Source organism: Clostridium frigidicarnis (assembly GCF_900111985.1).
GTDB lineage: Bacteria > Bacillota > Clostridia > Clostridiales > Clostridiaceae > Clostridium_Z > Clostridium_Z frigidicarnis.
Genome location: NZ_FOKI01000019.1, coordinates 1 through 57,671, shown reverse-complemented (window position 1 = coordinate 57,671; position 57,671 = coordinate 1). Strand labels below are relative to the sequence as shown.

45 protein-coding genes, 1 pseudogene and 1 other annotated feature (1 of these 47 running past the window's edge) are annotated in these 57,671 nt (G+C 28.3%); of the genes and pseudogenes, 17 read left to right on the top strand and 29 right to left on the bottom strand.

Annotated features, from left to right (window positions below):
- From nifJ to BM119_RS12000, 18 genes are all read right to left on the bottom strand, one after another.
- Nucleotides 1-3,242, bottom strand: partial view of a pyruvate:ferredoxin (flavodoxin) oxidoreductase gene (gene nifJ / locus BM119_RS12080; RefSeq protein ID WP_090041800.1) — the 5' portion only. It extends 265 nt beyond the left edge of the window; the window shows 3,242 of its 3,507 coding nt (coding positions 1-3,242); it begins with the start codon at nucleotides 3,240-3,242; the stop codon falls past the left edge of the window.
- Nucleotides 3,243-3,766: 524 nt separating this feature from the next.
- Nucleotides 3,767-5,146 (bottom strand): MBL fold metallo-hydrolase RNA specificity domain-containing protein, encoded by a 1,380-nt coding sequence (locus BM119_RS12075; RefSeq protein ID WP_090041799.1) that lies wholly within the window; start codon nucleotides 5,144-5,146, stop codon nucleotides 3,767-3,769.
- A 143-nt stretch (nucleotides 5,147-5,289) separates the two neighbouring features.
- On the bottom strand, nucleotides 5,290-6,363 hold the full coding sequence (locus BM119_RS12070; protein ID WP_177199410.1) for an undecaprenyldiphospho-muramoylpentapeptide beta-N-acetylglucosaminyltransferase: 1,074 nt from the start codon (nucleotides 6,361-6,363) through the stop codon (nucleotides 5,290-5,292).
- A gap of 378 nt (nucleotides 6,364-6,741) precedes the next feature.
- Complete coding sequence (locus BM119_RS12065) at nucleotides 6,742-8,790, bottom strand: PAS domain-containing sensor histidine kinase (protein WP_090041798.1); 2,049 nt, start codon at nucleotides 8,788-8,790, stop codon at nucleotides 6,742-6,744.
- 285 nt (nucleotides 8,791-9,075) lie between these two features.
- A complete protein-coding gene (gene recJ / locus BM119_RS12060; protein WP_090041796.1) occupies nucleotides 9,076-10,830 on the bottom strand; it encodes a single-stranded-DNA-specific exonuclease RecJ in 1,755 nt (584 codons plus the stop codon).
- A 13-nt stretch (nucleotides 10,831-10,843) separates the two neighbouring features.
- Entirely contained in the window at nucleotides 10,844-12,046 is a 1,203-nt protein-coding gene (locus tag BM119_RS12055; RefSeq protein WP_090041794.1) for a M16 family metallopeptidase, read from the bottom strand.
- 251 nt (nucleotides 12,047-12,297) lie between these two features.
- On the bottom strand, nucleotides 12,298-12,840 hold the full coding sequence (locus BM119_RS12050; RefSeq protein WP_090041792.1) for a DJ-1 family glyoxalase III: 543 nt from the start codon (nucleotides 12,838-12,840) through the stop codon (nucleotides 12,298-12,300).
- A 12-nt stretch (nucleotides 12,841-12,852) separates the two neighbouring features.
- Nucleotides 12,853-13,413, bottom strand: coding sequence for a glycerol-3-phosphate responsive antiterminator (locus BM119_RS12045; RefSeq protein ID WP_090041790.1), 561 nt, complete (start codon nucleotides 13,411-13,413; stop codon nucleotides 12,853-12,855).
- 20 nt (nucleotides 13,414-13,433) lie between these two features.
- Nucleotides 13,434-16,334, bottom strand: coding sequence for a DNA topoisomerase IV subunit A (locus tag BM119_RS12040; protein ID WP_090041789.1), 2,901 nt, complete (start codon nucleotides 16,332-16,334; stop codon nucleotides 13,434-13,436).
- 54 nt (nucleotides 16,335-16,388) lie between these two features.
- On the bottom strand, nucleotides 16,389-18,326 hold the full coding sequence (locus BM119_RS12035; RefSeq protein ID WP_090041787.1) for a DNA gyrase/topoisomerase IV subunit B: 1,938 nt from the start codon (nucleotides 18,324-18,326) through the stop codon (nucleotides 16,389-16,391).
- Between the two features lies 1 nt (nucleotide 18,327).
- A complete protein-coding gene (gene mnmH / locus BM119_RS12030; protein WP_090041785.1) occupies nucleotides 18,328-19,377 on the bottom strand; it encodes a tRNA 2-selenouridine(34) synthase MnmH in 1,050 nt (349 codons plus the stop codon).
- A 326-nt stretch (nucleotides 19,378-19,703) separates the two neighbouring features.
- Nucleotides 19,704-21,095, bottom strand: a complete 1,392-nt coding sequence (locus BM119_RS12025; RefSeq protein ID WP_090041783.1) for a glycosyltransferase family 2 protein — start codon at nucleotides 21,093-21,095, stop codon at nucleotides 19,704-19,706.
- A gap of 603 nt (nucleotides 21,096-21,698) precedes the next feature.
- Nucleotides 21,699-24,203 (bottom strand): sigma factor-like helix-turn-helix DNA-binding protein, encoded by a 2,505-nt coding sequence (locus BM119_RS12020; RefSeq protein ID WP_090041782.1) that lies wholly within the window; start codon nucleotides 24,201-24,203, stop codon nucleotides 21,699-21,701.
- A 147-nt stretch (nucleotides 24,204-24,350) separates the two neighbouring features.
- Complete coding sequence (locus tag BM119_RS12015) at nucleotides 24,351-25,730, bottom strand: MATE family efflux transporter (protein WP_090041780.1); 1,380 nt, start codon at nucleotides 25,728-25,730, stop codon at nucleotides 24,351-24,353.
- Nucleotides 25,731-26,153: 423 nt separating this feature from the next.
- Nucleotides 26,154-28,220, bottom strand: a complete 2,067-nt coding sequence (locus BM119_RS12010; RefSeq protein ID WP_090041778.1) for a helix-turn-helix domain-containing protein — start codon at nucleotides 28,218-28,220, stop codon at nucleotides 26,154-26,156.
- A gap of 261 nt (nucleotides 28,221-28,481) precedes the next feature.
- Nucleotides 28,482-28,604, bottom strand: a complete 123-nt coding sequence (locus BM119_RS20435; protein ID WP_278336797.1) for a hypothetical protein — start codon at nucleotides 28,602-28,604, stop codon at nucleotides 28,482-28,484.
- A gap of 320 nt (nucleotides 28,605-28,924) precedes the next feature.
- The gene (locus BM119_RS12005; RefSeq protein ID WP_090041777.1) at nucleotides 28,925-29,224 is read right to left on the bottom strand and encodes a hypothetical protein; all 300 of its coding nucleotides are present in this window, start codon (nucleotides 29,222-29,224) and stop codon (nucleotides 28,925-28,927) included.
- A gap of 57 nt (nucleotides 29,225-29,281) precedes the next feature.
- A complete protein-coding gene (locus BM119_RS12000) occupies nucleotides 29,282-29,869 on the bottom strand; it encodes a hypothetical protein (protein ID WP_090041775.1) in 588 nt (195 codons plus the stop codon).
- A 426-nt stretch (nucleotides 29,870-30,295) separates the two neighbouring features.
- On the opposite strand from BM119_RS12000, the gene BM119_RS11995 reads away from it, so the two are divergent.
- Nucleotides 30,296-31,294: a CehA/McbA family metallohydrolase gene (locus BM119_RS11995; RefSeq protein ID WP_090041774.1), complete on the top strand. Its 999-nt coding sequence runs from the start codon at nucleotides 30,296-30,298 to the stop codon at nucleotides 31,292-31,294.
- 4 nt (nucleotides 31,295-31,298) lie between these two features.
- On the opposite strand, the gene BM119_RS11990 is transcribed toward BM119_RS11995, so the two are convergent.
- Nucleotides 31,299-31,661 carry a hypothetical protein gene (locus tag BM119_RS11990; protein WP_090041772.1) on the bottom strand — a complete coding sequence of 121 codons (363 nt, stop codon included), beginning with the start codon at nucleotides 31,659-31,661 and terminating at the stop codon, nucleotides 31,299-31,301.
- 272 nt (nucleotides 31,662-31,933) lie between these two features.
- Between BM119_RS11990 and BM119_RS11985 the strand changes: the two genes are divergently transcribed.
- The 7 genes from BM119_RS11985 to BM119_RS11955 all read left to right on the top strand — a co-directional run bounded on the left by BM119_RS11985 (nucleotide 31,934) and on the right by BM119_RS11955 (nucleotide 36,716).
- Entirely contained in the window at nucleotides 31,934-32,401 is a 468-nt protein-coding gene (locus tag BM119_RS11985; protein WP_090041770.1) for an Lrp/AsnC ligand binding domain-containing protein, read from the top strand.
- 258 nt (nucleotides 32,402-32,659) lie between these two features.
- A complete protein-coding gene (locus BM119_RS11980; RefSeq protein WP_242948424.1) occupies nucleotides 32,660-33,508 on the top strand; it encodes a Rossmann-like and DUF2520 domain-containing protein in 849 nt (282 codons plus the stop codon).
- A 2-nt stretch (nucleotides 33,509-33,510) separates the two neighbouring features.
- Nucleotides 33,511-34,338 carry a 3-methyl-2-oxobutanoate hydroxymethyltransferase gene (gene panB / locus BM119_RS11975; RefSeq protein WP_090041769.1) on the top strand — a complete coding sequence of 276 codons (828 nt, stop codon included), beginning with the start codon at nucleotides 33,511-33,513 and terminating at the stop codon, nucleotides 34,336-34,338.
- Nucleotides 34,339-34,356: 18 nt separating this feature from the next.
- Nucleotides 34,357-35,214: a pantoate--beta-alanine ligase gene (gene panC, locus BM119_RS11970; protein ID WP_090041767.1), complete on the top strand. Its 858-nt coding sequence runs from the start codon at nucleotides 34,357-34,359 to the stop codon at nucleotides 35,212-35,214.
- Between the two features lie 5 nt (nucleotides 35,215-35,219).
- On the top strand, nucleotides 35,220-35,603 hold the full coding sequence (gene panD, locus BM119_RS11965; protein WP_090041765.1) for an aspartate 1-decarboxylase: 384 nt from the start codon (nucleotides 35,220-35,222) through the stop codon (nucleotides 35,601-35,603).
- A gap of 69 nt (nucleotides 35,604-35,672) precedes the next feature.
- Nucleotides 35,673-35,879 carry a DUF378 domain-containing protein gene (locus BM119_RS11960; RefSeq protein WP_090041764.1) on the top strand — a complete coding sequence of 69 codons (207 nt, stop codon included), beginning with the start codon at nucleotides 35,673-35,675 and terminating at the stop codon, nucleotides 35,877-35,879.
- A gap of 90 nt (nucleotides 35,880-35,969) precedes the next feature.
- On the top strand, nucleotides 35,970-36,716 hold the full coding sequence (locus BM119_RS11955) for a putative ABC transporter permease (RefSeq protein WP_177199409.1): 747 nt from the start codon (nucleotides 35,970-35,972) through the stop codon (nucleotides 36,714-36,716).
- Nucleotides 36,717-36,913: 197 nt separating this feature from the next.
- Here BM119_RS11955 and BM119_RS11950 read toward each other — a convergent pair whose 3' ends face one another.
- Nucleotides 36,914-37,627: a lysophospholipid acyltransferase family protein gene (locus BM119_RS11950; protein ID WP_090041761.1), complete on the bottom strand. Its 714-nt coding sequence runs from the start codon at nucleotides 37,625-37,627 to the stop codon at nucleotides 36,914-36,916.
- Nucleotides 37,628-37,888: 261 nt separating this feature from the next.
- Here BM119_RS11950 and BM119_RS11945 point away from each other — a divergent pair, with 261 nt between their 5' ends.
- Nucleotides 37,889-38,749, top strand: coding sequence for a ComEC/Rec2 family competence protein (locus tag BM119_RS11945; RefSeq protein ID WP_090041820.1), 861 nt, complete (start codon nucleotides 37,889-37,891; stop codon nucleotides 38,747-38,749).
- Between the two features lie 245 nt (nucleotides 38,750-38,994).
- Here the strand turns inward: BM119_RS11945 and BM119_RS11940 are convergent.
- Nucleotides 38,995-39,627 (bottom strand): annotated as a pseudogene (locus BM119_RS11940) (ribonuclease H-like domain-containing protein); the annotation flags it as partial.
- Between the two features lie 183 nt (nucleotides 39,628-39,810).
- Between BM119_RS11940 and BM119_RS11935 the strand changes: the two are divergent.
- The 3 genes from BM119_RS11935 to BM119_RS11925 are packed head-to-tail and all read left to right on the top strand — an operon-like array spanning nucleotide 39,811 to nucleotide 42,026.
- On the top strand, nucleotides 39,811-40,038 hold the full coding sequence (locus BM119_RS11935; protein ID WP_090041757.1) for a FeoA family protein: 228 nt from the start codon (nucleotides 39,811-39,813) through the stop codon (nucleotides 40,036-40,038).
- Nucleotides 40,039-40,068: 30 nt separating this feature from the next.
- Entirely contained in the window at nucleotides 40,069-41,847 is a 1,779-nt protein-coding gene (gene feoB / locus BM119_RS11930; RefSeq protein WP_090041756.1) for a ferrous iron transport protein B, read from the top strand.
- Between the two features lie 14 nt (nucleotides 41,848-41,861).
- On the top strand, nucleotides 41,862-42,026 hold the full coding sequence (locus tag BM119_RS11925) for a FeoB-associated Cys-rich membrane protein (protein ID WP_090041754.1): 165 nt from the start codon (nucleotides 41,862-41,864) through the stop codon (nucleotides 42,024-42,026).
- Between the two features lie 81 nt (nucleotides 42,027-42,107).
- Here BM119_RS11925 and BM119_RS11920 read toward each other — a convergent pair whose 3' ends face one another.
- From BM119_RS11920 to BM119_RS11910, 3 genes are all read right to left on the bottom strand, one after another.
- Nucleotides 42,108-42,899, bottom strand: a complete 792-nt coding sequence (locus BM119_RS11920; protein ID WP_090041752.1) for a ribonuclease H-like domain-containing protein — start codon at nucleotides 42,897-42,899, stop codon at nucleotides 42,108-42,110.
- 90 nt (nucleotides 42,900-42,989) lie between these two features.
- Nucleotides 42,990-44,681 (bottom strand): arginine--tRNA ligase, encoded by a 1,692-nt coding sequence (gene argS, locus BM119_RS11915; RefSeq protein ID WP_090041751.1) that lies wholly within the window; start codon nucleotides 44,679-44,681, stop codon nucleotides 42,990-42,992.
- Nucleotides 44,682-45,157: 476 nt separating this feature from the next.
- Nucleotides 45,158-45,381 (bottom strand) — a binding site (T-box leader).
- A gap of 55 nt (nucleotides 45,382-45,436) precedes the next feature.
- A complete protein-coding gene (locus BM119_RS11910; protein WP_090041749.1) occupies nucleotides 45,437-46,324 on the bottom strand; it encodes a DegV family protein in 888 nt (295 codons plus the stop codon).
- A 425-nt stretch (nucleotides 46,325-46,749) separates the two neighbouring features.
- On the opposite strand from BM119_RS11910, the gene BM119_RS11905 reads away from it, so the two are divergent.
- Nucleotides 46,750-48,255, top strand: a complete 1,506-nt coding sequence (locus tag BM119_RS11905; RefSeq protein WP_090041747.1) for a Ppx/GppA phosphatase family protein — start codon at nucleotides 46,750-46,752, stop codon at nucleotides 48,253-48,255.
- A gap of 54 nt (nucleotides 48,256-48,309) precedes the next feature.
- Here the strand turns inward: BM119_RS11905 and BM119_RS11900 are convergent, their stop codons facing one another.
- From BM119_RS11900 to BM119_RS11880, 5 genes are all read right to left on the bottom strand, one after another.
- Nucleotides 48,310-48,966: a site-2 protease family protein gene (locus BM119_RS11900; RefSeq protein ID WP_242948423.1), complete on the bottom strand. Its 657-nt coding sequence runs from the start codon at nucleotides 48,964-48,966 to the stop codon at nucleotides 48,310-48,312.
- A gap of 44 nt (nucleotides 48,967-49,010) precedes the next feature.
- Complete coding sequence (locus tag BM119_RS11895; protein ID WP_090041746.1) at nucleotides 49,011-50,021, bottom strand: hypothetical protein; 1,011 nt, start codon at nucleotides 50,019-50,021, stop codon at nucleotides 49,011-49,013.
- A 19-nt stretch (nucleotides 50,022-50,040) separates the two neighbouring features.
- Entirely contained in the window at nucleotides 50,041-51,069 is a 1,029-nt protein-coding gene (locus tag BM119_RS11890) for a phosphodiester glycosidase family protein (RefSeq protein ID WP_090041744.1), read from the bottom strand.
- Between the two features lie 291 nt (nucleotides 51,070-51,360).
- Nucleotides 51,361-52,737 (bottom strand): PhoH family protein, encoded by a 1,377-nt coding sequence (locus BM119_RS11885; protein ID WP_090041742.1) that lies wholly within the window; start codon nucleotides 52,735-52,737, stop codon nucleotides 51,361-51,363.
- Between the two features lie 505 nt (nucleotides 52,738-53,242).
- Nucleotides 53,243-53,437: a DUF1858 domain-containing protein gene (locus BM119_RS11880; protein ID WP_090041740.1), complete on the bottom strand. Its 195-nt coding sequence runs from the start codon at nucleotides 53,435-53,437 to the stop codon at nucleotides 53,243-53,245.
- A 187-nt stretch (nucleotides 53,438-53,624) separates the two neighbouring features.
- Between BM119_RS11880 and BM119_RS11875 the strand changes: the two genes are divergently transcribed.
- From BM119_RS11875 to BM119_RS11860, 4 genes are all read left to right on the top strand, one after another.
- Nucleotides 53,625-54,266 (top strand): hypothetical protein, encoded by a 642-nt coding sequence (locus BM119_RS11875; protein ID WP_090041739.1) that lies wholly within the window; start codon nucleotides 53,625-53,627, stop codon nucleotides 54,264-54,266.
- Nucleotides 54,267-54,369: 103 nt separating this feature from the next.
- A complete protein-coding gene (locus BM119_RS11870; RefSeq protein WP_090041737.1) occupies nucleotides 54,370-55,356 on the top strand; it encodes a biotin--[acetyl-CoA-carboxylase] ligase in 987 nt (328 codons plus the stop codon).
- Between the two features lie 239 nt (nucleotides 55,357-55,595).
- Nucleotides 55,596-56,516 carry an arginase gene (rocF, locus tag BM119_RS11865; protein ID WP_090041735.1) on the top strand — a complete coding sequence of 307 codons (921 nt, stop codon included), beginning with the start codon at nucleotides 55,596-55,598 and terminating at the stop codon, nucleotides 56,514-56,516.
- A gap of 247 nt (nucleotides 56,517-56,763) precedes the next feature.
- Nucleotides 56,764-57,381 carry a 3'-5' exonuclease gene (locus BM119_RS11860; protein ID WP_090041733.1) on the top strand — a complete coding sequence of 206 codons (618 nt, stop codon included), beginning with the start codon at nucleotides 56,764-56,766 and terminating at the stop codon, nucleotides 57,379-57,381.
- Nucleotides 57,382-57,671: the final 290 nt, after the last annotated feature.

Sequence of the window (57,671 nt, the reverse complement as noted above, 5' to 3'; positions counted from 1 at the left end):
TTACCCATTCCAACTTTTAATCCATGGTTTATACATGGAGCATAAGCTATTATTAATGATGGTCCTGGGTAAGCTTCTGCTTCTGCTATAGCTTTAAGAGTTTGGTTCTTATCTGCTCCCATTGATATCTGAGCAACATATACATAACCATAGCTCATAGCCATCATTCCTAAGTCTTTCTTCTTAGTTCTCTTACCTGATGCTGCAAATTTAGCTATTGCAGATGTTGGTGTAGATTTAGAAGATTGACCACCTGTGTTTGAGTAAACTTCTGTATCAAATACAAATATATTTACGTCTTCTCCAGATGCTAGTACGTGGTCAACTCCACCATATCCGATGTCGTATGCCCATCCGTCTCCACCGAAGATCCATTGAGATCTCTTAACAAAGTATTCTTTATCTTCTAAGATAGATTTAGCTATATCGCTACCTGATTTTTCTAAAGCTTCTACTAATTTAGCAGCTCTTTCTCTAGTGCTAGCACTTTCATCAACATTGTCTAACCAATCTTGTAATTCTGCACTTGCAGAATCTCCAGCTTTTATAGCTTCTTCAGCTTTATGAGCTATTCTTTGTCTCATAGATTTAACACCTAAGAACATACCTAATCCATATTCAGCATTATCTTCAAATAATGAGTTAGCCCAAGCTGGACCGTGTCCTTGTTTGTTAGTTGTATATGGAGTTGAAGGTGCTGATCCACCCCAGATTGATGAACATCCTGTTGCATTAGCGATCATCATTCTATCTCCGAATAATTGAGTTATAAGTCTAGCATATGGAGTTTCTCCACAACCTGCACAAGCTCCTGAGAACTCAAGTAATGGTTGCTCAAATTGGCTACCCTTAACTGTGTTCTTGTTCATTGGATTAGCTTTTGCTGAAACTTCTTCTATTGCATAATCCCAGTTTGCAATCTCACAATGTTGAGTTTCTTGAGGTTTCATTATTAATGCTTTTTCTGGTGCTGGACAGACCTGAGCACAGTTTCCGCAGCCTGTACAATCTAAAGGAGCTATTCCCATTGTGAAGAATACTGGTTCTTCTGATTTTATTCCTTTAGCTGCCACTATCTTCATTCCTTCTGGAGCATTGTTTTTCTCTGCTTCATTCAATAGGAATGGTCTTATAGTTGCATGAGGACAAACGTATGAACATTGGTTACATTGAATACATTTATCTGGTTGCCATTCTGGAACATTTACAGCTATTCCTCTCTTTTCGAAAGCTGCAGTACCTGCTTCAAATGTACCATCTTCCATTCCTACAAATGTTGAAACTGGAAGAGCATCTCCTTCTTGTCTGTTCATTGGGATAACTATATTCTTAACAAAATCTGATTTTTTCTTAGTATCAGCTACTTTAGCATCTTCTGCTGTCTTCCAAGCTTCTGGGATCTTAATTTCAACAATAGATTCAACGCCCTTATCTATAGCTGCGTTGTTCATGTTAACAACTTTTTCACCCTTCTTACCATAAGAAGTTACAACTGCTTGTTTTAAGTAGTTAATAGCATCTTCAACTGGGATAATTTTAGCTAACTTGAAGAAAGCTGATTGCATTATCATGTTGATTCTTCCACCAAGACCGATTTCTTGAGCTATAGCTACAGCATTTAAAGTATAGAACTTAATATTATTGTTAGCTAAAAATCTCTTATAGTCAGCTGGTAATTTTTCTTCTAACTCTTCTGGAGTCCAGATAGTATTTAATAAGAAAGTAGCACCTGGTTTTAATCCATCAAGTACATTATACTTATGAACGTAAGATTGGTTAGAGCAAGAAACGAAATCTGCTTTGTTTATTAAGTATGGTGACTTAATTGCTTTCTTACCAAATCTTAAGTGAGATACTGTTATACCACCTGATTTCTTTGAATCATAGAAGAAGTATCCTTGAGCATACATGTTTGTATGGTCTCCTATAATCTTGATTGCGCTCTTGTTTGCTCCAACAGTACCATCTGATCCTAATCCCCAGAACTTACAAGCTGTAGTTCCTTCTGGAGTAGCATCTATATCTTCAGTAACTTCTAATGAAGTATTTGTAACGTCATCATTAATTCCTAATGTAAATCCGTTCTTTGGTGCATCTTGTGCTAAGTTTGCATAAACCGCAGCAATATGTCCTGGATTTGGATCTTTTGATCCTAAACCAAATCTACCACCAATAACAAGTGGTGCATTTTCTTTTCCGAAGAAAGCATTTCTTACATCTAAGTATAATGGTTCTCCAGCAGAACCTGGTTCTTTAGTTCTATCTAAAACAGCAATTTTCTTAGCTGTCTTTGGAATAGCAGCTAATAATCTTTCATTTGAGAATGGTCTGAATAATCTTACTTTAACAACACCAACTTTTTGTCCGTTAGCATTTAAGTAATCTATAGTTTCTTCACATACGTCAGTAGCTGAACCCATAGCTATGATTACTCTATCTGCATCTGGTGCACCATAGTAATCGAAACAGTGATATTCTCTACCAGTTAACTTAGTGATTTCAGCCATGTAGCTTTCAACTGTTTCTGGAAGCTCATCATAGAACCTATTAACTGATTCTCTTTCTTGGAAATATATATCTGCATTTTGAGCAGTTCCTCTTGTTACAGGATGATCTGGATTTAAAGCTCTTTGTCTGAAAGCTTTAATTGAATCCCAATCAGTTAATTTTGCTAATTCATCATACTCTAAAACTTCAATTTTTTGAATTTCATGAGAAGTTCTGAATCCATCAAAGAAATTACAGAATGGAATTCTTGATTTAATAGCAGTTAAATGAGCTACTGCTGATAAATCCATAACTTCTTGAACTGATCCTTCTGCAAGCATTGCAAAACCAGTTTGTCTTGCTGCCATAACGTCTTGGTGATCTCCAAATATATTTAGAGAAGATGTAGCTAATGCTCTAGCTGATACATGGAATACGCATGGTAACATTTCACCAGCAATTTTATACATATTTGGTATCATTAATAATAAACCTTGTGAAGCTGTATAAGTAGTTGTTAAAGCTCCAGCTTGTAATGAACCATGAACTGCACCAGCTGCTCCTGCCTCTGATTGCATTTCCATAACTCTTACAGGCTGTCCGAATATGTTCTTTCTTCCTTGTGCTACCCATTCATCTACATGTTCTGCCATTGGTGATGATGGTGTAATTGGATATATTGCAGTAACTTCTGTAAATGCATAAGATACGTGAGCTGCTGCAGTATTACCATCCATAGTTTTCATTTTTCTCATTACTACTGACCTCTCTTTCGATTCTTAAAATTTATTAAGATTAAATACTTTGACCGCAAGGCATTTTATGTATTTTATACCCATTGCTAAAACTTTAACCACTTAAAATATAGGTTATCAAAGCTTTAGTATGTCATAAGTAATTTATTAACCCTCACACATATAATAACATATGAATTTTTGAATTTTAATTACTAAATATTATTTCATTTTTCTAACTTTAGAAAAATTTAATAATATACCTTTGTATTTTGATAAAAATTCAGTATTATATTTATTAACTATATAATATGTTATTTATAAGTGAAAATTTTTATAACATTATTAAAACTAATGTTATCACAAGCAAATATTAATTACTTAGTTACATTATATTATATTATGCAGTAATTTTTATCTACTTTATGATTTAATTCCAATTATATACTACTATCTAACTTTTTTCAATTTGCATATAGCAGTATATTTTATAAATATGTATTGTCCTCCTTATTTATCTCTTTTATGCACCTTTTCGCTCTTTTTCATAATGTAATTTTATCACCTGGGAACGGTTTAATAACATTATAACCCTTATTTTCCAGTGTTTGAGCTAATTTCTCTCTTACTTTGTCTTCTCCGTGGACTAAAATAATTTTTTTAGGATTTCCCTCAAATCCATCAATCCATGACAAAATTCCTTTTTTATCTGCATGACCTGAGAGTCCATTGATATTATATACTTTTGCATTAACACTCTTGATCTTCCCAAGAATTTTTACCTCTTTATCTTTATTAAGTATCTTTCTTCCTAATGTACCATTACATTGATATCCTACAAAGATTATAGAATTTTTTTCATCTTCTATATTATTTAAAATATGATATTTTATACGTCCTGCATCACACATACCACTAGAAGATATTATTATGCATGAATCCTTATGTGAATTAATACATTTTGAATCCTCCACATTTTTTGTAAAACTTAAGTTTTTGAAGTCAAGTGGGTCATCTCCTAGATTTAAAAGTTTCTTTGCTTCTTCATCAAATACAAATTCATTATTTTTAAAAACCTCTGTAGCTTCTTTTGCTAAAGGACTATCAACAAAGACCTTACACTTTATTTCGCCTTTTTCAACATAACCATTTAATATATATAATATTTCCTGAGTCCTTCCTATTGAAAAGCATGGTATTATAACATTTCCTTTTTTATTAATAGTTTCTTTTATTATTTCTATTAATTCTACAAAGTAATTGCCTTCTTTATGGTTCTCATCCCCATATGTGCTTTCCATTATTACATAATCCCCATTGTATACTGTTGATGGATCCTTTATTATAGGTCTTGATTTATTCCCTAAATCTCCACTATATACAATCTTCTTTTCTTCTCCATTATCATTTATAAATAGTTCTGTTATTGCGGATCCCAGCAAATGACCTGCATCTCTAAATTTTATTTTTATACTTTTATTTAATTGTATTTCTTTATTGTAATCATATCCATAAAATAACTTCATTGAATTTTCTGCATCTTTCAATGTGTATAAGGGTTCTAATTCTTCTTCTCCTTTTTCCCTTCTATACTTGTTTTTGTGTTCACATTCCATTTCCTGTATATTCCCTGAATCCTTAAGCATTACTTCACACAACTCTTTAGTTGCATTTGTTGCAACAACTTTTCCTTCAAATCCCATTTTGTACAAATACGGAATTCTCCCACTATGGTCTATATGTCCATGTGATAATATGACATAGTCTATTTTTCTAGGTTCAAATGGAAAATTAAAATTTTCTCCTTTATGTCCATCCTTACCTTGAAACATTCCACAATCTAATAATATATTAGTATTATTTACCTTTAAAATATGACAGGAGCCGGTTACACAACCAGCTCCTCCATAAAATTCTAATAGCATATCTTCATCCTCCTACAGAGCTGATAATTTGTTTTTATCCCATGACTACCATCTGTTAACTCATCTAACATTCAGATGATAGAAAGAACACCAACTGAATTATAGTATGTGCTAAAATCTATATATCAACTCACATTGTGGATTTATTTTTTTGTACTATTAGATATAACTTCTATTATTCTATCAAGTCCATTTTTTATTGGACTTTTTTCCATAGCATCTATATATTTTTTTCTATTTTCATATAATTCATTTACTTTACTTTTAAATATATCTTTGTTTAAATCTTCTTCTTCTATTACCATGCTATACCCACTTTTTTCAAATGATCTAGCATTTAAAATTTGATCTCCTCTACTTGACTTTCTTGATAGAGGTATTAAAAGATTTGGTTTTTTTAGTGCTAAAAATTCATATATAGAATTTGCCCCTGCTCTAGATACAACAATATCCGCTGCATTCATAACATGTGTTAGATCATTAGTTATATATTCAAATTGAACATATCCTTTTTTATTTTTTAATTGCTCATCAATATGACCCTTACCACATATGTGGACAACATAGAAACTCTCTAAAATGTTATCTAGGCTCTCTCTTACAGTGTCGTTTATAAATTTAGAACCAAGACTACCTCCCATTATAAATATAACTGGTTTATCTTTATTAAGCTTACATATCTGAAGCCCCTTATCTCTATTTCCAAAAAACAATTCTTCTCTTATAGGTGTTCCAGTCAAAACCCCTTTATTTTCTTTTATGACACTTAATGACTCTGGAAAAGTAACACAAAGCTTTGTAGCAAATGGTGTACTTAACTTATTTGCAAGACCTGGTGTTATATCTGACTCATGGCATACTACAGGAATTTTATTTAAATATGCAGCAAAAACTACTGGCACTGTAACAAATCCACCTTTAGAAAATACTATATTTGGCTTTTCTTTTTTTAAAATCTTATAAGCATCTCCAAGTCCTTTTATTACTTTAAATGGATCAGTAAAGTTTTTCACATCAAAATATCTTCTAAGTTTACCACTGGATATTCCATAATAAGGTATTTCTTCTTTTTCTACTATTTCTTTTTCTATTCCATCCTTACTTCCTATGTATTTAACCTCATATCCTGATGATTTTAATCTAGGTATTAATGCTAGGTTTGGAGTAACATGACCTGCTGATCCGCCCCCAGTCATCATAATCTTATACTGGTTCAAAATACCATCTCCTTTGTTAAACAATACTTTAAAGTGACAAGTTTATAGTGACAAATGACAAGTCATGGTTGAAAACCTAAGGTTTTCTAAAATTTTTTCCACTTTAGAAATTTTCCCACGAAGATTTCATCCTTAACTTATCACTTGTAACTTGTAACTTGTAACTCTTGCCACTTGTCACTTGTAACTTGTCACTTGCAACTTGTAACTTCTTAAATTTATACAATATTATATTATAATAGAAAACTTTTTTTTGTTACAGTAATTTAAACAAAATATCCTTTTATTTAAATACTTAAGACACATGAATGAAAATAACGCATAATAACTTGTTATTTTTTTGAATGTGCCTAAGTCCTCTAAAAAAAAATAATATGTCTAAGATAAGTCAGAAAACTCTATTTTTATTTTATCCTTAACGCCTGTCAATGAATCATCACTTTCTATACAATCTGTTATTGTATCTTCAGTTTTAAATTCTATGACAAATTCACTTCCTTTATTTTCCTTACTGTTTACACTAATCGTTCCACCCATTAAATCTACTAAGCTTTTAACAAGTGATAGTCCAAGACCTGTTCCTTCTGCTCTTCTTGAAAGACTTGAATTTATTTGTGCAAACTTATCAAATATATAATTTATTTTCTCCTTAGGTATACCTATTCCCTCATCCCTGACCGTTAGGCTTATAATATTCTCATTAATATGTAAATCAACAAATATATTTTTACCTTCTGGAGTAAACTTTACAGCATTAGATAAAAGATTAAGTAATATTTTCTCATATTTATCTTTATCTAAACAAACAAAAATTTCTTCCTCATTTGTATCAAAAATTAAGTTTAAACCCTTAGCTGTAGCATAAGAATTTGTTAATGTAACTATTTCCTCTGTTGTACTTATTAATTCAAATTTACTATTATTTAAAGTTATAAATCCAGCTTCCGCCTTAGATAAGTCTAATATATTATTTATAAGCTTTAATAACCTTCCACAATTTTGGCTTATCCTTGATATGATTTTAGCCATATTAGGTGTTATTTCTTTAGCATATATACTATTAGCTAATTGTAATGATGAAGAAATTATATTTAATGGAGTTCTTAATTCATGTGAAGTTAGTGTAAAGAACTCATCTTTTAATAAATTTACTCTCTCAAGCTCCTCATTATGTCTTACTTCTTCAGTTATATCTAGTGCGTGTAAATGAACTCTTGTTACCTCATCACTAACACTTAAATATGGTCTAAATTTTATTTTATATATTCTTTCATCACCATCTGCATATCTTGCCTTATATGTATTTACTATATATTCCTTTTCATATTTTATACATTTATTTATTATTTCAATAACATCATCTTTTTCATGTTCCCCAATTAAATCTAGTATGCTTGCGTTTTTTATAGAAACCTTTAATGGTGTGTCTCTTTCCATTAAACTAACTACTTTTTCAAATGTTCTATTATACAAAATAATATTTAAAGATGGATATTCCATAACAGCTACTGGTATATCTAGAGTATTTATAACATTTTTTACAAATCTAGTTTTATCCTCTAATTCTTTTTCATGTAACTTCATATATGTTATATCTTTAATTGTTGTTATTGTATATATCATATTTCTATCCCAATCAAATACTGGTGTAGAATTTATTTCTACATACTTAACTTCACCTGTCATTTTATTAATTCTTTCAAAAACATAATTCTTTAGTTGAACATATTTTTTAACATAAATATTTAAATACTGTTCTATCGTTACGTTTTCACCATATTTGTCTCTTAAAACATAATCTTCATAAAACCTATTAAGATTTCTAACCTCCATAGGAGTTACACCCATAATTTCATAAAAAGCTTTGTTATGAAATATAACATTGCAATTAGAATCTAAAACCCAAAGACCTTCTGATATGTTCTTTATTACATGTGTTAAATGAAGTAAATGTTGCTTTTCTCTAGATTTCAAGACATCTATTATATGAGTTTTTGATTTTAACTCAACAAACATTTTTTCATATTTTTCTCTTGCTTCATTTAACTTATAACTGCTAGAATATGTATCTGTAACGTCTGTAATATAAACTAAAAATCCCTTGCAATTTTCTTTCAAAGGAAGTATTTTCATTTTATATAAATTTTCCTCATATCCATTAACTACTCTTTTTAAAATTAAAATATCTTTATCTAATTCCTCATGTAAAAATCCGTATTCTTCTATAAGACTCTCCCCATTTTCCATAGTAAGTCCTACTTCTGTAAGAAATATAGAAAAATCTTTCCCCAGTGCCTCATCCCTATCTGTATCAAAATATCTGCATGTACTATTATTTACATCCATTATTGTGCCTTTTTCATTTGTTATAATAACAGAAAAGTTTATTGTCTCAATAATTGATTTAGCCAAGTTATCTCCACTCATAAATCCTACCCCTATTTAAAATATTTTTAATAGCGTACTTCAAATACCATGATGAGTTTATATTAATGTCCTTATATTTATACAAAAATCTATTTAATTCTAGTATCTATTTAATAATTATACCATTTTTGGTTCTAAAACGGTATTTAATGTTACATTTTTAACCATATATTAAATATTTTATATTTTATATATTAATCACCATTAAATCTCAAACACTTTATTATACCAAAGAGTCATTTATTAATAAACTAGCACACTGACTTATTATTTTTTTGAATGTGCCTAAAGCCTAAAACTTTTAATAACAAATTGTAAACACTCTCTATTGTTAAATCTATTCACATCCAAATTAAAAACTATGTCAAATTCTATAGTTAAGTTCCCATTTAGCAATTGTTCAAACGAACTACTACCATGCTTATTCTCTATATCACCTTTAAATTCTTCAACTTTATTAAACATAACCCCATCAATAAAGTTTTCTCCATATTTTAACTTTAACTTTAAAAAATTTTTGTTTTTTCCCATAAGACTTAATCCAAGTATTTTAACTTTTTTTGCTCCAAATAAAGGCTTTGAATTTGATTTTCCAAATGGCTCTAAAATTTCTATATTTTTCGCAAGATCTAAACTTACTTCTTCTGGTCTTAAGGCCATGTCTATAGTTATTTTAGGAACCATATCCTCTTTACTTAATTTGCAAACTTCATTAAGACCCATTCTTAATTTATCTATATTTTCTATTTTCAATGACATTCCTGCTGCCATTGGATGCCCTCCAAACTTATCCATAATATCCTTACATTTTAGCATTTCTTCAAACATATTATATTCCTCAATTGAACGTCCTGACCCCTTTGCTCCATCATGTGCATTGGTTATGACAAAAGTTGGAGAATTGTATTTTTCTCTTATTCTTCCTGCTATTATACCTGCTATACTTTCATGTATATCTGGTAAATATAATAAAAGTACTTTCTCTTCTTTAAATTCTTTTTCAACTTGTTCTATAGCCTTTTCAACACCTAAAGAAGTCATATCTTGTCTTTCCTTATTTAAATCATGTAATTTGTTGGCATATAACATAGCCTCTTCATGTGAATCACTTAGCAACAGCTTTAAGGAAAGTTCTGCTGTTTCTAGTCTACCTGTTGCATTTATGCATGGTCCAATAACAAAACCTAAATGATATGCTCCTATTTCCTTATCTTCAAGAGATGTAACATTTTTTAATGCATTTAATCCATAATTAGTACTCTTATTAATACCCTCTAGTCCCTTTGCAACTATAGTTCTATTTTCTCCTGTTAAATCCACAACATCACACACTGTCGCTATAGCAACAAATTCTAAAAGTTCCTTCCATTTGTCCTCTTTGTATCCTAATACTTCATAAAGAAATTGACAAAATTTAAAAGCTACTCCAGCCCCACATAGCTTTTTAAATGGATAATTGCAATCATCTCTTTTTGGATTAACTATTGCATCTGCTTTAGGATAAACGAGTTTTCTTCCCATATCATTTTCAACAAAAGGGATATCGTGATGATCTGTAACTATAACCTTCATCCCTAGTTTCTTACCATGATTTATTTGTTCTATTGCTGCTATCCCATTGTCGCAAGTTATTATTAAATCTACTTTTTCTTCTTTAGCTCTATTTATTATATCTATATTAATTCCATATCCTTCAGTTATCCTGTGAGGTATGTGATAACCTACATTTGCTCCAACATCCTTTAGTGTTCTATAAAGAATATATGTGCTTATAACTCCATCAACATCATAATCCCCAACAATGAGTATTTTTTCTTTATTTTCTATAGAGTATCTCATAATCTCAACAGACTTATCTAAGTCCTTTAATAAATATGGAGGGTTTAAATTCTCCATAGATGGATTGATAAATTCTCTTGCCTCATTTAAGTCTTTTATACCTCTATTTAAAAGAAGTTTTACAATTACCTCATCTACCTTCAATGCATCACTATAAAATTTATAATCTGCCTTAACATTTCTAACTAACCATTTTTCCATTAATTTCTTCTCCTTATTTTAATATTTGAATTACTTTATTTTCAAATATTTTATATGCAATATCTTTTATTTCTTCTTTTGTAATACTCATTATTATTTCTTTTTCATGAATTTGTTTTTTAAACATTATTTCATTTGTACTTATGACCAACGCTCTTCTTATAGAGCTCTCTTCTAATACTCCTCTTTTCATCAATAACCTTTTCTTATAAACTTTTAGATTTTGTAAATTATTTTCTATATAATCCTTTATGTTCATTAAGATTTCTTCTATGGTTTCCTTCATATTGTCTATTTTATCTTGAGATGTACTTCCATATATAGTGAATAAACTTATACCCTTTTCATACTTTATATTAGAATTTATTTCATATGCCAAACCTTTTTCAGTTCTTACTTTTGAAAATAATAAAGAACTAACCCCATCTCCTAAAAACATATTAAAAATGTATAGAGCCTCTAATTCTCTTTCATCTAAAGAACTTATATCAAATCCATATAATAATTTTACACCATTAAACCCTTCAACTTTTTTCTCATAAGTTCCCCAATTAATGTTATCATGAAAATCCAGCTTACTAATTTTAGTTTCATCATTTAAATCTCCCCATGAAGAATTCACTAAATTCACTATTTCTTCTTTGTTTAATGACGTAACAAATGAAATCACCGCATTTCCTGGGACATAAAATTTCTTGTAAAACTTTTTAAGTTCATCTATTTCAAGTTTATTTAATGATTTTTCCTCACCTATTATTGTTTCTTTAATTCTTCTAGTATTAAAAGCATTAAAGAGCAACTCATCCTCAATATGCTGTTCTAAGTCTTCTTTCCATTCTCTGCATTCTTGAATTATAATTTCCTTCTCCTCATTAAAACCCTCTTTGGGGAAAGTAGGTTTCAATAAAATATTACTATATAAATTAAAGCTTTCATTTATGTCTTCACTTAGACATGTACCATAATATACAACATAAGGATAATTTGTCATAGCATTATTAAATCCAAACAGTTCATCTAATTTTTTATTTATTTCATCTTCATTGCACCCATCTATACCTTTAAATAACATGTGTTCAACTCCATGAGCACACCCTTTAGTAAAACCATCTTCTCTTAAAGCACCTGCATCAAATCCTATACAAAAGGATGTTACTTCTCCAACTCTATATTCATAAAGTAAAGTTACCCCATTTTTCAAAATTATTTTTTCCATATTAATTCCCCTCTTCTATATTACATTCTACATACATTATAATATTTTATTTTATCCCCATGTTAAAATCAAAATTTAATTTATTAGTTTTTGTGACCAGGGTGAAGAAAGACATCCTTAACTTGTCACTAATTTAAAATCTCTCTATCCCTAGATTTTATCATCATCTTACACAAAGAAAAACTCTATAAATTCCTATTTAATTAAAAAAGACAGTACAATGAGTTTTTAACTATTGCACTGCCTCTTATTTAAAACATCATACTAGATTTTAAATTTTCCACTTCATCTTTTAAACCAAGACTCTCAAGTATCGCAAATGCAAAATCAAAAGCCGCTGCTGGTCCTTTTCCTGTTATTATATTTCCACTGGTAACAACTAATTCATTCTTTATATTTGCACCATTTAAATACTGTTCAAAACCAGGATAACAAGTTATATCCTTATCTTTAACAACATCTGCCTCTCCTAAAACCATGGGAGCCGCACATATTGCACAAATCAACTTTTCTTCTCTAAAAAATTTTTTAATAATATCTATTACAGGTGCATTATTCTTTAGATTTTCTGCTCCCGGCATACCTCCTGGAAGCACCAATCCATAATAATTATCTTCATTAATTGTATCAATTGGAAAGTCTGTTTTTATTATTATGTTATGTGAACCCGTAACATATTCTCCGGCGATACTAATCATATCACATGTTACATTTGCTCTTCTTAATACATCAACTACACTTAAAGCTTCTACTTCTTCAAATCCTGGTGCTAAAACAACCATTAACTTCTTCATGAAAATACCTCCTTAAAGACTCCATAAGTCATATTTTGTTGTAGATACTGCTATTGCTCCATGACTTAATGCTTCTATTACATCACTCTTTGTTCTTATTAGTCCACCTGCTATTATTTCACAATTTAATCTTTCATTTACCTTGCTTATGATTTTAGGAGCAATACCTGGCATAACTTCTATAGCATTAGGTTTATTATCCTCTATATTTTTCACGCCTTTAACAAAAGATAATGTGTCCACTACAAATACTCTTTGAATTGTATATAAGCCAAGGGCCTTAGCATACTTAATATTTGAGGCTTTTGTAGATATTATACCAAATGGTTTTGCATTATCTTTGATAAATTTAATTCCCATTTGATCACCTTTTAATCCATCTATTAAATCTATGTGTACAAAAACAATTTTATTATGAGCTTCTAAAGTCTCGCATATATTCTTTAAACTTAAAATATTCCCATATAGCACAAACACAATTGAAACATTACTTTCAAGAACTTTTTTTAAATCTTCATCCTTTGTAATTGCTGCAATAACTGGATTTTCTATTAGCATCTCTTTAATATCCATAATTCACCATTCTCTCTAAACTATTTTAAAATTCCTGCATTTAATACATCATTACTAGCAGAAATAGGTACTATAGTATTTCCTCTTCCAGCCCTATTCTGAAGTTTTATATCTTCTATCTTAATAGTTTTCTTTTCTCCATTTGTTAAGTTAATTTTTACTGATATTCCATTTCCACTAATGGCAATTTCCTTATCATATGATAATACTGTTCCATATATAACCTTATCATCATCCTTAAGGCTTATTCCTATAACTCCTGATGCATTCTTGCTCATTGAATTTAGCCCATCTACTTGGAATTTAATAGCCACTGCATTCTTAGTTATAATCAATGCTTCTCCACTATTTAAAGTCCCAATAGTTACATCTATAACCTCATCATTATCTTTAAGTTTATGATAAGTCTGACTTATAAATTGTCCACCTAATTCTTCAGAATTGGTTTTCTTTATATATCCATTAGCTGTGAAAATATACACTCCAACATCCTTAGAATAATCCTTAGTACTTTGTATAGCTATAAATTTTTCTTTATCATCTAATACTTCTGTTAAATCTCTTATATTTAATTTAGTATCAATAAGACTCTGAACCATAAATCCAGGTATTTTATAGCAATTTCCTTTATTACTAAAGATAATCAAATCACTTAAAGAATCTGCTGATGCTTTTTTAAACGCATCTTTTTTATTTCTATTATATACTTTTATATCACCTTTTTCATTTATCCCAGCTATAAAATCTGAGAATGGAAATGCTTCCTTAATCTCTACATCTAATACATTATCATCTTTACATAATGAAAATAAAGTTATTCCTATATTGTTTCTTTCGCTACACTCAAGTTTAGGTTCAACCACTGTGAACTTTAATCCTTTTGAAGTATTTACCTCTAAATTTTTCCCATATTCATCCAATGCCCTTAAGTCAACAAATATAAGTTTTTCACCATCTTTTAATTTCAATGCAACTAATTTGCTGTAATTAGATACAAATTTATCTAATGCAGTACTCTTTATAACACCCTTTGAAGTCATAAACACTAACATTTTATTACTATCAAATACTCCAAATGAGTATGCTGCAACTATATATTCTTCATTTAAATCTAATCCTCTTATAAGCTCATCTAAACGTTCTCCTTTATCTTTCCACTTATATTCTGGAATAGAATTGCCCTTTATCTGATACATATTTCCTTTGTCTGTAAATATAACAAATGTATCTTTAGTATTTGATGGTATTAAGAATTTGCCATAATCTCCATCCCTATATTCTATATCACTTAATTCTAAATTTAATCTATTATAATATTTGACAGCAACTCTTTTTATAAAACCATCATTAGATAGTGTAACCATTGTATCTTCTACAACAACTAACTCTTCCAAATCTATTTTAGCTTCACTATCATCTTCTACAATCTTACTTCTTCTCTCATCATTATGTTTTTCTTTTACCTCTTTGAGTTCTGATTTTATTACTCTTAATAATTCTTTTTCATCATTTAATATTTTCTTTAATTTCTTTATTTTTATTACAAGTTCTTTATATTCTTTTTCAAAAACATTTATTTCAAGTCCAGTAAGTCTATATAACATAAGTTCTAATATAGCTTCTGCTTGGACTTCAGTAAATTGAAATCTTTCTCTTAAATTTTCTCCTGCATGTTTTTTAGACTTCGATGCTCTTATTATTGCAATTACTTCATCTAAAACATCTATAGCTTTTATAAAACCTTCAACTATATGGAATCTTTTTTCTGCAATTTCAAGTTCTCTTATTGATCTTCTTGTTATTACATCCTTTTGATGGTTAATATAATATCCTAATATGGTTTTTAAACCCATAGTCTCTGGTTTTCCATCTGCTAATGCAACCATATTAAAACTTATATTACATTGCAAATCCGTTTTCTTAAATAAATACTTAAGTATTTTATCTGCAATTTCCTCATCAGCGGCCTTTTTAAGCTCTATTACTGACCTTATTCCATTTCTATCTGACTCATCTCTTATATCGGTAATTGCTTCTAATTGCTTAGAATGTCTTTTATCTCCTGTCATTTCTGATATATTTTGAAGAAGTCTAGCTTTATTTTTTTTATATGGGAATTCAGTAATTACTATACCAACTCTTCCACTTTCCAGCCTCTCTATAGATGTTTTAGCTCTTAATGTTACCTTACCTTCTCCTGTTTCATATGCCCCTCTTAAAGACTCTTTACCTATAAGAATACCACCTGTAGGAAGATCTGGTCCTTTTATATAACTCATAAGCTCTTGAGTTGTTATATCGTCATTATCTATATATGCTAATGTTCCATCTATTACTTCTCCTAAATTATGAGGTGGTATATTAGTTGCAAGACCAACTGCTATACCAAATGTTCCATTAACTAAAAGATTGGGATATCTTGCTGGTAATACTTTAGGTTCCATCTCTGTATCAGAATAGTTTGGAACCATCTCTACAACACCTTTATCTATATCTCTTATCATCTCTAAAGCAACTTTTGTAAGCCTTGCTTCAGTGTAACGCATTGCTGCTGCACTATCACCATCTATTGAACCCCAGTTCCCGTGACCATCAATTAAAGGAGCTCTTGTTGAGAAATCCTGAGCCATTATTACCATAGAATCATATACTGATGAGTCACCATGCGGATGAAATTTACCTAGTATATCTCCAACTATTCTCGCTGATTTGTAATATGGTTTGTCTGGAAAAGCCTTTAGTAGATATGCTCCATATAAAATTCTCCTGTGTACAGGTTTTAATCCATCTCTTACATCTGGAAGTGCTCTGTCCTTAGCAACTTCTATTGCATAAGGAAGATAGTTTTCTGGCATAGCTTCTTCTAGTGGCACTTCTACAATGTTATTATCTTTTGGGATAATAGTATCCTTTTTAGCCATAACGCTCTACTCCATTCTATAAAAAAATTTAAAACAAAGGGGACAAAAATCCCCTTAAAATTCTCCGTATTTATACATATAATTTCTTCTTGGTTCTACGATATCTCCCATTAACAAAGAAACCATCTTTTCTGATTTTGAAGCATCTTCAATTGTTACTCTATGAAGAGTTCTTGTTTCTGGATTTAAGGTTGTTTCCCAAAGCTGATCTGGATTCATCTCCCCAAGACCTTTATATCTTTGTATAAAACATCCCTTTCCAATTTTTTTCTTAGCTCCCTCTAATTCCTCTTCTGTATAGGCATACATTAGCCTCTGTCCTTTATATACCTTATATAAAGGTGGCTGAGCTAAATAAAGATGTCCATTGGTTATTAAAGGTTTCATGTATCTATAAATATATGTCATCCATAATGTTCTAATATGGTATCCATCAACATCTGCATCTGACATTATTATTATTTTATCATATTTTAAATCTTCTTCTTTATAATTATCCAAGGTACCAGTTCCTACAGCTGTGTTAAAGATTTTAAGTTCCTCTGAAGCCAGTACATTCTCAAGTTTTTGTTTTTCTGTATTCATAATTTTACCTTTTGATGGCATTATAGTCTGAAATCTTCTATCTCTTGCTTGTTTTGCACTACCACCTGCTGAGTCTCCCTCAACAACTATAAATTCATTAACACTTTTGTCCTTCATTGTACAAACTGCTACTTTTCCAGCAAGAGGTGCTGTACCTTTTCCTATTTTTTTCTTCTCAGCTTCATTTATCTTTTTAATTTTTTCTCTTCTTGCTGCTGCATCCAAAGCATTATTTATAATTAATGTAGCAACCTCTTTATTATCTTCTATCCACTCACCTAACTTAGTAAATGTGATTTCATTCATCATAGTGTAAGCTTCATTATTACCTAATTTAGTTTTTGTTTGTCCCTCAAACATAGGATTTGATACTTTTATCCTTACAATTGCAGTAAGACCTTCTCTAAGATCATCTCCCTCAAATTCTTTATCCTTCTCTTTTATAAGATTAAGTTTTCTTGCCCAATCTTTAAAAGCTCTAGTCATTCCAGTTTTAAAACCTGTTTCATGAGTACCTGCTTCAGTTGTTGGTATGTTGTTTACATAGCTAGCTATATAATCCGTAGTTGAATCTGTAAATTGAATACAAACCTCTCCATACATACTAATTCCATTAACTTCTTTTTCACCTTCAAATATAATAGGTGTAGCATGAATAGGTGTTTTACTTTCATTTAAGTAATCAATAAAATCTAGTAGTCCTCTTTCTGACAAATACTCTTTTTTAACTTCTTCTTCTTTTCTTCTATCTATAAGTTCAAGCTTCATACCCTTATTTTGAAATGCAAGTTCTTGAAGTCTTTCATCTATAACATCAAACTTAAAATCTATAGTAGAAAAGATTTCCTTATCCGGTAAGAAAGTTACCTTAGTACCTGTGGCATTAGAATCCCCTATTACCTGTAACTTTGTTACTGGAGTACCTGGCATATCTCTTTTTAATTGCTTATCATATGCATATTCAAATCTTTGCTTATGAATTTTTTTATTTTGATATACCTCTACCTCTAACCATTTTGAAAGCGCATTAACAACAGCAGCTCCAACCCCATGAAGTCCACCTGAGGTTTTATAGTTCTTATTATTAAACTTTCCTCCTGTATGTAGTTCTGTATATACCATTTCTACGCCAGACTTCTTTTTGATAGGATGTAGCCCAGTAGGTATTCCTCTACCATTATCTATAACAGTTAAACTTTTATCTTTATTGAGTATAATTGTAGCCTTATCCCCATATCCATTTGATACTTCATCAATAGCATTATCTAATATTTCCCATATGCAATGGTGTAAGCCCTTGCTTCCTGTAGAGCCTATATACATACCTGGTCTTATTCTAACTGGTTCAAGCTTCTCAAGTGATGTAAGATCTGTTACATCATAAGAATTTTTATTTATCTCTCCCATTTTACTCCTCCAAGCTTAATATATTATCTTCATGCCACTTAATTAATTTATTGACACCATCATCAATTCCGTTTATATATATTTTTTCATCAAATTCATGTTTTTTCATTGAATTTACATACATCGGATCATAATAGTCTACCATAAGTTCCTTGCATACTTCATAATACTTTTCATCATTAACAAGTTCTACATATTTTTGTTTCTTCTTATTCCCCATATATTTTTCCATTCTCTCTAAAGCCAATAAAATTTCTTCTTTTGCATTTTCACTTTTAGTATATTCCTCAACTAGGAACTTTCCTCTATTATCAATATTATCCTCAACATAAATATGATACCCATCTTTCATAGAGTCAAATATATAATTAGGAATTAGTACATTTCCTATTCTTTTACTTTCTCCTTCAATAAATACATATTTAGTTTTTCTTTCATTAAGGTCATTATATACTAAAGACTCAAACATTTTCTGGCTTCTGCAACTTCCAAGACCAACGCTTCCTAAAAGCGATCCTCTATGATTAGCTGCACCTTCTAGATCCACCATGTCATATCCTCTATCATTAAGTTTCTTCAATATTTCTGTTTTTCCACATCCTGTTTTTCCATGTATAACTATATATTTTAAATTTTCATGTTGTTTTTTTAATTCCCTATTTATAAATTCTCTATAGCCCTTATATCCACCTCTTATTCTATATGATCCTATACTCAAAGAATTCATAAGAGCTGTTATACTTGCACTTCTCATACCACCTCTTGCACAAAAGAACACCAAATTCCTATGATTCTTGTATAAAGCAGTTATTTTTTCATATATTTGTGGTAATTTTTTTGCTACGGCTTCTATCCCCATTTTCTTAGCTTTCTCTATACTCTCATGAGTATACACAGTTCCGATTTCACATCTTTCTTCATCAGTAAAAAGAGGTATATTTATGGCTCCTGGAATCGTAGATTCATTAAATTCCTTAGGAGTTCTTACATCTATCAATACATAATCATCTAACTTCTCTAGTACCTCATCATATTCAATTACTTTAAACATAAATCCACCAAACCTTTGTTTCTTTATTTTAAATTATCATATTAATTGTTTTAGTTTTTTCTTTTATTCTTATCTTAAAAGTTTCAACACTATTATTTAAAATTAATCCTTATTAGAACCTATAACAAATGCTACTTGCACTTATCTGATATCCCCTACCTTAATAAAGATTCATTCCATAAAGATTTAAAAAATCCGCTAGTAAACTTTATGGTTTTCTAACGGTTTATTACAAGATAATAGTATAATGTGAAGATAAAAATATGTCAAACTTACGTTCTCTATTTATAGTTAATTATTAAAAAAATAACCAGTGAAATCACTGGTTATACATCATATATTCCTATTTGCCTTACGTGTTTTGTATGACTCCATTCCTTCTTATCTTTATCTTTTATACCTTGTATTGTTATTGGTATCCAAGTTAAAGTATATAAGCCATATAAAAGATACCAAAAGAATCTCTTAAATTGTGCTTTTCCAAAGAATACATAAGTTAAGATTAAAAACACAACTACAAATGCAACTTGAGCTTCACCAGCTGCTAACAATGTAGGTTTTGAGCCTATTAAGTATTTCATTGCAAATACATTAGTTGAATATAATGCTAACATAGCAAAAAGCTTTTTTGAAAACTTTCTTTCTATTAACAGAACAAACGGTGTTAATAAAAACTGGAACACTGAGAAAGACTTCCAAAATAAAGGCTCATCCAAAAGATAATTTACAATAAATATGTTTACCCCACTCGTGTTTATTTGTATAAATGTAAGAATACCAGCCACAGTTAATAGTAATAATACAAACGGCTGTGCTATATAAAAAGCACAATCTATAGCTACAATATCTCTATCCTTTATACCTTTTTTTAAAAGTTTCACCCAAAATCTAGATGCAACATCTGCAAAACCCTGCATCCATCTTTTTCTTTGCTTCCATGAATCTTTTAATGTTAAAGGTTTCTCATCGTATACTATAGCATCATGAGCCCACCCAACTTTTTCCCCGTTTAAAATTAACTTACAGCTAAACTCTAAGTCTTCAGTTAGACATGTTGCTCCCCAACCTAATTTTCTTAATATATCTGTATTAACAACAAATCCTGTACCTCCGATTTGGTTGGACAGTCCAAGATTCTTTCTTGCTAATTGGAACAATCTATTAGTTGACCAAAACGCTACTGAATATGATTGGGTTATCCATGAATCATCTGGATTTTTACTATCTAGATATCCTTGTACAACTTTATATCCTTCACACATTTGGTTATTCATCTCTTTTAAGAAATTTTTAGATACAAGATTATCTGCATCAAATACACTTACTGCATCATAACTTTTTTCCATTTTGAATATTTTATCAAACATCCACTCAAGAGCATAGCCTTTTCCTCTTTTATCTTTATTAAATCTTTCAAAAACCTTAGCTCCATGTTGTCTCGCTATTTTTGCAGTATTATCATTACAATTATCCGCTATGACAAATATATCAAATAAATGTCTTGGATAATCTAAATCCATAAGACTTTCTACAATTTTTCCTATAACAACCTCTTCATTATGAGCTGCAACTATTAATGCAAAAGACTTCTGTGGTTCAAATTCCTTCTTGTCTTTTTTTCTATATAGCCCAAATAATGAAAGTATGGCATAATAGGAAGAAATTAAAAATACAAAAATCTGAAAAACAGCAGTTATTGTGAATATATAATCTCCCATGATATCCTCCCTCAAACTATTATTAACTTTTATAATTAATATAATATCTTTTATTCTCGCAAAATTCTTATCTAGTATACCACAAAAAATCATTACCAATGATATTTTGTCAATATTAAGTATTTTCTCAATTTTCAAACTTATCACTTATAGTTTTGGCCACTTTTAAATTTCAAAATTTTTCCGCTATTTTCTTTTTTCACTATTTTAATGTTCTCTCTAATGATATAATATTAACCGAAATGAGGCAACTACAAATTCAAAAAATGTTTTTGTAGTTTATCCTAATTTGACCAATTGTAAAATAATAATAGTTATTTCCATAGGCTATCACCCATAAGAAACTATAATAAAACCATAGTTATTAATCATAACAAAATTAAAGAAATTGACGTTTACATACAATTATTGTTTAATAAAAATTCACACTGAAATTTTATTAAACTTTACCATTTGAAATTCAATAAAGTATAAAAAAATGCTTAATAATCAATTAAACTCACTTTATTGATTACCAAGCATTTTATTTCATCAAATTTATATTTTTAATTTATAATAATCATCGAATAATATGCGATGATTATTATAAGGAACATCCTCTTGTTACTTGTCTATAATCACTTGTCCGTCATCATTTACAATAAAATCAGTACATTTAAAAACTTCCTTTGGAATACCTTTTAGGATTACTCCCCTATCTCTTAAATATTCTTGAATATCCAAAATATTCATTTTTCCAGAGTATTCATTTTTTAATATATACAAAATTATATCCTTTATTGAATTAAATTTACCATCATTAGGTACAAGTATTGAACATTTATATCTTCTATCTTTAATGTTTTTTTCTATTATTTTATATTCTTGTATATAATTTTCTACTATAGAACTTAATAGATACTGATTCCATTTAAATTTTACATCAGGTAAAAATGTAAAATCTTGCACAGTCTTTAGTGGATAATATCCCCTATCATCCATCATAAGATCTAGTCCTTTTTTTATTTTTCCTAAAATATCTTTTGATAAATTAAAATTCTTTTTTTGCATATATCTGTCATCATCTAATTCAATTAACTCATCTAATACCCTATGAAATGCATTATATATTGTTCTTTCTGTGAATTTTAATTTAATAAAGTGTTGAGAAAATTCCTCATAACTTATAACTTGTTGTTTATTAAATAATTCATAAAATAGATCTAATGTAGTAAACTGATTTTTTTGTTCATCCAACAATATATGAGGTCTTCTAAAATAATATTTATCTCCAAATATATATTCTAATATAGAGTATATATTAAAAGAATTTTTTATACTATTTTTTTCTATAAATTCTGGAAAATCACTAGTACACTTATCATAAAACACATTAGCATTGGTATAATTGTTATTTTCTCTAAATGATTCTATTAATAATTCTTCTAATTTATCTTTGTCTTTATAATCAATTTTCAATATATCACTATTAATAAAGTAACCATTATCCCAATATATTATATTTTTATTTAAGGCTACTGCATTATTAAACATTGATTCAGTCCACCCTGGATAAATCTTTCTTATTTCCTTTTTAGATACAGGCCTCTTTTTCTCCTCTAAGAATTTTTCAAATATTTTATGGGAACTTATTATATCATGTTCTCCCTTACTTATACTATCTTTGGTAAACACAAACTCTTCTTTATAATAATACTTCAATACTCCATGAAGAAAATATCTATTTGTCACATTGCCGCTTTTTCTAAGTTTATCTTCAAATACATAAAATATATCTGATATAAGTAATGTATCCTCTTTAGAGTCTAAAATATAATTTTTAATTTCTTTCAACAACCATTTAGGTATTCTTATATATTCCGGACTTATATAAGTCCCTCTATCACACAATACATTTTCACTCTCTATTCTGGCTGATATAGCACGTATATTGTCACAAAAATCTTCTCTCCCAAATTTTCTTTTAAAAATGGCTGTTACACGTTCTATATTCTTTTCATCACTTAATTTTATTCCATCCTTAAAATATTCTTTAACTATTACTCCATAACATTTTGATAGTTTCATAGATCCTTTCCAAAGATAATCATTATGACTTTTATATCCCCTAGAATAAAGATATGTTATAAAATCCTCATAATCTAAGAACCCTAACTCATAATCCTTAAGCATCTGTTCTACTACATACAATGAATCATAGTAATTGAAAATTTCCCCTACTTCTTCTTCTATTAAAGCAAGTTTTATCTTTATGTCCTTAGTTCTTTCATCTATAATAAATTTATTTATTTCCTGGAAATATTGTACCATATCACATGCACCGTTTATTAGTGCATATCTTAACACCAATGCATCTTCTTTGTTCTTGATAAACCTTTTTATATGCCTATAATCAAATATCTTGTTTTTCCCTATAATCTCCTTCATATAATTAAAGAACAAACTAAAATAGCCATTGAACTTTTTCTGTACCCTATTTTCCAGCTGTCTTACTCTTTCTCTACTTATTCCATTTTCATCTGCTATGCTTTGAAGAGTTATATCCTTAACAGCTCTCATCTTATATATCTTATAATTTTCATCCTTTTTTATTATTGCTAATAGCTTTATACTTAATTCTTCTTTTGGATATTGTAACAATTTCAGGTTACTTTCAAACTTTAGTACCTTTGACTTGCCTACATTAGGAATTGTGCTTATGTTCTTTAATGCAACTGGAGTTATTTCTCCTATAGTATCTATTTTATTTTCTATGAAATACTCTATTATTCTTTGCTCAACAAATAGTCCTTTTAATTTATTAATATTCATATTGGTATAATCCTCATGTATATTAACTTCTTCATTAAAAATACTTTCTTTATTGATCTTCTTTTTTCTATTGGTATATTCATTCCATCTTTCTATAATTGTGTTAATTTTAAGAGGACCAAACCCTTTTTCTTCTTTTAATAAATTAAAATCAAATTTTTTTAATTGGTAATCATATTCAAAACCATTGTCTTTGCAAAACTCTTTAAATAGTTTAAAAGAATTTTCATAAAAAATATTGCTTATCAATTCCCCTTTAAAACAGGTTTTCTTGGTTTTATCAATACTCTTAATCATAGATTATTCTCCTTAAAATTTAATCCTCAATTATGTTATAACATTTTAATATATTGTATGTCAATTAATAAAGTTTCAAATTTTCTAAGTATTCAAATCTATATAAGAAAAGGAGATTCAACTAAGTTAAATCTCCTTATAATAACGTTAAATTTTCACAGTTCCTGGTAATCCCTTTAAGTTTTGGATTTGTTCTTCTTCAATTTCATTCATTACTTTCTTAACATATATAACGCCTGTTATTGCTGCAATTATATCAACTATAGGATAAGTAATCCACGCTCCCATTACACCCCATATATTAACTGATAAAATCACCAAAGGTATAAATAATACTAATTGCCTATATATTGAAAGTAAAAAACTAACTTTTGCCTCTCCTATTGATTGATATACATATATAGATATATAGTATATAGCTATAATTGGGAATACACTTATTACTATCCTAAGTGCAAATACTGCTTGTTTTAAAATAATATCATCTTTCAAGAAACTCCCTATTAAAGGTTTTGCAAATATCATCATAGTTGACCATAAAACAATAGATGATATGCTTACAGCCTTTATTGTTTTCCTTATAGTTTCTTTAACCCTTTCATAGTTTTTAGCTCCATAATTGTATGCTACTATAGGTTGCATAGCTGATGATATTCCTATTATATTTATATACATAAACATAGATACTCTTGTTATAGCTCCAACTATAATTATAGCAGAGTCTCCACCTGTTTCTACTAATAAGTTATTTAATAAAACTGCTACTATAGCATCTGATATTTCAATAATAAATGTTGAAAATCCAACTGTTGCAATTGTTTTTATCACGTCTCCATAAAACGTAAATTTAAACTCTAAATTTAAAGACTTCTTAATTGATCTAAATTTATAATAAGCAAATGTAAAACTTAAAAATTGAGATACTACTGTGGCTATAGCTGCACCTTTAACTCCCATGCCCATTCCTATTACTAGTGCTGCATCAATTATCACATTAAGTATAGCTCCTAATGACGTGGCATATAAAGTTATCTTTGTGTTACCCAAAGCATTCATAGCATAGCACATAACAAATGTCATACATTGGAAAAAACCACCGATAAGAATTATAGAAATGTACTCTTTGGCTAGAGGATAAATTAATTCACTAGCTCCCATTGCTAGTAATATTCCATGCAAAAACACATATATGAATAAAGGTACTACTACTAATATAACCATGGTTAATGTAAGAGCACTTGTTATAGCTTTCTTTAAGCCATCAAAGTTTTTCTCTCCTAAATACCTTGCAACCATAGTTGACATACCTACCGATATTAAAAGTCCTATAGATGAAAGCAATCTCTGAATTGGAAATGCTATGGTTAACGCTCCGATTGCACTAGGTCCTACATATCTTCCAACAAAGAATGTATCAACCATATTATAAAGTTCCGCCACCAATAATGAAATTATTGCCGGAATTGCAAATTTTAACAATACCTTACCTACTTTACCTTCTGTGAATATACTACCGTCTACACCCATGCTATCCCCTCTCACTAATTAACTATTTATTGAAAATTATATATATTAAAAAGCTTTTCATAGCTATTGTCTGTAAATCTATATTTCATCTTATTGCTACTACCTGTAACACCACCTGAATGAAGATTCATTCTATAACGATGAATATAAATTTTGCTATGACCCCTATAGGTTGTCTTTAAAATAATAAATTTTATTTATTATTAAGTTATACCAATAAAGATTTAAACTTAATTATTAATTTTCTTTAAGTTGATGTGTTTCAACCTAATTTAATTATAAACCATATATATACATTAATTCATTCACTTACTTACTGATTTAAAAGTACATTTTTGAGGACTTTACTTAAAACTATTTTATTCCATAAAACAAAAAAACACCTTAAATTAAGGTGTTTTGTACTTTTTATCTATTTTTTTACTACTTTATTGCTTTAAATGATATAAGCACTGCACCATAACCTTTAATTTTGGCATTTATATGATGTATGCTTGTTTTCTTTCCATAACTTAAAGTAACTATAGGCATTGATGATAGTTTTAATATTTCTATTTCATCATCATCCAAAAATTTAGGACTTCCCATTGTAAGCCACTGATTATAACAACTATTTATTTTTTCATGAGTTTCATATTTAGTTACTCTATAATTTCTCCATAAGTTTTTTATATTTAAAGATATATTTCTCTCAGTTGCATTTCTAATACCTCTTAGTTTATTTATATTAGTTACTTCCATTATTTTATCCATATCATCACTGTATGTATAAAGAAGTATTTGAATATCCTCTCCACTAGAAGTAACTATATATCCATCACCCTCATCAATTAAATTGTTTCCAAGCCTACTTAAAAAGTAATAAGCATAATAGGATGGTTTCTTAAGACCTTCCCAATTCATAAGTCCATTATCGCCAAAAAATATTTCATTATTTGCTTTTTGTACTTTCTCTAACTCGTCTATAACTTTTATATTTTCATATCCTTTATTGTTTACTACTTGATGAATTATATAAGGAACCATATATGCTGTATCATATGTTCCATTTATATCCTCATCACAATCTATTTCATCCTCTTCAACTTCAAAACCATACTTTTCTTCTAATATAAGATAAAGCATTTCCTTAACGTCTTTATCTAACTTACTGTCAATAGTATATATCCATTTCCCTACATGATATTTACCATACTCTTCTATAAAATAACTAATAAAGTAATTTACTACTTCTTCATATCTTTCTAGATTAAAATCTTCTTCTTCAAAAATTATATTAGGCTGTAAATCTGAATTCAGTATTAAATCTATTACCTTTTTTACTCTCTTTAAATTTATTACCCCTTCATTAAAAACTCCCATTGATCTAGAAAATATTCCTCTAACCTTGCCATATTTAAACTCAATTTCATCTTGAACTACCTTTAATGCATTTATAACTTCTTCTTCAAGCATATGATGAGCTTCTGGCATATATATACTTTCTTTATAATCATGAACAAATTCTCCTATTGTTTTTGAAACATCCACATCTATTTTTATAATTCTTTCTTCATAATTATATCTATCATAATCCTCTAAATAAGGAGTTAAATATTCTAAAACATCATTTAAATCATATGATGTAACCTTTTTTATTTTTTCTAATTTATCATCATCTATTTTATATTTTTTTCTATATTGCATAGGGGTAAGTTTATAATGTTTTTTGAAATGCTTATTAAAATATCTTGTATGCGAAAATCCTATTTCTTCTGATATTTCTGAAATATTCATATCTGTATCTAATAATAACTTTATAGCTTCGTCAACTCTAGTTAAATTCACAAAATCCTTAAAACTTAATCCCATTGTATTCTTAATTTCATGGGATAAATACTGTGTGCTTAAAAACTCTTTATTGGCTATATCCTGAAGTGAAATCTTATTGTTATAGTTATTGTATATATATTTTACTATTCTATGATATCTTTCAAGTTGCTCTTCATTACCTTTTAATTCTTCCTTTTCATATATTAGATAATGAAAATTATTTATAAGATGATAGAGTAACTCAATTAATGTTTCCTCTATATATTCATCATAGTCTTCGCCTTTTTGTACTACCTCACATAACAATACAGCCAGATATTTTCTTAATACATCATACTTTTCATCTAACTGACCACCTTCTTCAATGGATGTTTCGGCATAGAAGAACATATTATTTATATCATCATAATACTTTTGAAAAAAACTCGGATCCATATGAAACATTACCACTAGATTATCTTCATCTGAATAAATTCTATGGGCCTCTTCTAAATTTATTATTTCCATTTCTTTTTCGTTTACTTTATAATCTCCTGATTCTATAGTTACATTAATACTTCCCTTTAATACCATAAGAATTTCTATAGATTGATGCCAATGAATAGGATATTCTCTTATATTTACTAGCTGAATTCTTATAGGTAAATTTTCATCATAAGCTACATATTCTCTTCTCATTGAATCTCCCCTTATTATTTTTCTTTATCATTTTCAGCACTTATATCATCTATTAATTTATTAATAGTCTCTACTTCCTCTTTTATTTTACCCATTTGAGGAAAAACTTTTTGAAATACTGTAATTGCTATGGCCTGTATTAGAGCAAAATATTACCCTATTTTTACCAAATTCAAATTATCTAACTTAGTTTTAGATGCATCTCTTTCAAATATCATCGTCCAATTATTACTAGGTATATCAAAATAAGTTCCATATACATCAACCCCCATAGTCCTTATAGGTTACATCTTTCGAATAATCAATGTTTAGTTTAATTTTCTTTAAATCAATTTTAGTCTTTCCTACAGCATCTGGATCAAATCTTGACTCTGTTATAAACACACATCTTTATTTACAATATACGCTTCTGTTGATTCATCCATTAATTTTGCCTCTTTAAGTATATCATTTAATGGTTGCACACTTACTTCAACTAATATTACTGCCTTTACATCACCCCTATCGTCAAATATAGGCTTTGCAATTTCGTAGGATGGTACATATGACGTAAACTAGACATCTGATATTCCTACTTTCCCAGCTAATGCAATTTTTATTTCTTCTTTATTTGAAAGCTCTTGCCGCTTAAAATTATATCCATATATATAATTATATTTATTATCTATTACAGTAATGTCTATAACTACATCTCCTCTTACATTTTATATATATCCTAACATTCTTTCTAAGCTATCTTTTTCTAAATTATTAATATCATTTCCTTGACATACTATTCCTATTTCTTTATCAATATCGCTAAAAATATTGTTTATACCCATTGATAACTTTTTTCCTTCCATATAAAGTCCTTTAATAGCTTCTTGAACTTTATACTCTTGACCAATTTTCCCATATATTAAAGAAGAACTTAACGCAGGTAAAACACATATAATTACTATTGCTATAGTTGAAATTACCTTTCTTCTTAATTTATTGTTTTTTCTAAAATTTATCCTTTTCATGTATTACACCCTCTTTAATAGCATCTACTATTAATATATTATTAGGTGCAATGTAAGTTACTCTTTCTCTGTTTTATACCCTCTTGGAAGCGCAATAGTTACTTTTTTTTCTATAAACGTACCGTCCTTACTTTGCAAATTTATATTTGCAAATATATCATTTACCTGCTTTGTAATGAAATTTTCTCTTTTAAGCCTTTTAAAATCATAAACAAATGCTTCTCTATATTGAGCCATTGAGGGCTTTTTAACTTCTTCGATAGATACTCTAGATTTGCTTATAACTTTTTCATCTGCATTATCTATAGTACCTAAATTTATAGTATATAGTTCCCCTCCATCTGTTTCTTCTATTTTCATATATATATCCTTACTTAACGGTGCTAAACTTTTTTCCATTGTTATCATTTCTGTTGGCATAACTGCTTTTTCTCCAACTAACCATATTGTTAATGGTATTAGATATGAAATAAACGCCATAATAAATATCCCCATAAGTAAATCAATTAATGCAAATTTAAGTAACATTTTACTTATATTTTTAGGATTATCTTTAATTTTTTTGACCTTTTTACTTTGCTTATGAAATAAAAAAAACATAAAAACACTTGCTACTATAAATCCAGTATATAAAAAAACTACCATTATAAATTTCCCTCCGAAATAAAACCTTAACTTTAATTGTACTCTCTATTATACAGTATTTATTTGCTTAGTTCTATTATATACATCACAATTTTCAGTCTTGGATTAACATTTATCGGTTCAATTTATATTTTAATATACCTTATAAAAAAGGCTAAACCATTTTTTAGTGACAAGTTAAAAGTGACAGGTGACAAATTGATGTTAAAAATCACAGATTTTCTTTAATTACATTTTTTTAATTTTGAAATCTTCCTGAGAAGATTTATCCGCAACTTGTCTCACTCATTAAAGTTTTCAACTTAAAATCCCATATGTTTCATCACTTAATAAAATTATCTACAACTTTAAAATTTTATGATATTTTTAACACTTTAACCATATATAAATAATATAAATAATAAGCTATTTTTAAGGGTGTGTTTTATGAGTAACTTTTCAAATTCTCAAAACTTAAATATATATTATGGGATTCCTCACTGCCATAGTTCCCTTTCTACTGGTCAAGGTAAACCAAATGATATATTTGATTATGCTAAAAAACGTGGTTTAGATTTTCTTATAATAACAGACCACAATAACTGCCTTGATGAAACTATAAAATCTTCATCTTCAAAAACAAGCAAGTGGTCTTATCTTATAAAATGTTGTGAAAAATATAATAAAAAACATAAAAGCTTTGTTGGGTTATATGGATTTGAATCTAAACTTGGAAATATGGGGGATATAAATATTATTAATTCATACTATTTTTTTAAAGGGACTATAAAAAATTTAGATAATTTAATTCTCTGGCTCATGTCTAATCCTTGTATATTAACTTTTAACCATCCTCATACTGCGATGGAATCACTAGGTTTTAATGAGGATTTAAGTAATTATGTGTATCTTATGGAAGTAGGTAATGGTACTGGGAACAAATATACACGTTTTGAAAAGAGATATTATAAATTTCTTGATATGGGTTGGAAAGTTGGTGCCATAAACAGCCAAGATAATCATAAGATGAATTTTGGAGATTCTGAAAACCTAACTGCTATATTATGTAATGAATTAACAGAGGAAAATATATATTATGCATTAAAAAATAGACGAACCTATTCTACTGAATCAGCTTCTTTAAAATTAAATTTTTCAATCAACAAAATTATCATGGGAGATATATTATATTATAAAAAGGGGAAACTAAATTTTAAAATACATGCTAAAGACAATACTAATCTCATAGAAAAACTTCAAGTTCTTAGTGTTGGTGGAAAGGTAATTAAAGAAATTTCTTTTCCTAAGTTATCTAAAATAAAATATATATGTAATCATATCCCTAATAATGATGAAAAATGGTATGTAATTAAAATTTTTCAAGAAAATAATAAAATTGCTATAAGTTCACCTATATTTATAGAAAGAAATAACCTCCTAAATTAGGAGGTTATTTCTTTGAAGATGACTTATCTGACTTATTCATATTTTTAACTCTATTTGGCTTTGCTTTTGGTTTAATTTTCACTTGCTGCTTTTTCTTCGATTTATAGTTATCCATATTCCCTGTAATTAAGTCAATCCACCATAAAAATAAAAATACAAATATTGTACTTTTTATAATACTAAATGTACCTTCACTTATTGGCAACCCTGGTATAGGTGGTATTAAAAATACAATAATTCCAATAACAAGGATTATCCATTTGGATACTTTTATCTTTTTTAGCACAAAATGTTTTAGTAAATTATATATTCCTAATACAGCTATAGAAAACACTAAAATAAATAAAAACGATTTAAATATTTGCATTGAGCTCACCCCTTTATTTTCTTTCCATTATATCTTATGCCATATTAGCATAAATTTCAATAATGTATATTTTAAAATTTATTCATTATGTATTATTATACTTATTAGTAGCAGAAAATTTATGTAAAATTATTGAAAATATTTGTTTTTGTAATTTTATTTATTTATTAAATATATAATTTCTAAAAAATTTTATATTTTTTTGATAAATTGTTATGTTTTTTTGTTATAATATAGTTGCTAAATAAAATACATAAACATGGGGTGATTTTATGACTTTTATTTCTACTTCCCAATTGGATGAATTAGATTTACAAATACTAGATATTTTAATTAAAGATTCTAGAACTCCTTATTTAGAGATAGCTAGAATCTGTCACGTTAGCGGGGGAACTATCCATGTCAGAATGAAGAAGATGGAAGATTTAGGAATAATAAAAGGAACTAAAATACTTTTAGACATGCCTAAACTTGGTTATGATGTATGTTGCTTTGTTGGTATATATATAGATAAAGCATCTTCTTATACAAAGGTAATCGAACAAATGTCAAGTATTAAAGAAGTTGTAGAACTTCATTATACTACTGGAGATTACTCGGTTTTTGCAAAAGTATTATGCAAAAACATATCTGACCTTCAAGATTTATTAATGAACAGTATAAATACAATTGATGGAATTCAAAGAACAAATACATTTGTGTCTCTATCTCAACCTATAGATAGAAACGTTCAATTGTAAAAAAATATCCTCTTTCATATGAAAGAGGATATTTTTTCAATAAAGAATTCTATTGTTTTTTGATTCTTTGTTAAAATTATTTGCATTTTTTGAATATACTGTGTTTTTTTATATAGTATATATTTTTTATCGGTTTTTTATGATAAAATATTTGCGGGTAGTATCCTATTAGGAACTGCACCTTGATTTAGTATTATAATAAACATATTCCGCTCATATCATTGAATGAGACGGGAACCATGGTATGTCACAAGGAGAGTGATTACCATAAATATAGGATTTATAGGAGCTGGTAAAGTTGCCTTTTCTTTAGGCAAATATTTCTCTATTAATAATTTAAATGTTAAAAGCATATACAGCAAAAATTTCAATTCTTCTATAGAGTTTTGTAAATTCGTAGACTGTACCCCTTACGACAATTTATATGATTTTATTAATAGCTGCAACTTTATATTTATAACTACTCCAGATAAAGAAATTTCAAATGTCTGGAATGTAATTAAAAATTATAATTTAAAAGATAAAATAATATGCCATACCAGTGGTTCCTTATCATCTCAAATTTTCAAAGATATAAACAAATCAGGTGCTTATCCCTACTCTATACACCCAATCTATGCTTTTTCCACAAAATATAACAACTACAAAGATTTAAACAAGTCCTTTGTATCTTTAGAGGGCTCACCAAAATATTTAGATTATATAAAAGACTTATTCTCTAAACTTGGAAATAAAGTAATACTAATAAATAAAAATGATAAGCCTTTATATCATCTATCTTGTGTGTTTGCATCTAACTTAATGTTATCTTTATTAAATATTTCCTGTAGTCTTTTTAAGGAATTTAATTTAGATGAAGAACAAAGTTTTTATGCACTACTTCCTCTAATTGAAAACAATTTATCTAACATAAAGAAAAATGGATTTAAAAATTCATTAACTGGACCAATAGATAGAAAAGACTTTGTTACTTTAGAAAAGCATATGAATGTAATCCCTAAAGATTTTGTAAACCTTTATAAAGATTTATCTTTAAACCTCTATAAAATTAAGGGGTCTTATAGTAGTGAAGATTTGCAAAAATTATTAAATGTATTGGAGAGATAGCATTGAAAAATACCGTGGAAACTTTTAAATTATCTAAAAATACTAGTCAGAGACTTACTATGTTAACGGCTTATGATTTTAGTACTGCAAAACTTATTGATGAATGTGGTATAAATGGAATACTTGTAGGCGACTCTCTTGGTATGGTTGCTTTAGGGTATGAAAATACTTTAAGTGTAACTATGAATGATATGCTCCACCATACAAAAGCAGTTAAGCGTGGTGTTTCAAATTCATTACTTGTAGCTGATATGCCCTTTATGTCTTATCAAACCTCTACTTATGATGCTATTAAAAATGCTGGTAGACTTATTCAAAAAGGTGGTGCTGATGCTATAAAACTTGAGGGCGGCTCTATTGTAAAAGATAAAGTTAAAGCCATTGTAAATTCACAAATTCCAGTCATGGGGCATATCGGTTTAACTCCTCAATCTATTAATGTTTTTGGGGGATTTAAAGTTCAAGGTAAAACCACTGAATGTGCCGAACAATTAATAAAAGATGCATTATCACTAGAGGAGGCAGGTGCATTTGCTATAGTCTTAGAATGCATACCTTCTAAACTTGCAAAAATTATTACCGAGAAATTATCCATACCTACAATAGGAATAGGTGCTGGAAACAGTTGTGATGGCCAAATTTTAGTTTATCAGGATATGTTAAACATGGTCTCTAATTTCAAACCAAAATTTGTTAAAACATATTCTAATGTTGGTGATATTATGAAATCTTCATTTAAACAATATATAAATGAAGTTAACGCTCAGATATTTCCTAATGATAGCAATAGCTTCTCTATAGATGAAGAAGCTTTAACTAAACTTTATTAAATTTGGGGGAATTATAAAATGAAACTTTTAAAAAGCATAGAAGAAGTTAGAGAATATATTTTAAATTGTAAAAACAAAAATTTTTCCATAGGTCTAGTTCCTACTATGGGATATTTACATGAAGGTCATGGCTCTTTAATTAAACAAGCTAGAAAAAACAATGATAAAGTTGTTGTAAGTATATTTGTTAATCCTATACAATTTGGACCTACTGAAGATTTATCAACATATCCTAGGGATTTAGAAAAAGATAGTTTATTTTGTGAGTCTTTAGGTGTGGATGTTATATTTGCTCCTTCATCAAAAAAAATGTATCCTAGTAATTCTATCTCTACCTTTGTAACCGTTAATAATATTACGGAGGTTTTGTGTGGAGCTAAACGTCCTGGTCATTTTCAAGGAGTCTGTACTGTAGTATCTAAATTATTTAATATCATTTCTCCCACAAGGGCTTATTTTGGAGAAAAAGACTATCAACAATTAACTGTAATAAAAACAATGGTTAAAGAATTAAATTTTCCTGTAGAAATTATAGGTTGTCCTATAGTTAGAGAAGATGATTTACTAGCTAAAAGCTCAAGAAATTCCTACCTTAGTAATACAGAAAGACAGGATGCTTTAGTTTTATATAAATCCCTATTAAAATGTAAGGATTTAATTAGCACTGGTGAATTCATTACTGCTAATATAAAAAAAGAAATGGAAGCTATAATACATTCTGTTTCCTCTTCTAAAATTGATTATATTGATATAGTAGATACTAATAATCTAATGCCAGTAGAATTGATTAACCATGATGTCTTAGTTGCATTAGCAGTTTATATTGGTGAAACCCGATTAATTGATAATATGACTTTTAAAATTAAGGAGGCTTAAACCCTATGGATTTGCATATGCTAAAAAGTAAAATACATGGTGCCACAATTACTGAAGCTAATTTAAATTATGTAGGTAGTATAACTATAGATAGTGATCTTCTTAAAGCCTCTAATATACTTTCTTACGAAAAAGTTCAAATAGTAGACATAAATAACGGTGCTAGATTAGAAACTTATGTAATACCAGGTGAACCTAAAAGTAATATAATATGCTTAAACGGTGCTGCTGCAAGATGTGTACAAAGTGGAGATAAAATAATAATTATGTCCTATTGTGTTTTAAATGAAAATGAAGCAAAAACATTTAACCCCAAAGTAATTTTTGTTAATGATGATAATTCTATTAAAGAAATAACAAATTATGAAACACATGGTGAAATAAAGTAATACCGTGAATAAAAATACTTTTTACATGACATACTAATTCCATAATCCAATATAAAGGAGAGGAATTTTATGAAAGCATTAGATGTAACGGCTTTATTACTTGTTATAATAGGTGCTGTAAACTGGGGACTAATAGGTTTCTTTGGATTTGATTTAGTTGCAGCCTTATTTGGAACACTATCAACAGTATCTAGAGTAATTTATGCATTAGTTGGTCTAGCAGGCTTATACTCCATATCATTCTTTGCAAAAGAAAGATATAAAGATGTAGAGTAAAAAGAAAAACCCTCAAAAATCGAGGGTTTTTTCTTTTTAAAAGGTCTATAATATATATATATTAATTTTAAGGGGGTAATGACTATAAGCTTGTTTTTAATAAACTTTCATGATTTCATTCTGTTTTTTACATTATATTCCTTTTTAGGGTGGATTTTAGAAGTTATTTATGCATTTTATGCTCATAAAAAATTTGTAAACAGAGGATTTTTAAATGGTCCTTTTTGTCCTATATATGGATTTGGTTCTTTAATTATAATTAGCTCATTAAATAACTTTAAAGATAACATATTTGTTTTATTTATCCTTGGTACACTACTAACTTCATTAATAGAATACTTAACAGCTGTAATATTAGAAAAGACTTTTAAAACTACTTGGTGGGATTATACTGACGATGCTTTTAATATAAAAGGTCGTGTCTGTTTGTTGTTTTCTATAATTTGGGGATTAGTATCTGTTGTATTGGTTATTCTAATACACCCTATTATTGAAACCTTAATCTACTCTATTCCTATATCAATAAGAAAATATCTCTTTTTAATACTCATTGTATATTTTTTCATTGATTTGATTATTACTTTAAAAGCATTAATTAATTTAACTAAACTATTAAGTCAAATAGAATTACTTTATTTTGATAGAATGACGGAATTTAAAGATAGAATCTCAAATACTAATATAACTTCATTAAAAGAAAATTATGTATTGCTTATAAATAAATTCACACCTAATCATATAAGATTATTTAAAGCATTCCCTACTATGAAGTTTAAAGGTTTAAGCAATTTAATGAATGATATAAGAAGCAAATTAAATTCTATAATAAACAATTAGGCACATGAAAGAAAATAACAAGTCAAAGATGCCATGTATATTTTGTGTCAAACAAGGAAGTGATATTAGTTCATAGCACAGGCTATGGTCTAATATTACTGACGCAGTATGACACAAAATAGACTAGCATACTGACTTGTTATTTTTTAAATGTGCCTTAAACTTAATAAAGTATTTACAATAACTACATTTTTTAATTATTTTTGTATTCCACTAGCTATAATTTCTCTTATATCATTAGCTAATGTATTTTGTTTCTCTTTAGGTAATTCCTTTACATATATAGGCTCATGTATAGTAACTACTACTCTTGATTTTTTTATTCTATTATGTTCTTCTAATGACTTATATGTTCCATCAATGGTTACTGGAATTATAGGTACTTGTGATTTTAATGCTAATTTCAAACTACCCTTTTTAAAATCGCCCACTGGCCCCCCCTTACTTCTAGTTCCTTCAGGAAATATAGCAAGTGAATGGCCATTTCTTAATATTTCAACACCCTCATTTATAGATTTAACAGCTTCTCTAATATTTTCCCTATCCATAAAGACACTATTAATTCTTTTCATCCAGCCTGATAACACTGGTATTTTTTCCAATTCTTTTTTTGATATAAAGCCCATAACTCTATTAGTCGCTACCATTGTAGTAGGTATATCTAAATTACTTTGATGATTTGATACAAAAAGGCACACTTCATCAATTAAATTATCTTGACCTCTTACCTCTAAATCTATACCTACACTTCTTATTGTGAATTTTGCCCATTTTAAAGCAACTTTTCTTACGTATCTTTCAGCAGCTTCCTCTCCCTTAACTTTTTTAACAATCATGTATTTTAAGTGCTTAATTTCTAAAAATAACATATAAAAAACATAACAAATTGCAAATAATATTGTTTTCAACATTACTTTAACACTTCCTTTTCAAAATAAATCTTTATAATTATATCACACACTATAAATTATATCATATTTTATTTCCCTCATATACAGCATTGAATGCAGCTAAAAACTTTTAGTGGACATGAGTATATTATATGTTAAAATATTAAGTGATTTTAATATAACCATTTATTTTTGCCATTTTATATGATTATTCATTCTATTTTAGTAGATAAATTGGAGTGAATGATTTTTAATTATATAGAAAGAAAGGATTGTAGCGAAATGAAAAAAAGTTTTAAATGTTTATTAGGCTTAATTTTAATGCTATCATTTATTTTTGTTGGTTGTAACGTACCTAACCTTCAGACCTCAAATAAAGAAACAGTTCAAGATAAACTTCTAGTTCATTATATTGATGTTGGACAAGGTGATTCTATCTTAATACAAAGTAAGAATAAAAACTTACTTATAGATGCAGGTCCAAGAAGTAGTTCAAAGGATTTAATTAATTATTTAAAAAAGAATAATATCAAGAAATTAGATTATGTTATTGCAACTCACCCTCACGAAGATCATATCGGAGGTATGGCTGATGTGATAAACACCTTTGAAATTGGAGAATTTTATGCACCTAAAAAAACTCATACAACTAAAACCTATGAAAACATGGTAAAAGCATTACAAAATAAAAAACTAAAAATTATTGCAACAAACTATGAAACTAAATCCTTAGATTTAGGCGATGAAATTATTGGTGATTTCTTAGCTCCAGTAAAGTCTGAATATGATAATTTAAACAATTACTCTACAGTTCTTAAAGTAACTTGTGGTGATAATTCTTTCTTATTTACAGGTGATGCTGAAAAAGATTCTGAAAAAGAAATACTTCAAAAAAACATAGATGTAAAAGCTGATGTTATAAAGCTTGGTCATCATGGTAGTTCAACCTCATCAAGCAATGAATTTTTAGATAAAGTTAATCCATCTATTGCTGTTGCTTCACTAGGAAAAGGAAATGATTATGGTCATCCTCACAAGGAAACCATAGATAAAATGAAAAATAGAAAAATAACTTTTTATAGAACTGATGAACTTGGAACCATAGTTTTATCTAGTGATGGCAAAACTATAACTAAAAAATAATTAAAAAGAAGCAGCATTTATTCTTGTGCTGCTTCTTTTTCAACAATATCATATTGAAAATCCTCTACAATATTATTTGATTTTAAATTCTCTTTTGTTTCCAAACCCTCATCCGTATCTACCTTGTGGTCTATCTCTACAATGTCTTCTATTTGATTTTCAATATCTATACTATCTTTTTCTAAAACATTATCCTCTTCTAATTCTTTGTCATCTATGTCCTTGTCTTCAGCTTGCATCAATCCCCAATTAGTATATATATGGAATAAATTTACAACATCTTGCTCATTATATACTAATATTTTTTCTATTTTTTCTTGTGGCATTCTATGAATATAATCTCTGTCTTTAACTATCTTACTAAATGTTTTAGCTAAATTAGAACCGCTTATAAGTTGATCTTCTTCTCTTATAATATTAAACTTCTTTTCCAGTGCCTTTAATCCTATGCTATCTTTAACTTTTTTCTCGTATATCTTCTGTAGATCAATTTCCTCAAAAAATTCTTGGAAATTAAATTTTATTTTATATTTTTCAAACAAATAATTAATTACATGAAAATCATTATTTCCAGAAAAAGTAACTATATATGATTTGTCATTAACACTATGCATATACTCAAAATAGTCCCTAGCCATTATTAAAATGTTCTTTATTTCCTTTTTATTTTCAATCATGTACTGAGTAACTCTTATTGTTGATGTTTTCTCATCATAATAACAACACCCAAAAACACCTATACACACTGGTTTTTTATATACATAATGCTCTAAATCAAAAAATAATGATTTTTTGAATAAATCTTTTTCCTCATATATTTCTAAGCTATTTTCTAGATTCACCTCGTCTACATCAATGATGTTCTCTTTAATAATCATTATGAATCACTCATTTCCATATTAATTTGTTAATTTTATGAGATAAACTTATACTATTTATTATAAATCAAAGTAGCGAACTTTATAAAGACTATTTTTGGTATTTACTACTATTGACTTTTGAATTGAAAAATATTATCATCATATTATAATGAAAATGATTTTCAATGTGAGGTGTTAATGATGTGCATTAATGATTTAAGAATTGGCGAAAAGGCACATGTCCATATAATAAAAGGAAATGAAAAATTAGCCAAGAGGCTTCTTGCTCTTGGATGTGTGGAAGGAACAGAGGTAACATTAAAAAGAAAAGCTCCATTTGGAGATCCTATAATAATAAATCTTAGAGGTTTTGATATAGCTTTAAGATCAAAAGATGCTAAAAATATATTTATCAATAAACAATGCTAAAAAAACTCATATTAACAGGGGAGGAAAATAATGATTACCACAGCTTTAGTGGGAAATCCCAATGTAGGTAAAACTACACTATTTAACGCACTTACTGGTTCTAATCAATATGTTGGTAACTGGGCTGGTGTTACAGTAGAAAAAAAAGAAGGATTTCTTAGTGACTCAATAAAGATAGTTGATTTGCCTGGTATATATGCCATGGATACTTTCTCTAACGAGGAAAAAATTTCAAAAAAGTTTATAGAATCAGAAGATGTAGATCTTATAATCAATATAGTTGATGCTTCAAATTTAAGTAGAAACCTATATTTAACAACTCAATTAAAACAATTTAACAAGCCTATACTACTTATTTTAAATATGTGTGATGTTGCGGATAAAAAAGGTTTAAGAATCGATTATAAATCTTTAGAGGATAATTTAAAGGTTAAAGTTTTACCTATCACTGCTACTAAATCTAAAGGAATAGATGAAGTTAAAAAAATTATTTTAAGTGAGGATTTTAACTTCGGTATTGATAATAATAATTACTCCTTTTCATCCGAAGAAAAAGCTTATAAATTTATAGATAATATAATTTCAAAAAGTGTGGATTCTACAAATAAAGTTGTTAGCAAATCTTTAACTAACACAATTGATAAAGTGCTACTAAATCCATGGCTTGCTTATCCAATGTTTTTACTTGTTTTATTCTTAATGTTTAAATTAACTTTCTCTTGGATAGGACAACCCTTAACTGATCTTTTAGCTGATACTATAGATGGGCCTATAAAAACATTTATGGAAGGTATACTTTCAATTTCTAGCCCATGGTTTTCATCCTTAATAATTGAAGGAATAATAGCTGGAGTTGGATCTGTGATTTCATTTATACCTCTTATATTTGTATTATTTTTCTGTATTTCATTTTTAGAAGATAGCGGATATATGTCTAGGGCAGCATTTATAATGGATAGATTCATGAGAAAGATAGGTCTTTCCGGAAAGGCATTCATACCATTCATAGTTGGATTTGGTTGTTCTGTTCCTGCAATAATGTCTTCTAGAACTCTCGAAAGTGAAAAAGATAGGAAAATGACAGCATTGCTTGCACCATTAATGTCATGTAATGCTAGATTACCAGTTTATGCAACCTTTGCTGGTGCATTCTTTGCTGGAAATGATGCTTTAGTTATTATATCATTATATTTATTAGGAATTATAATGGCCTTAATCGTAGGTTTAATTTTCAAAAATACATTGTTTAAAAAGGATGAAGAACCTTTTATAATAGAACTTCCTGAATACAAGATACCCGAACTTAAAAGTATTTCTAAGTTAACATGGGAAAAAGGAAAAGAATTTATTAAAAAAGCTGGAACAATAATATTTGCAATGTCAATAATCATATGGTTTTTATCTCATTTTAGTACTATTGGCTATGTTGAAGATGTTTCATATGGATTTCTTGCAAATATAGGCTCTATTATAGCCCCTATATTTGCTCCCCTTGGATTTGGTCAATGGCAAGCTTCTGTTGCTTTACTAACAGGTATAGTCGCTAAAGAAAGTGTCTTGGCTACTATGGGTGTTATTTACGGTGGTGATTTAACATCAATTTTGCCTCAGCATTTTTCAACCCTATCCTCATATGCCTTTATGGTGTTTGTACTTCTATATACACCATGTATGGCTGTTATTGGTGCTATGAAAAAAGAATATGGAGCTAAGTTTGCTTTGTTTTCTGTAACTTACCAATTTGTATTAGCCTGGATTGTATCCTTCCTAGTATTTAATATTGGTGGATTTGTAATTACATTATTTTAAAAGAAGGTGTTTATATGGAACTTTTAATTACAGGTGTTATATTAATTGTTGCTATGTTCATATTATATAAAAATTTAAATAAAGCAAGAAAAGGTCAATGTACTTGTTCATCGAAAAATTGTAGTTCTTGTCCTAAGACACTTTTAAAAGTTTCTAGGGATAAAGAAAATGATAAATAGATAAAAATAAGCCATTCAGTTACAAAACTGAATGGCTTATTTTTATTTATAAATTTATACCCTATTACTACCACAACTTGTTTAGTATCCTTTTTTTATCAAGCTCTCTATTTCATCTTTATCTACACTTCTACTTATAAGACCATGGATTATCTTACCTGCGCATTTTTTAGATATATTATCATACTTAATATCTAAATTAATAGCTCTTTTTTTCAGAAGATGTTTTACTGACTTTTTTTGAGCCTCTGTTAACTTGTCGCTTCTCACTAATTTTTTTTCTCTTATTTCATTAACATAATGAAAAAGCTTAGGTAAGCTTATTACATCTTCTATGTTATGATTCATAAGCTTATACATTATTTCTTCATTATTGTTTATAAGATATTCATTATACATTATCCTAGATTCATATCCATCTATAGAATCTGTTCTGTTTATTCCAATACCTTTTTCCAATGCTTTAAGACCACACCCTTTAACTTTTAAAGACTTATAATATGGAAATATAAATCTATATAAATCAAAGTGATCTTTAGGTTTAGACAAATTTATTTTAAATTTTTCGCTTCGTTTTATTAAAAATGGTTCATCAAAGGACAATCCATTAAATGTGCACCACGAATAATATTCATCTAATATAACTTTAGCATTTTCTAAAATTGTTTTTTCTTCTTTTATTTCTTCTGCAAAGTATTGAGTTACTGTATAACTATCGCCAATAAATCTCCCTAGTGATATAGCCCATATAAACTCTATTCCATTCTTATCCAAGCTAGCTTCTATGTCGAAGAACACCATATCTTTCATATTGTACTCTGCTAAAAAAATCTCTTCGAAACCTAAATTAATTATTTTATCTCTTATTATCATTTAAAATCAATCCTTTAATAAAAACCATTGGTTGTTAAAGTTTTTTCACATGAAATAACAATTGGTGCATAACCAATTGTTACTATATAATTACATTTTATCTACAGTCTCTAGTCCTATTAAATATAATGCATTTTTTATAACTTGACAAGTAGCTTTTATCATATTTAATCTTGCTTTCTTTAATCCTTCATCTTCTACGTTGATTACAGGATGAGAATTATAGAATTTATTAAATGCCTTTGCTACATCTATAACATATCTAGTCACTACACAAGGTTCTAATTTGTCTATACCTGATACTATAGCCTTATTAAAGCCCTCTAAGGCCTTAACTAGTTCAAACTCTTCTTTAGTCGTAAGCTTAGTATAATCCGGCTCACAATCGACCTCACCAGCCTTATTTAACAAACTATTACCTCTTGCATAAGTGTATTGAACATATGGACCTGTTTCTCCATCAAAACTCAATATCTCTTTCCAGTCAAATACTATATCCTTTTCTCTTGTATTTCTTAGATAATTAAATACAATAGCACCTATACCTATTTTCTCTGCTACTTTTTCTTTATTTTCAAGGTTTGGATTTTTTTCATTTATAGTTTCTAATGTCTTTATAACTGCTTCATTTAATAACTCTTCAAGAAGTATTACATTTCCTTTTCTTGTAGAAAGTTTTTTATCTGCAAATCTAACTAATCCAAAAGATATATGATAACAATCTTTAGCCCATTCATTTCCCATAAGCTCTAATGTCTTAAATACTTGTTTAAAATGAAGCTTTTGATCTTTTCCTACAACATATATACATTTTTCAAAATTATACTTATCTTTTCTATATTTTGCTGCCGTTAAATCCCTTGTAGCATATATACTAGCACCATCTGATTTTAAAACTATACATGGAGGCATATTATACTCATCAAGCATTACAACCTGTGCACCATTACTTTCTGTTAATATACCTTTGCTTCTTATTTCTTCTACCACTGCATTCATTTTGTCGTTGTAGAATCCCTCTCCTGCAAAAGAGTCAAATTTAACTCCAAGTCTGTCATAAATCATATTAAATTCTTTTAATGACACATCTTTAAATCTATTCCATAAAGCTGTTGCTTCTTCATCACCATCTTCTAATCGTTTAAAATACATTCTTCCTTCATCTTCAAGTGATGAATCCTTTTCAGCCTCATCATGGAACTTAACATATATTCTTAATAATTCTTTTATTGGTTCCTTCTCTAGAGCTTCTTCATTTCCCCATCTTTTATAAGCAGATATTAATTTACCAAATTGAGTTCCCCAATCTCCTAAATGATTTATACCTACTGTATCGTATCCTTGTGAACCTAACATTCTGTATAATGCATTTCCTATAGCTGTTGTAAACAAGTGACCTACATGAAATGGTTTAGCTATATTAGGTGATGAATATTCCACACACATTGTTTTTCCATTTCCAAATTCAGATTTACCGTACTCTTCTTTTTCTATTAATATTTTTGAAATTATGTCCTTTGAAAAATTTGCTTTATCCATAAAGAAGTTTAGATATGGACCAAAATTTTCTATCTTTTCAAAACCTTCTTTGTTTATTTTTTCTTTTAATTCTTCTGCTATCATGTTAGGAGCTTTTCTCATTACTTTAGAAAGTTGAAAACACGGAAATGCATAATCACCCATTTCTGGTTTTGGTGGAACTTCTAAAAGTTTTTCTATTGTTTCTAAATCTAATTCTACTACTTCTTTTATTCTATTTGCTGTAATTTTTTTATAATCCATAATATACCTCCTGCTTAATGCCAACTAAGATTATTTTATATATATTTAAACTTTAAAATGTATTTTTATAAATTTACAAAAAAGGCTGCGACCTTTTTAAAATTGTCAATTTCTTAAACTCTTGCCACTTGCCACTTGTAATTTTTTACTCATTAAAGTTCTTAACTTAAAATTCCATATGTTTCATAACTTAATAAAGTTATCCACAAATTTGAAATTTTATAATATCCTCTAAAAGAACAAAGTGGTGGCGCCACATTGTAATTGAAAATTGACAGTTGTTGTTGAAAATCTCAGGTTTTTTTTAATAAGATTTTTTTATTTTAGAAATCTCCTTAAGAAGATTTCATCCAACATTGTCAATTGTAAATTCTCAATTTTCAATTCAAAAGCCCTTTAACCCTAAGTTTTATAAGCATTTTAGAATTAAAAAATTCTATAATTTCTTATACAATAAAAAAAGCCCGTCTCTAAAACTTAGAGACGAACTTAAATCCGCGGTACCACTCCATTTAGCTAATAACTTAGCTCTCTTAAAACAATGTTAACGCCATAACAGCGACTTAAACTACTAACCATTATAGGCTTTTATAAAAGCTTCTCCAAGGCTCTCTTCCTTTAAACTTTCTTATGAAGCTTTCACCAACCTTCACTCGCTAAAAGAAAAACTTTAAAGTACTCTCCTCTTCACCGAATTTAAATATTAATTTTTACAATAAATTATATACCCTGCATCTTTTATTGTCAATACAAATTTATATTATATGATTTTGTCTTTCTTCTCCCATAAAAAATATAGCTAGTGCATCTGCTCCACTATATGCTCCAACAGCATTTCCTATATAATTTATAAGTACTTCCTTTACTTCAAGCTCATTTATAAGTTTTTCTTTTAATTTAAGAGCTTCATCCAAACAATCACCATGACATATGGTTACGATTTCTTCTTTTGGATTAATCATTCTTTCTTTGGCTATTTCCACCAATTTAGCAAGAGATTTTTTTCTTCCCTTAACCTTTAATATAGGTATTACCCTTCCCTCATCATTTAATGTTAATACTGGTTTAACGTGTAATACCATGCCTATAGTGGCTGCTGCTCCCGATATTCTTCCACCTTTTTTTAAATAACTCAAATCATCTACAAGAATATATGTATTTACTTTCATCTTTATTTCCTCTATATAAGAAACGATTTCTTTTCTTGTAGCATTTTTCTCTTCCTTTAATTCTATGGCTTTTTTTACAATTAATCCTTGTCCTAACGATCCAGTTAAACAATCTATTATATCTATATTAGCTTCTGGATATTCTTCTAATATCATGTTTCTAGCAACATTCGCCCCATTAAAGGTTCCACTTAACCCTGATGATACACATAAATAAATTATATCATTACCATCATCAATTAACTCCTTAAACTTATCATAAAATGCCTGAGAACTTGGCTGCGAAGTTTTAGGAACTATCCCATTTCTTAAACCATCAAAAAATTTCTTATAACTTAAAGTAGTCCCAAAATCATCAGCATATTCTTTATCATCAAAATTACAACTTAACTTAACATAGGGCACATTTTTTTCATTAATATACTCTATGGGTAAATCACAACAAGAGTCTGTCATAATCACACACTTTTCCATAAGTTTTTAATCTCCAATCCTTGAATTATTTTGAGTTTATTATACATTAAACAACATAAACATACAAGAAATTAAATTAAATGTCACAAGGTATTTTTTGTTTGTTTTTCTAACTGTTTATTTTACATTTTTATTACACATATAATTTATAATTTTACAATTTAATGACATAAATTACACCATAAAACTCGTCATTATGATGTAATTTCACAAAAGTTTATAATAAAATTATTTATTAATTAAATCCAATTCTTGATTTCTATGATTAAGGCATATTCAAAAAATAACAAGTTAGTATGCTAGTATATTTGACTTATTATTTTCTTTCATGTGCCTAATATAAATTCTCTTGTTGCTTAATAGAGTGTGAATTATATATAATAGTTTATAAATGTTATATATTTAAGCAAAGGAGTTTTATTGTCATGAGTAAATTAGGCATAATTGATATAGGTTCTAATTCCGTAAGACTAATAGTAAGTGAAATCCACCCTTCTGGTGGTTTTAAAATTTTGATGGACTTAAAAGAAACTCTTCGTATAGGTTTAGATGTAGAGTTAAATAATAAAATTTCTGACAACAAATTAAAAGAGTGTTTAAGCACTTTGAAGAATTTCAAGCTTCTATGTGATACAATGGGCGCTAATAATATAATAACTGTTGCCACAGAAGCCATTAGAAAAGCCTCTAATAACTCTATGTTTATAAATTTGGTTAAAGATGATGTTGGACTAAATATTAAAGTCCTATCTGGAACTGAGGAAGCATCCTTAGATGCTAAGTCAGTTATAAATAGCTTATATATAGAAAATTCTTTAGTTATAGATATAGGTGGTTCTAGTACAGAACTTGCATGGGTTAAGGATAATAAAATTATTCAATGTGCTTGTCTTCCATTTGGATCAATAAATCTAACTCATAGGTATAATATTGAAAATATAATTGATTATAAGGAAGAAGCAAAGCTTAAAGAATTTCTTATAGAGTCCATTAAAGATGTGCCTTGGTTGGTTACAGGTAACTTTAAATCTATTATTGGAATTGGTGGTTCTGTAAGGAATCTCTCAAGAATAGATAAAATTAAAAAACGTTATCCTATAGATTCCTTCCATAATTATATCTTTTCTGATTTAGATTTATCTTACATGTATAATTTACTTAAAAGTAAATCCTTAAAAGATAGAAGTAGAATTGAAGGATTATCAAAAGATAGAGCAGATATAATAGTTGCCTCTACCTCTATACTTAATACATTGGCACAAAACCTTAATATAAAAGAAATCGTAGTTAGTGGAAAAGGTCTTAGAGAAGGCCTTTTATATGATTATATTGAAAAAAACATTTGCTGTATAAATGATATTTTAGAATATTCATTAGAATCTATTCTTGAAAATCACAATGTAGATTTAGTACATGCAAAAAACGTATATAACCATAGTAAAACATTATTTAATGCACTTAAAGAGAAATATAACTTAAATGAAGATTTGTTAAAAATATTAAAAATAGCTAGTTATTTACATGATGTTGGTATAAGCATGAGGTATTATGATCATGAAAAGCATTCATTTTATATGATATTAAATTCTCAAATAAGTGGTGTTAATCATAAAGAGCTTTTAATGTCTGCATATACTGCTGCATTTCATAAAAAAATTAAATCTACCTTCTGTCAGTATAGTTCCATAATCAACAGACTAGATATTCATTATGTTGAATTGTTAGGATTAATTCTTAGAATAAGTGAATCCTTTGACAAAACTTTATTAGGTTCAATTACAATAACAGATTGTAGTTTAACTGATGATTCTTTTATAATAAAAGTTAAATCAAATAAAGATATTTCTCTTGAGATCAAAGATGCATTGAAGTGTAAAGATCTCTTCTTAGAACTATTTCATAGAGATTTAGTAGTAGAATGGGATTTATAAATTCAAATAGGCATATAAGCTAAAAAGCTTATATGCCTATTTGTTAATAATTTTCTATAAAAACATTATTAATTTGCTTATTCCTAATAATAAATTGGTTAAAAGTTGTATTGGCTTAAATATTATATTAGAAACTATAGGTATAAATAGTATTGCAAGTAAAATAATATACCTATACTTGTACATAGTTCCCTCATATTTATAAAATGTTTTTGGCCATAAATCTCTTAATATATGTGCCCCATCAAAACCTGGTAATGGTATTAAGTTAAATATAAATAGCATTACATTCACTGTTAGTGTATATTCAATTATTTGTTTTAAAACCACAGCAAGAGCTCCGCTTCCTATAATAGGAAAAACAAATTTTAAGTATATACCATAAAGTACTGCTGCCACCACAGCTACTATAAAGTTAGCTATTGGTCCTGCTAAACTAACTTTCAAATCATCTTTATAGTACCTTTTAAATGCACTTGGGTTAGTTTCTACCGGCTTAGCCCATCCTATACCTGCTATTAATATAAACAAGAATCCTAATAGATCAATATGCACAAATGGATTTAATGTTAATTTCCCTTGAAATCTTGGAGTCTTATCTCCTAATTTATCAGCCATTTTTGCATGAGCATACTCATGAAAAGTAAATCCAATTAATATTGCTGGTATTGTTAATATTATTTGTTGTAAATCAAAACCTCTTCCGAACAAATTATCACCTCTCTATAATATAATAATGGCCTTAAGTATTAAGCTTAAGGCTGTATTTTTGTTTTTACAAGTTTACCGCCACTAATACTTGTGATCCCATTTTCATAAACAGATAATATTTTCCCTTGATAGCTTACCTCTTTATTATTCTTTACATCTCTAAGAATTCCCTTTAAATTTTCATTAACATATACATTTCCATTATTAGTAACATGTATGTTTTTATAATTTGTATTTGCTGGAACCTCTAACTTTTTAAAAGATTTTGGCTCTTTTACTGGACCATAAACTAATGTTTTAACTATCCCATTCTTATCTACACTAGCTATATATGCATTATCATCTATATCCACTGATAACAACTTATTTATACCCTCTCCTGCCTTTAGAGTAGTCTCACTACCACTTATGGCTATATTATTAGAATTTAAATCTTCATAAAGTAACTTATCTTCTCTTTTACAAAGGGATATATCTCCAACTTTTGATGTTTTCAATTTGGCTTTTGTTAACTCATTCATTATGTTTAATCTATATATATAGTTCTTGCTTCCATTAGTTACTTTAACATAAGTTACCTGGGTTAAAGGTGCTGCCTTAATATCTGTAACCTTTCCATTTCCATCAATTTCTATATCTTTTATTTTTTCTTTTACATCTTTATCTATATCATAATAAGATAATTCTACTTGATCCCCTTGTTTTAATCCTATTAACATTCTGTTTCTATCACTTATCCACTGATAATATGAATGTTCCGTAAAAGAAGTTTTTTGAACATTACCAGTTTCTGTGTTAATTATTTTAATTTCTTTGTTCTCTACATATGAAATGTATTTGCCATTATATGATGTTTTAAACATATTCAAATCAGCTGGTAAACTTATATCTGCTTGTGGTTTATCATTTTCATTTTCATTGACATCTACTTTTTCCATTTTTACATCATTTATATTATTGCTAAACAAATAATTATTTGCATAGAATAATCCTGAAAACTGAACTATTAATGCAAGTAATACCCATAATACTATAACTTTTAATCTGTTCTTCATAAAATCTCTCCTTAAAAAGCTACTTTACATAAACTACTGATGGTACTGCCCTTTCCCCTAAGCTATTAGCCGGATTATTTATTACTTCTCCATTTAAATACATAGTTGATGAAGAACCTCCATCTAGGTTTGTTGCATTAACTACTCCCTTTTCTATTAATAAATCTTGAACCTCTCTTAATGTGGCTCCTAGACTTGAAACCTGTCTTCCATCAATTACAAGCATTACAATTGCTCCATCTCTTCTTTGTCCTATGGCAGTCCTAGGTGCAACTCCCCAACCACCATCTCCACTAGTTATCGTTGGTTTACCATTAACAACAAGAGGTGGTCCAAAAGATAAAGCTTCAGTTACTTTTAATTCCTTAAGCTCTTTTATGTTATATTTACCAACTAACAATCTTCCCTCTTTAGTAAAAGCCATAGTATCCACTTTTGTTTCTTCATTCTTAATAGCATCAAATTTGATTTCTCCATTATGAATTATGACTCCTGTAGGAGTAGCTCCTGTTCCAGTCCAGCCTGTAGACTCATCTGGAAAGCCTCCACCATTTATCGCTGCTACTGCATCATTACTTCTAGCAATTTGACTAGTTAATTGCCCTTCCACCCCAAATTTTTCTGTATAACCAACCATTAAACGTCTCGGTTCCTTAATAACTAACATATATCCCTTAAATTTTCCTGGTGACGAAACATTGTACCTCTCAATAGTATCATCATGAGATATTGGTAGCTTTATGTCTGAATTTTTATTATCCTGCTCTATATCTTCTACTTTATGTGATGACAATATCTCATTTATTTTTTCATTAGATAAAAATAATGTGGCTATATATTTATGATTTAATGTAGTCATAGCAGCCCCCACTATAGTATCTCTAACATTTTCAAAAGGACCGTAAAATATTAGGAATGGGGATGTAATTCCAATAAATAATATTTGGAACACTAAAAATTTCATCACTGTTTTCCAACTTTTTTTATTTTTCTTTTTACTTCTTTTTTTCCTTTTATTTTGTGTACTATTGTTCTTTTCGTTATTCATAGGCTTTAATACCTCTCAAATTTATTTTTCATATATAAAAATTATACTCGAATTATGTAAATATTTTTATGAATTTATTTTAATTTTTATGTCATTTAAGTTTACATTTACTCTGAATATTATATATTCTGTGCTGAATTTATGCAAATGTATATTACTATTGATTAAATTCAGTGTTTTTATTAATTATTTCCATTTATTTTAATTTCAGACATAAAAAAACATTGGTGAAGATAATAATTAATAATCTTATTAATTATTAGATATATCTTACCAATGCTTTTTAAATATTTATAACCTTTTAGCAGCCTCATATGCTAATGGTGATCTCTCACACTCATCATATTTTAATGTAACCTGGTAGCATACACTACTTCCTTTCATTTTTTCTGATGCATAGCATAATCCATTAGATCTTGAATCTAAAAACGGGTGATCTATTTGTTCTGGGTCGCCTATAAGAACTAGCTTAGTACCCTCACCTACTCTTGTTATTATTGCCTTTACTTGTTTAGGTGTTAAATTTTGAGCCTCATCTATAATTACATAATTTTTTACAATTGACCTACCTCTTAAATAAGCAACAGCTTCTGTTGTAATAATTCTTCGTTCAAATAATTCTTCTATTTTGTCATCTAATTCTCTCTCATTGTTATATCTTTCTTTTTCATCTGAATCTACTAATATTTGAAGATTATCATATACTGGTCTCATGAATGGAGCTATTTTCTCTTCCTCTGTTCCTGGAAGATATCCTATGTCTTCATCCATAGTTACATTAGGTCTACATACTAGAATTTTTCTATATTTTTTTTGATCTGTTTCCAAAATCTCATGTAACCCTGCTGCAAGTGAAAATAATGTTTTAGCAGTTCCTGCTGGTCCTTTTATTATTACCAATGGTGCTTTATCTGCACCTGTACATAAACATTCCATCATAAACTTTTGTCCAACATTTCTTGGGGTTACTCCAAACATAGGCCCGTCTTTATAATATAGAGGTACTATCTTCTTTCCATCATATCTTCCTAATGCAGTTTGTTTAATATTCTCTTTGCTATGAATTATCACAAACTGGTTAAGTTCTAAAAGAGGGATCTCATATCTTTCCTCGTCTTCATCATACCAAATCAACTCATCTATATTTATAAATCTTTCTCTATAAAATTTATCTATAACATTACTTGCTCCATATAAATCTATTCTTCCTGTATACTGATCATCATGTTCTGGAACAAATTTTTCATAAAAATCTTCTACTTCTATATCAACTATATCAGCTTTTATTCTTTCAAAAATATCCTTAGTAATTAAACATACATTTTCGCCCTGTTCTTTTATTCCTTTACAAACCTGGATGATTCTATTATCGGCTTTAAATTTGTCCCATGTGGGTGGAATATCTGTCTCATAATGATTCATTTCAACCCTTAATTTCCCACCACCTGGTAAAAGTATTCCTTGATTTAATTTACCATCCTTTCTCAATTTATCAATAAGCCTTGCTGCATGTCGAGCATTTGCCCCTAAATCATTTTTATCTTTTTTAAATTTATCTAATTCTTCTAAAACAACCTCTGAGATAACAACGTCATTCTCTCCAAAAGCTAAAATGGCAGTAGGAGAATAAAGCAATACATTAGTGTCTAATACGTATGTTTTTTTCAAAATTAACCCCCCTCTCCTTATATCATATGAGATTAACCCTTGAAATATATTTAAAATTTATTTATTCACTCTCAAAATAAAGTAATGGAATTCATCTAAATATAAAAAGCTAGGTCTAATCAACAGAAATTAGCTGACTACACAAAATATTGTAATGTATAAAAAACTTGATATATCTAAAACCCAATAACTCACTAGGTTCAAACAATTGAAATTTCCAACAGAAACAACACTTTTTTCACTAAAAATACTTACGGTTTACCAATAGTTATACCTCTATTTTCATTAGATAATTTTATTTTTATAAGAATATAAATGTTAAAATAGGAATTCATAAAAGCGTGTGGATATAAGCGTTAGCAAATTATCTGACGAACATTAATCATTCTAAGGTATAAAAAAACATTGATGAGTTTAAAAACCATCAATGTTTTTTTATACCTTAGAATGATATGTGTATCAAGCTAGTTCATGTTGCTTATGCCCACATACTTGTAGTATATCTCTATTCTAATCCTTTATTTAATTGCTCTAGTAAATCTTTTATATCTAATCCATGAATTAATGCTGCATCCTCTAAACTCTCCATTTGAGCTGATGGACATCCTATACATCCCATTCCATTACTCATCAAAATTTCAGCTGCATTAGGGTTTATTTTTAATATGTCACCAATTATAGTTTTTTCTGTTATTTTCATAATTAATACCCTCCTAATAACTTTAATTTATATTGGGTGTTATATTTATTATAATATAACTAATAATATTTATACGTAACATAAGTTACGGACAATCATTATTACTTCATAGTAATATTATATTATAAGAATTTTCCTTAGTAAAGTAAGTAAAAGAAAAATATTATATAATGAAAGGATTTTATTTATGAGCTTATATTTAGCACCAGTACATTTTTGGTTATTTAATAAAATAAAATTATCCGAAAGTCTTGAAAGAGATTTAGAAGAATCTTTAACTAACAAATTTGGCAATGAAGTATATTCTATTTCCTGTAATTCCTTAAAAGAGTTTGGTAGTTTTACTGAAAACAAACCCTTAGATGAAATTATAGATACATCTAATATCCATGGATGGCTTCAAGATAAAGTTTCAAAAACTGAATTAAGAACTGCATATTTATTAACTAATGTTATAAATGGATTTGGAGAAGAAGCGCTAAAAACAGCATTAGATGTCTATAAAAAGCAAGGTTATATATGTGGAAATGAATTGAAAGAAAATAATGAAAATCAAAATGCTTTGGTCTTATTTAAAGGTTTAAACAATTATATACTTGATGGTATGCCTTGTGATAATGCTAACTCCATTCTTATGAAAAATGATGACTTAGTAGAATGGGAAAATAAAAAATGCATTCATAAGCCTTATTGGGATAAAATTAGTGGTGATATAACTTATTTCTATAACTTAAGAGACCAATGGATAGAATCATTTATAGCCACCGCAAATAATAATTTTCACTATGAAAAACATGATACTTTAAAATATAAAATTTGTAAATTATAGTGATACAATATAGACTTAAATTTCACAAAAATATATAATAAACAAAAGCTTTAAAATAATTTTATTTTAAAGCTTTAAATGTTTTACAAAGGATTTGATACACATGAAATATAAAATTTTAGAACTATTTAAGGATAGTGATGATTATATATCTGGTGAATATATAAGTAATACGCTTGGTGTTACCAGAGCCTCTATATGGAAGTATATAAAAGCTTTAAAAGAGGAAGGCTATGAGTTTACTTCCTCCACTAAGATTGGGTATAAACTAATATCTCGCCCTGATATACTAAATAAAGCTGAAGTTTTTCCTTTATTAAACACTAAATATATAGGAAGAGAATATTTCCATTTTCAATCTATAACTTCAACTAATACAATAGCTAAAGATTTTGCTAAAACAAAACCTATAAATGGAGCAATATTTGTTAGTGAGGAACAAACTCAAGGTAAAGGTCGATTAGGTAAACATTGGACTTCTCCAAAATCTTCAGGAATATGGTTTTCATTACTCCTAACACCTAATATACCTACTGCCGAAATCTCTAAAGTTACATTAATAGGTGCTGCTGCTGTTTATTTAGCTTTAAAAGAATTTAATATTGAATCAAAAATCAAATGGCCAAATGACATAATAATTAACAATAAAAAAGTTTGTGGAATTTTATCTGAGATAAATGGGGAAATAAATAATATAAACTATTTAATTATGGGTATAGGCTTAAATGTAAATATGATAGATAAAGACTTTCCTGAAGAACTTAAGGATAAAGCAACTTCTTTAAATTTAGAATTTCATAGTGCTTTTTCTAGAAAACTTTTATTATCTAGCATTTTAAATAACTTAGAAATTTTATATGACGATTTTTTACATACAAGAACTCTCAATAAAACATTAGAAGTAAGTAGAAATTCCTCTATTCTGTTAGGTAAAACTGTTCAATGCATAAGAGGAACTACAACAATGCTCGCTAAAGCTAAGGATATAACTGAAGATGGAGAATTACTAGTTGAGTTAAGTGATGGAAGAGAAGAAAAAATCATCTGTGGTGAGGTCTCTATTAGAGGACTTTATGGCTATGTGGATTAATAGCTTAATTTGTAAAATTTTAAATCTATCTATACATTTTTGTTGAAAAGTACACACCCTTATGTTATAACTAATTGTTACTGAAAAATACATTTTTTCAGCTTAAAATTCGAAAACTCCCTAATTATATATGATTCAATAAAGTTTGCTCATGTATTACGACAATATAAATGTAGTTTTATTAATGAAACATATATATAACACAATTTAGGTCTTTTAATTTCTTGGAGGTGTTGATTATGAATATTAATTTAATAGGTGTACCTTTATACTTTGGTTGTGATAAAAAAGGTGTTGATTTAAGTCCAGATATTTTAAGAAATAATGGCTTAATAGATATATTAGAAAAACATAATCATAAAGTATTTGATTTAGGAAACCTTCACGTTAAACAAATGAGTGAACAGGATAAATTTAAAGATAATAAATCAATGAAATATTTAAGTCCTGTAGTTGAGCTAAATAATAATCTAGCCCAAAGTGTATACTGTTCTTTAAATTCTGGATATTTTCCACTTGTAATAGGTGGTGATCACGCCTTAGGATTAGGAAGTATATGCGGAGCTAGCAAACACTTTAATAATGATTTAGCTGTAATATGGATAGATGCCCACGGAGATATAAACACAGATAAGACAACACCATCCGGAAACATACATGGAATGCCTCTTGCTGCCGCCATGGGTCTTGGTAATGAAAGCCTTACTGATATATATTTCAACGATAGAAAAGTAAATCCAAAGAATGTATATATAATAGGTGCTAGAGCCTTAGATCAAGGTGAACTTGATTTAATGAAAGAAGTAGATTTAAAACTTTGGAAAACATCAGAAGTTAAAGAATTAGGTTGCGAAAAAATTATTAATGATATCCTAACGGATTTAAATAAAAAAGGTATAACTAATGTCCACATAAGTTATGATATTGACTCTCTTGATGCAAATATAGTTCCTGGCACAGGTACTCCTGTTGAAAATGGACTAAATGTAGATGAAGTTAATTATGTATTAGAGAAGTTATTAAAAAGTGGATTAATAACTTCTATGGATTTTGTAGAACTTAATACAAAATTAGATTCTACAGACCAAACTTTAAATGTAGCTTTAGAGCTTTTCAATGTTATTTCTAAGAGTTTATCACATGTTGATAAACTAAAATAGTTAAAAATAACCCTTCTTAAAATATTTATTTTTTAAGAAGGGTTATTAGTTATCTAAAAAATAACAGACTAGTACTCTTGCCTGTTTGGAATAATATTCCATAATTAAAAATTACCCTAGCACTACTATGAATAACTTTTAATTCTTTGTCTTATACCAAATATACTTAGAATATGTGTCTTATTTTTTTCAGATACCTTATATGTGTGTTACAATAATAATACATATTATCACTAGGAGGACTTCTATGAAACTAATATTTTTTGATACAGAAACTACAGATATAAAACCAGATATAGGTAGCATATGCCAATTAAGCTATATAATTGTTGATACCTCTACAAAACCAAATTCTATTGAAGGTAAAAATTTCTTTTTTACAGTAGAGCATATGTCTCCTTCTGCTGAAAAAATTCATGGTTTTTCTCTTGAAAAACTTTATGATTTAAGTAGCGGTGAGTACTTTGAAGATAAACTAGAGTACTTTTTAAATGATTTTTTAGATGCTGATATTTTAATAGGACATAATGTATCTTTCGATATTAAATTTTTATGTCACGAATTAGAAGGAATAGGAGAAATCTATTCACCTAAAAATAAATTTTGTACTATGAATTATTATAAAAATATATGTAAAATTCCAAAAGCTAACGGTGAAATTAAAAACCCTAAATTAGTAGAAGCAGTACAATTTTTTGGGTTAACAGATAATGTAATTTCTAAAAAAGCAGACACCTTATTTAAGGAAAGTGGAAATTATCATGATGCTCGTTTTGATGTAGCTGCAACTTATCTTATAGTAACAGAAGGTATAAGAAAAGGTCTTATACCAAGCTTTTACTTTACTAATATGGCAAAACAATAAGAACAAAAGGCTGTGCCCTTTTCAAATTGACAATTGAGAATTGACGATTATTGTTGGAAGTCACAGACTTCCTAAATATAAAGTTGAAGGTTGAGAGTTGAAAGTTCAGGTTGAAAATCACAGATTTTCTTTAATTATATTTTTAAAATTTAAAAATCTTCCTAAGAAGATTTATCCTCCAATTCTCAATCGTCAATTGTCAATTCATTTCAATCTTCCTAAGAAGATCGGATTGCTCCCCGCTATCTGGACTAAAGTTACTCATTCTAAAGTTTTCTCAAAATTTCAAG

What these genes read in the sequence shown, in the direction of transcription:
- BM119_RS11960 (WP_090041764.1), top strand. Translation starts at nt 35,673, where the DNA reads ATGAAAGCATTAGATGTAACGGCTTTATTACTTGTTATAATAGGTGCT.
- BM119_RS12020 (WP_090041782.1), bottom strand. Translation starts at nt 24,203, where the DNA reads ATGATTAAGAGTATTGATAAAACCAAGAAAACCTGTTTTAAAGGGGAA.
- recJ (WP_090041796.1), bottom strand. Translation starts at nt 10,830, where the DNA reads ATGGAAAAATGGTTAGTTAGAAATGTTAAGGCAGATTATAAATTTTAT.
- BM119_RS12015 (WP_090041780.1), bottom strand. Translation starts at nt 25,730, where the DNA reads ATGGGTGTAGACGGTAGTATATTCACAGAAGGTAAAGTAGGTAAGGTA.
- BM119_RS11895 (WP_090041746.1), bottom strand. Translation starts at nt 50,021, where the DNA reads ATGAAGAACAGATTAAAAGTTATAGTATTATGGGTATTACTTGCATTA.
- rocF (WP_090041735.1), top strand. Translation starts at nt 55,596, where the DNA reads ATGAATATTAATTTAATAGGTGTACCTTTATACTTTGGTTGTGATAAA.
- BM119_RS11990 (WP_090041772.1), bottom strand. Translation starts at nt 31,661, where the DNA reads ATGCAAATATTTAAATCGTTTTTATTTATTTTAGTGTTTTCTATAGCT.
- BM119_RS12035 (WP_090041787.1), bottom strand. Translation starts at nt 18,326, where the DNA reads ATGGGAGAGATAAATAAAAATTCTTATGATGTAACAGATCTTACATCA.
- BM119_RS11950 (WP_090041761.1), bottom strand. Translation starts at nt 37,627, where the DNA reads ATGTTGAAAACAATATTATTTGCAATTTGTTATGTTTTTTATATGTTA.
- panC (WP_090041767.1), top strand. Translation starts at nt 34,357, where the DNA reads ATGAAACTTTTAAAAAGCATAGAAGAAGTTAGAGAATATATTTTAAAT.
- BM119_RS12005 (WP_090041777.1), bottom strand. Translation starts at nt 29,224, where the DNA reads ATGAAAAGGATAAATTTTAGAAAAAACAATAAATTAAGAAGAAAGGTA.
- BM119_RS12040 (WP_090041789.1), bottom strand. Translation starts at nt 16,334, where the DNA reads ATGGCTAAAAAGGATACTATTATCCCAAAAGATAATAACATTGTAGAA.
- BM119_RS12055 (WP_090041794.1), bottom strand. Translation starts at nt 12,046, where the DNA reads ATGGAAAAAATAATTTTGAAAAATGGGGTAACTTTACTTTATGAATAT.
- BM119_RS11995 (WP_090041774.1), top strand. Translation starts at nt 30,296, where the DNA reads ATGAGTAACTTTTCAAATTCTCAAAACTTAAATATATATTATGGGATT.
- BM119_RS11920 (WP_090041752.1), bottom strand. Translation starts at nt 42,899, where the DNA reads ATGATAATAAGAGATAAAATAATTAATTTAGGTTTCGAAGAGATTTTT.
- BM119_RS11875 (WP_090041739.1), top strand. Translation starts at nt 53,625, where the DNA reads ATGAGCTTATATTTAGCACCAGTACATTTTTGGTTATTTAATAAAATA.
- BM119_RS12075 (WP_090041799.1), bottom strand. Translation starts at nt 5,146, where the DNA reads ATGCTATTAGAATTTTATGGAGGAGCTGGTTGTGTAACCGGCTCCTGT.
- BM119_RS11910 (WP_090041749.1), bottom strand. Translation starts at nt 46,324, where the DNA reads ATGGAAAAGTGTGTGATTATGACAGACTCTTGTTGTGATTTACCCATA.
- BM119_RS11985 (WP_090041770.1), top strand. Translation starts at nt 31,934, where the DNA reads ATGACTTTTATTTCTACTTCCCAATTGGATGAATTAGATTTACAAATA.
- BM119_RS11860 (WP_090041733.1), top strand. Translation starts at nt 56,764, where the DNA reads ATGAAACTAATATTTTTTGATACAGAAACTACAGATATAAAACCAGAT.
- BM119_RS12050 (WP_090041792.1), bottom strand. Translation starts at nt 12,840, where the DNA reads ATGAAGAAGTTAATGGTTGTTTTAGCACCAGGATTTGAAGAAGTAGAA.
- BM119_RS12010 (WP_090041778.1), bottom strand. Translation starts at nt 28,220, where the DNA reads ATGAGAAGAGAATATGTAGCTTATGATGAAAATTTACCTATAAGAATT.
- feoB (WP_090041756.1), top strand. Translation starts at nt 40,069, where the DNA reads ATGATTACCACAGCTTTAGTGGGAAATCCCAATGTAGGTAAAACTACA.
- mnmH (WP_090041785.1), bottom strand. Translation starts at nt 19,377, where the DNA reads ATGTTTAAAGTAATTGAATATGATGAGGTACTAGAGAAGTTAGATGAT.
- BM119_RS11890 (WP_090041744.1), bottom strand. Translation starts at nt 51,069, where the DNA reads ATGAATAACGAAAAGAACAATAGTACACAAAATAAAAGGAAAAAAAGA.
- BM119_RS12000 (WP_090041775.1), bottom strand. Translation starts at nt 29,869, where the DNA reads ATGGTAGTTTTTTTATATACTGGATTTATAGTAGCAAGTGTTTTTATG.
- BM119_RS12025 (WP_090041783.1), bottom strand. Translation starts at nt 21,095, where the DNA reads ATGGGAGATTATATATTCACAATAACTGCTGTTTTTCAGATTTTTGTA.
- BM119_RS11870 (WP_090041737.1), top strand. Translation starts at nt 54,370, where the DNA reads ATGAAATATAAAATTTTAGAACTATTTAAGGATAGTGATGATTATATA.
- BM119_RS11925 (WP_090041754.1), top strand. Translation starts at nt 41,862, where the DNA reads ATGGAACTTTTAATTACAGGTGTTATATTAATTGTTGCTATGTTCATA.
- BM119_RS11905 (WP_090041747.1), top strand. Translation starts at nt 46,750, where the DNA reads ATGAGTAAATTAGGCATAATTGATATAGGTTCTAATTCCGTAAGACTA.
- argS (WP_090041751.1), bottom strand. Translation starts at nt 44,681, where the DNA reads ATGGATTATAAAAAAATTACAGCAAATAGAATAAAAGAAGTAGTAGAA.
- BM119_RS12065 (WP_090041798.1), bottom strand. Translation starts at nt 8,790, where the DNA reads ATGAGTGGAGATAACTTGGCTAAATCAATTATTGAGACAATAAACTTT.
- BM119_RS12045 (WP_090041790.1), bottom strand. Translation starts at nt 13,413, where the DNA reads ATGGATATTAAAGAGATGCTAATAGAAAATCCAGTTATTGCAGCAATT.
- panD (WP_090041765.1), top strand. Translation starts at nt 35,220, where the DNA reads ATGGATTTGCATATGCTAAAAAGTAAAATACATGGTGCCACAATTACT.
- BM119_RS11945 (WP_090041820.1), top strand. Translation starts at nt 37,889, where the DNA reads ATGAAAAAAAGTTTTAAATGTTTATTAGGCTTAATTTTAATGCTATCA.
- BM119_RS11880 (WP_090041740.1), bottom strand. Translation starts at nt 53,437, where the DNA reads ATGAAAATAACAGAAAAAACTATAATTGGTGACATATTAAAAATAAAC.
- BM119_RS11935 (WP_090041757.1), top strand. Translation starts at nt 39,811, where the DNA reads ATGTGCATTAATGATTTAAGAATTGGCGAAAAGGCACATGTCCATATA.